The organism is Streptomyces viridochromogenes (genome assembly GCF_001270495.1).
In the GTDB taxonomy this organism is placed as follows: Bacteria; Actinomycetota; Actinomycetes; order Streptomycetales; family Streptomycetaceae; genus Streptomyces; species Streptomyces viridochromogenes_A.
On record NZ_LGUR01000257.1, the window covers coordinates 1 to 57,671 of the forward strand.

Consider the following 57,671-nt stretch of genomic DNA (forward strand, 5'->3'; position numbering starts at 1 on the left):
AGCCCCAGGAGGATGGGGCGGGTAGGGGCGGCGGGGGCGTAAAACAGGGGTTCACCTGCGCCGACGTATCCCGGCGAGCCCCAGTGGCAACGGCCACGTACCATGGGGTAAGGCCGTGGCGTGTCAAGCCCGGCAGGGCCCGCGTAACACAGACGTACGCGAGAGCCGTCCTCACCACTCCGGGAGTACGCCGCAATATGGCCACGCGCCACGACATCCGCAACGTCGCCATCGTCGCCCACGTCGACCACGGCAAGACCACCATCGTCGACGGCATGCTGAAGCAGGCCGGTGCCTTCGCCGCCCACCAGCTCGACTCCGTCGACGACCGCATGATGGACTCGAACGACCTGGAGCGTGAGAAGGGCATCACGATCCTGGCCAAGAACACGGCGGTGAAGTACCACCCCAAGGACGGGGGGGACGTCATCACCATCAACATCATCGACACCCCCGGCCACGCCGACTTCGGCGGTGAGGTGGAGCGCGGGCTGTCCATGGTCGACGGCGTCGTTCTTCTCGTCGACGCCTCCGAGGGGCCCCTCCCGCAGACCCGCTTCGTGCTGCGCAAGGCCCTCCAGGCGCGCCTGCCGATCATCCTGTGCATCAACAAGACGGACCGGCCCGACGCGCGCATCGACGAGGTCGTCAACGAGACCTACGACCTCTTCCTGGACCTCGACGCCGACGAGGAGCAGATCGAGTTCCCGATCGTCTACGCGTGTGGGCGGGACGGCATCGCCTCCCTCACCAAGCCCGACGACGGGACCGTGCCCTCCGACTCCACCAGCCTGGAGCCGTTCTTCTCGACGATCCTCGAGCACATCCCGGCCCCGACCTACGAAGAGGCCGCCCCGCTCCAGGCGCACGTGACGAACCTCGACGCCGACAACTTCCTCGGCCGTATCGCCCTGCTCCGCGTCCACCAGGGCGAGCTGAAGAAGGGCCAGACGGTCGCGTGGATGAAGCGCGACGGGTCCGTCAGCAACGTGCGGATCTCCGAGCTGATGATGACCGAGGCGCTCACGCGCAAGCCGGCCGAGAAGGCCGGCCCCGGTGACATCTGTGCCGTCGCCGGTATCCCGGACATCATGATCGGTGAAACGCTCGCCGACCCCGAGAACCCCGTTCCGCTGCCGCTGATCACGGTCGACGAGCCCGCGATCTCCATGACCATCGGCACCAACACCTCCCCGCTGGTCGGCCGCGGCGGCACCGGTAAGGGCGCCGACGCCAAGTCGGCGGTGAAGGACCGCAAGGTCACCGCCCGCCAGGTGAAGGACCGGCTCGACCGGGAGCTGATCGGTAACGTCAGCCTCCGGGTCCTGGACACCGAGCGCCCCGACGCCTGGGAGGTGCAGGGCCGCGGTGAGCTGGCGCTGGCCATCCTGGTGGAGCAGATGCGCCGCGAGGGCTTCGAGCTGACCATCGGCAAGCCGCAGGTCGTCACCAAGGACGTCGACGGCAAGGTCTACGAGCCCGTCGAGCGCATGACCATCGACGTGCCCGAGGAGCACATGGGCGCCGTCACCCAGCTCATGGGCGTCCGCAAGGGCCGTATGGACAACATGTCCAACCACGGGTCCGGCTGGGTGCGTATGGAGTTCGTCGTGCCCTCGCGCGGTCTCATCGGGTTCCGGACCGAGTTCCTGACCCAGACCCGCGGCACCGGCATCGGCCACTCCATCCACGAGGGCCACGAGCCCTGGTTCGGCACGCTGCAGACCCGCAACAACGGCTCGCTGGTCGCCGACCGCGCCGGTGCCGTCACCGCGTTCGCGATGACGAACCTCCAGGAGCGCGGTGTGCTCTTCACCGAGCCCGGCACCGAGGTGTACGAGGGCATGATCGTCGGCGAGAACTCGCGCTCCGACGACATGGACGTGAACATCACCAAGGAGAAGAAGCTCACCAACATGCGGTCGTCCACGGCCGATGTGGCCGAGTCGATCGTCCCGCCGCGCAAGCTGTCGCTGGAGCAGTCCCTGGAGTTCTGCCGCGACGACGAGTGCGTGGAGGTCACCCCGGAGGCCGTGCGCATCCGCAAGGTGAACCTGGACGCCCGCGAGCGCGCCCGCGCCGCGAGCCGCGCCAAGCACGGCTGAGTATCGGACACTTGAGCCCGGGCTCCCCCGTCACGGGGGAGCCCGGGCTTTTTTGCAAGCCGTTTTCCTGTGGCCGAGAACCCGTGTTGTGTCCGAAATACGGAGAACCTCGCCCGATAGCCATGTAACACGTCCGTTTCGCCACGTTCTCCGGTTAACACTTTGTCCGGATTTTGGAAGATCTATGCGCCAGCTGTGACTGAATTGAGATTTACCGACGGTGGTCGGTAACTGGCTCATGGCAGATAGTTATCGGCAGCGCTCGGGTCAATGGGTCTCGCACTGTGGGGACAGTGCCCGATTCACGAGCAACAGGCGGTTGCCTGATCCTCCGTCAGGGGTGTCGGAGGGGGAGGGCGCACACCTCCTACGCGCGTCCGGCTGCGGAGTTCCGTACGCCTCGCTTTGGCTTACCCATACGAGCGAAACGGGCGAAACGTGACAAGTCCTATCGGTATTGAGGGTGGTGGCACCTCGGTCATCGCGGACGGCGAACCTCCGCCGAACGCGAAGGGCGAGGACGAGCAGCTCATCGGGCGGTCGCCCGGCCGGCTGATGTGGATCCGCTTCAAACGCGACCGCACCGGTGTGATCTCGGCGTACGTCGTCATCTTCTTCTTCCTGATCGGCCTGCTCGCACCGGTCATCTCCTGGCTGTACGGCAAGAACCCGTACACGGTGTACGCCGACGAACGCCCCGAGCTGTTCGACAGCGCCGGTGTGCCGGTGCAGCCCAACGGCGGGATCAGCGGCGAGTTCTGGTTCGGCCTCGAACCGGGGAACGGCTACGACGTCTTCACCAAGCTGCTCTACGGCATCCGGACCTCGCTGGGGATCGCGGTCGCGGTCACCCTCGCGACCGTGCTCACCGGCATCGTCCTCGGCGTCACAGCCGGCTATCTCGGCGGCAGGACGGACTACTGGATCAGCCGGGTCATCGACTTCCTGCTCGCCTTCCCGGCCCAGCTGTTCTTCATCGCCAGCATGCCCGTCGTGGTCTCCCTGTTCGTCAGCCCGCGCGACGAGACACCCGTCTACGTCCGGGTCGTCGCCCTCATCCTGGTGATGTGGTTCCTGGGCTGGATGAGCCTCGGGCGGATCCTCAGAGGCACCACACTCGCCCTGCGGGAACGGGAGTTCATCGAGGCCGCCAAGGTCAGCGGGGCCCCTCCGGGGCGGATCATCCGCAAGGAGATCCTGCCGAACGTGGTCACGCCGATCCTGGTGCAGAGCACGTACATGCTCCCCAACTTCGTGACCGCGGAGGCCGGTCTGAGCTTTCTGGGCGTGGGCATCGTCGAACCGACGCCGGACTGGGGGCAGATGTTCTCCAAGGCGTCCACCGAGCTCGTGATGCAGAACGACATCACCTACATGTTCTTCCCGGGCGTCTCGATGATCATCTTCGTCGTCGCGTTCAACCTGCTCGGGGACTCCGTCAGAGACGCCTTCGACCCCAAGACGGCGCGCTGACGCACTGGTCGGCACTTGGCACTTGGCACTCAACGCTTGGCAGTTCCTTGGCACTGGTGACACACAGATGGGTGGAAACTGAGTGATGAGCAGGAGCGAACGCCATGTACACGCCGCGATCGCAGTGCTCGCGGCCACTGCACTCGTGCTGACCGGGTGCAGCTCGGGCGGCAGCAAGGGCGGTGGCAACGACAAGGAGCAGCAGGAGAACGCCGAACGGCAGAAGGCGTTGATCGAGTTCGGTGACGCCGCGGCCTCCAAGGGCCCCGCCGCCGAGGTTCCGGGCGCCAAGTCCGGCGGCACCATCTCGGTGCCCGCCCGCGACAGTTACGCCCACCTCGACCCGGCCCAGATCTACGTCTTCAACGAGATGCAGGTCGGCCTGCTGCTGCACAGAGGGCTCACCGGCTACAAGGCGACCAGCAACGACGGCAGCAAGCACGAGGTCGTCGGCGACCTCGCCACCGACTCCGGCACCACCACGGACGGCGGCAGGACCTGGAAGTACACCCTCAAGGACGGCATCAAGTTCGAGGACGGCTCCGCGATCACCTCCGCCGACATCCGGCACACCTTCGAGCGGCAGTTCGCGCCCTTCATCAACCAGGGTCCGCCGTACGTCCAGCAGTGGCTGGCCGACACCCCGGGTGCCGACTACCGCAAGCTGCTGCCCGACGGCCCGTTCAAGGGCAAGCACCTCCCGGACAGCATCCTGGAGACACCGGACGCGAAGACGGTCGTCTTCAAGTTCAAGAAGCCCCGCCCCGACCTGCCGTACGCGCTGGCCATGACGGGGTACGCGGCCGTCTCCCAGAAGGGCGACACCAAGGAGAAGTACGACAAGGCGCCGGTGGCGTCCGGGCCTTACAAGATCCAGTCGTTCAAGTCCGGCAAGTCGATGGTGCTGGTGCGGAACACGAACTGGGACCCGGCCACCGACCCGATCCGCCACCAGTACGTCGACAGGTTCGACATCACCTTCAACCAGCAGTACGAGGACTCCACCAAGGCGCTGGTCGCCGACAGCGGCGTGGACCGGACATCTGTCAGCTGGCAGAACTCGGTCGACGCGGGCAACCTGTCGAAGGTCCTGAACGACCCGAAGATGAAGTCCCGCACGGTCATCGGCTACCAGCCGTACGTCGGCCAGATCAACATCAACACCAGCCACAAGGCGATGCAGGACAAGAAGGTCCGCGAGGCCATCGCCTACGCGCTGCCGGTCTCACCGTTCGTGCGGGCCTACGGCGGCAGCGCCGCGATGGAGGTCGCGGGCGGCATCATCAGCCCGACCGTCAGCGGCTACGACCCCTCCTTCGACCCGTGGGGCAAGAAGAAGAACCCCGCGGGTGACCCCGCCAAGGCCAAGAAGATCCTCCAGGAGGCCGGAAAGGTCGGCACGAAGCTGACCTTCGGCTACATGAACTCCCAGGAGGGCCAGGCGTACTCCACCGCCATGGCGGCGGGTCTGGAGAAGGCCGGCTTCGACGTCCAGCGTCAGGAGATCCCGGCCGAGACGTACTTCGACCAGGTCAGCAAGCTCGACAACAACTACGACATCTTCCACACCTCGTGGGGTGCCGACTGGCCCTCCGCCTCGACCGTGATCCCGCCGCTGTACGACGGCCGGGCGATCGCGGAAGGTGCGCAGAACTACTCGCAGATCAACGACCCGAAGATCAACAGCGAGATCGACCGCATCAGCCTGATCAGCGATCCGGCCAAGGCCGCGGCCGAGTGGGAGAAGCTCGGCGAGTACATCGTGAAGGACGTCGTCAACATCGTCCCGACCGCCTACTACAAGCAGGTCCAGATCGCCGGATCCAAGATCGGCGGTCTCGTCTACGACGATGTCGTCGGCGGCGTCGACCCGCGCCGACTGTACGTCAAGTAACCCCGCCCGCCCGGCATCCGGTGGCCACCGCCCGTGCGAGGGGCACCGGATGCCGCCAGGGCCGCTCCGGCAGGATCCGCCGGAGCGGCCCTGGGCCAGCCGACGTCTGGGAGCTGCCTGCCATGCTGCGCTTTCTGGTCCGCCGGTCCCTCGGCGCCGTCGTCATTCTCTTTCTGCTGAGCATCGTCACGTTCCTGCTGTTCTTCGGGATGCCGCGTGACCCGGCGCTCCTGATGTGCGGCAAGACGTGCACCCCGGCCAACCTGGAGAACCTGCACCGGGTGCTCGGGCTCGACAAGCCGATCCCCGAGCAGTACTGGATCTTCCTCACCAACCTCGTCTCGGGCAGCGACGGCTTCGCCCAGGGGCCTTGCCCGGCCCCCTGCTTCGGCTACTCGTACCACTCCAACGAGCAGGTCTGGGGCACCCTGATGGACCGCCTGCCCACCACCGTCTCGCTCACCCTCGGCGGAGCGGTCTTCTTCCTGGTCATCGGCCTGGGCACCGGCCTGATCGCCGCGTGGAAGCGTGGCACGCTGATCGACAAGACCTTCACGGGCGGCGCCATGGTGATCAGCTCGATGCAGATCTACTTCCTCGGCCCGCTGGCCCTGGCGATCCTCGTCTACCAGACGCAGATCTTCGACAAGCCCGCCTACCACGACTTCACCGCGAACCCGGCCGCCTGGTTCGGGGGGCTGATCATCCCGTGGGTGGTGCTGTCGACGATCTTCGCCTCGCAGTACACCCGTATGTCCCGCTCGTCGATGATCGAGCAGCTCCAGGAGGAACACGTCCGCACCGCCCGCGCCAAGGGCATGTCCAGACGGTACGTCTTCTTCCGCTACGCCTGGCGCGGTTCGCTGATCCCCATCGTCACCATCTTCGGCATCGACCTCGGCTCGCTGCTCGGCGGTGCCATCATCACGGAGTACACCTTCGGACTTCCGGGGCTCGGCCGGCTGGCGGTGGAGTCGGTGTTCTTCAGCGACCTGCCGCTGCTGCTGGGCGTGATGCTGTTCTCCGCCACCATGATCCTGCTCTGCAACATCGTCGTCGACGCCGCGTACGCCTTCATCGACCCGCGGGTGCGGCTGGCCTAGGCCGCACCGGGGAACCCTTTCCAGAGGACCTGTTGAGGACCTGTTGAGGAGCACTGACGTGACCACTCTGACCAAGGAAGCCGGCGCCCCCGTCCCGGCCGGCGCGGACGCGTTCCTCTCGGTGCGGGACCTGCATGTCAGCTTCAGGACCGAGGACGGCGTCGTACGGGCCGTGGACGGGCTCTCCTTCGACCTGGAGCGCGGCAGGACGCTGGGCATCGTGGGGGAGTCCGGCTCGGGGAAGTCGGTGACGAACCTGACGATCCTCGGGCTGCACAACCCGATGTTCACCACCGTCGAGGGCGAGATCCTCCTGGAGGGACAGGAGCTGACCACCGCCCGGGAGTCCGAACTGGAGAAGCTGCGCGGCAACAAGGTCGCCATGATCTTCCAGGACCCGCTCACCGCGTTGTCGCCGTACTACACGGTGGGCCGGCAGATCGCCGAGCCGTACATGAAGCACATGCGCGCCTCGAAGAAGGCGGCCTGGGAGCGGGCGGTGGAGATGCTGGACAAGGTCGGCATCCCCAACCCGGGCCAGCGGGCGAAGGACTATCCGCACCAGTTCTCCGGCGGTATGCGCCAGCGCGCGATGATCGCCATGGCGCTGGTCTGCGACCCCGACCTGCTGATCGCCGACGAGCCGACCACCGCCCTGGACGTCACGGTCCAGGCGCAGATCCTGGACCTGCTGAAGGACCTGCAACAGGAGTTCGGCTCGGCGATCATCTTCATCACCCACGACCTCGGGGTCATCGCCGACATGGCCGACGACATCATGGTGATGTACGCGGGCGGGGCGGTGGAGCGCGGCACGGTGCACGAGGTGCTGCGCGCGCCCCAACACCCTTACACCTGGGGTCTGTTGAATTCGATGCCGCGCCTGGACTCGGACCCGCATGCCCCGCTGGCGCCCATCCCTGGCACCCCGCCGTCCCTGCTCCACCCGCCCTCCGGCTGCCGCTTCCACCCCCGCTGCACCTTCCAGGACCGGGTCGGCGGCACCCGCTGTGTCACGGAGGTCCCGCTGCTCGGCCCGGACCGCTCCTCGGCCTGCCATCTGACGGCGGACCAGAAGCGGACCATCTTCGAGGAGGAGATCAGGCCCCGCCTGCGCTGACGCCCCGTTTCGCTCCCCGTTCCGTTCCGCCACCGATTCGCTCCCCGATCCGCTCTTCGATCAGCCCCGTCTGAGGAGGACTACGGCTATGACAGAGGACCTCGTCCTCCCCGCACCCCGCGAGGCCGCCACCGACGCCCCCGGCGAACCGCTGCTGGAGGTGGCGGGGCTCGTGAAGCACTTCCCGGTCAAGGGCGGCTTCCCGATCCGCCGCACGGTCGGCCAGGTGCAGGCCGTCGACGGCATCGACCTGACGGTCCATGTCGGCGAGAGCTTCGGGCTGGTGGGGGAGTCGGGCTGCGGCAAGTCGACGACCGGACGCCTGATCACCAAGCTGCTGGAGCCGACGGGCGGCAGGATCGCGTACCGGGGCAAGGACATCACGCACGCCACGCGCCGCCAGCTGGCGCCGATCCGCTCCGAGATCCAGATGATCTTCCAGGACCCGTACTCCTCGCTGAACCCGCGCCAGACGGTCGGCAAGATCATCTCGGGTCCGATGGAGATCAACCGGATCGAGCCGGAGGGAGGACGGGAGAAGCGGGTCCGTGAGCTGCTGGAGATCGTCGGTCTCAACCCGGAGCACTACAACCGCTTCCCGCACGAGTTCTCCGGCGGCCAGCGCCAACGGATCGGCGTGGCACGTGCGTTGTCGCTCGACCCCAAGCTGATCGTGGCGGACGAACCGGTCTCGGCGCTGGATGTCTCGATCCAGGCGCAGGTGGTGAACCTGCTCCAGAAGGTCCAGCAGGAACTCGGCATCGCGTTCCTGTTCATCGCCCACGACCTGGCCGTCGTACGGCACTTCGTCGTACGGCACTTCTCGCAGCGCGTGGCGGTGATGTATCTCGGCAAGGTGATCGAGGTCGGCGACCGCGACTCCATCTACACCCGCCCCCGGCACCCCTACACCCACGCCCTGCTGTCCGCCGTGCCCGAGGTGAACGTGGGCGCCGAGGACGACGAGGAGGTGCCCCAGCGGGAGCGGATCCGCCTCGCCGGTGATGTGCCGTCCCCGATCTCCCCGCCCTCCGGCTGCCGTTTCCGCACCCGCTGCTGGAAGGCGGAGGACAAGTGCGCGGCCGAGGAACCGCCCCTGATCCAGCTCTCCGGCAACCACGCGGGCCACCTGACGGCCTGCCACTTCCCGGAGGAGCCGACGATCGAGGCGCGGGACGAGGACATCGTGCTGGATCCGGCGCTGGCGGCGCTGGAGGAGGACGCGGACGACTAGCTAGCCCGTCGCCCGGATCAGGCCGGCGTCCCCGCGGCCACGGTGATGATCTCGGGGCTGGTGGGAGTGAGCGGCCCCCGGCCCCAGTCGCCGTACCGTTCGACGACGGTGAGGCCGGCCTCGTGGAGGAAGGCGTCCAGGGCGTCGGGGGCGAGGAAGCGGAGGGTGCTGCGGCTGACGACGGGGGCCTGCCAGCCGTCGCAGGCGAACGTCTCGGTGAAGGTCACGCGATCCCCGACGACGGGCCCCTCGACCTGGTGCCACACCCGTACGACCCGGCCGGCCCCGTCGTCGGCCTTCCGTACCCGCTCCGGCGTCCACGCCTCCCAGGCCCGCGCCGCCGGGTTCCGCGTCTCGAACACGAACCGCCCGCCCTCGGCGAGCGCCGCGCGCACGGCACGCAGACAGCGACGTATGTCCTCGTCCCGGAGAAGCACCTGGAAGGCATGCCCGGTCATCACGACCAGATCGAAGGCGTGCCGCCAGTCCCTCGCGAGCAGATCCCCGAGCACCCACTCGACACCGGGCTCCTGCCGCCGTGCCTGCACGAGCATCGCGGCGGCCGGATCAAGCCCCACGAGCCGCCCCGGCTGCCCGGCGGCCCGCGCCCGCCCGAGCAGCCGCCCGGTCCCGCAGCCGACGTCGAGCACGGCCCTGGCGGACATCACGTACCCGAGACAGAAGTCGTCACCCGGCCCCCACGGGTTGAGGGCGTCGTACAACGCGGCGAGCGACAGATCCGCGAACGAACGATCGACCATTCGCGGCAGTGTGCCACAACTCCCCTTGTCCTACGCCGGTTTCGGGCGGGCTTCGGGGTCCTTCAGCGCGGGGCTCGGCGCCGCGTGACAATGCGCGCCGTCGACGCCACGACGCTGCGGACGCCGCGGTGCTCCGGGCTCGCGTCGGGGGCCTTCAGCGTAGGACTCGGCCCCGCAGGACAATGCGTCGTGGGTGCCGGAGCACCGCCGGCTCCCGTCGCGGATCCACGTCGTACACGGTGACGTCGGCGAGGCCGCCCTCGACCAGGCCCGGTAGGCCCAGGAAGTCCCGGGCCGCCCAGCTCGCCGCGCCCACCGCGACGTCGGTGGGCAGGCCGGCGGCGATGAGGTGCTCCACCTCGGTGGCGACGTTGCCGAACGGGGTGGAGTCGGTGCCGGCTAGGACCGTGACGCCGGCGTCATGGGCCTCGCGGACCCGGCGGATCATGATGCGGTGGCCCTCGTGCCAGAGGCGGCCGCGAGGGTTGTCCTTGATGCGGGGTGCGCTGCGGGCGAAGGCGGTCAGCGTGGGGACGTAGGCGGTGGAGTGTGCGGCCATCAGCTCCACGCACTCCTGCGGCATCCCCATCCCGTGCTCGATCGAGTCGATCCCGGCACGCGCGGCGTTGAGCACTCCCTGCGCCGACTGACAGTGCGCGGCGACCCGCCCCCCGGCCGCGTGCACCGCGTCGGTGACGGCGCGCAGGATGTCGTACGGCACCGGATCCGCCTCGAAGTCCCAGTCCCCCATGAGCTTGCACCAGCCGTCGTGGGCCTTGGCCTCCGCGACGGCCGCGGTCACGAGGTCGTCGGTGACGGCGTGGAAGTCGGCGCTCTGGGACAGGCCCGCCCACGCCAGCCAGCGCCCCGCCGTGATCATGCGGGGCGCGTCCGGCGCCTCGCGCATCCCGTCCGGGATCTCGCCCAGCAGCCCCGGGAACCGCAAGGCGGTCGTCCCGGCGTCCCGGTGCGCGGCGATCTGCTCGGCGAACGCGTCGGGGTCGAAGACGGGTTCACTCTCGGACGGGGACCCGGGGTGGGTGTGCACGTCGACCAGTCCCGGGAGCAGGTAGCCGCCGTCGGCCACCGTCTCCGCCTCGATCGACGGGCGGTCGAAGGTGATGCGGTCGCCGAGGATCCAGAGGTCGCGGGTGGCGCCGTGGGGGAGGACGGTGCCGCGTAAGTGAAGGGCCATGACCAGGAAGTCTCACCGCCCGGGCCGGTCAACGGCAAGCCACGCGGCACCTGGCGATGCCGGGCGGCGGCGGTGCGCCACCCGCTGAGGGCCGTCAAGTCCCGCGCCGCGGCCCCGTGTTCGGTGAGATGCGAATCCGTGGGCAGGGCCCGACGCGCCGTGCTCCAATCCATTCGCCGGCCCGCTGATACCAGCAGGCAGTTGATCCCCTGTGAGGAGGTGTCTCATGGAGAACCTGGCCGTGATCGAGGTCGACGAGGACATCGTCGAGTTCGACTCGAACGAGGAGAACGCCGCCAACGTTGCCAACGTCGCGAACGTTGCCAACGTGGCGAACGTCGCCAATGTCGCGAACGTGGCGAACGTTGCCAACGTCGCGAACGTGGCCAACGTTGCCAATGTCGCCAACGTTGCGAACGTTGCGAACGTTGCCAACGTGGCGAACGTCGCCAACGTCTGATGCAGGCAGTGGCGAGAGCCGTTCCGGCTCTCGCCACGTCAGATCCGCGCTTCCGGGAAGAAAAGGACTCACCGAGGATGGGGAACTCCGCGATCCAGGAGAAGATGGACGCGGCCCGAAAACTGGGCCACGCGCTGGCGGCCGACGCCGGGGGAGCCATCGACTCCGTCTACATTGCCGGGAGCCTGACCGCCGGCCTCGGCAACCCCACGAGTGACGCGGACCTGTTCGTACTGCTCAGGCCCGGCGTTCCGGTCCCGGACGACGCGGGGCAGTACACCGTCGACGGCCACCGGGTCGACGTCGAGCGATTCCCCCTGGACGAGGTCGAGGCCACGGTCGAGGAGGTCGTCGGCTTCGAGTTGAGCCGGGACAGCCTCACCGACCTGCACAAGCTGCCGAAGAAACTGGACTTCGTCCTCCGGCTGAACTCCTCCGAGACGGTGGTCGAGTCGGAGGCCCTGCTGTCGATGAGGCGGCGGATCGCCGACTCCGCGGCGGCCCTTCGCCGCACGGCGATCAACTACTCCGCCATCGCCCTCAACGGCCATCTGGAGGACTTCCTCGGGGCCGCGTCGGAGGGTGACCTGGACACGGCCGCATTCGCCGGTCAGGACCTCGTCGCCTATGCGGGAAAGGCCCTCGCGGCCGCCTCGGGCGACCTCTACTTCAGCAACAAGTGGGTGTACAAGCAGCTCACCCGCACCCCGATCGACGGATTTCCGCTGGACCTGTTCCGCCACTACCAGCGGGGCGTCTGGACCGAGCGGGGCACCGCCGCCGCCGAGTCGCTGGTGCTGTTCACCCAGACGTGCGTCGCCGTCAGCCAGCTGCTCGCGGAGGCCGGTGTGCCGCTCGACGCCTGGCCGTCCTGGCAGCCCGGCACCCAGGGAACGCGCCTGTGGCGCAACACCACGTTCAACGTGCTGCGGGTCTCCGAGGGCGTGCTCCTGCACTGGGAACTCAACCGCCAGCTCGTCCTGAAGGAGCAGCCGGCCTACGTCTGGGCGCTGTGCGACGGACGTTCGGTGGACGAGATCGTGGCCGGCGTGCGCTCCCTGGGCGAGAGCGTGCCGGCCCTGGAGGGCGTGACGAGGGAGCGTGTCGAGGCCGTCCTCGCCGCCCTCCAGAAGAGGGGGCTCGTCGGCACCGAGCCGTTCTCCTCCCTCGGCACGGTCTGACCGAGGCGGGTGGCGGTGTCGAATCTCCTGCGTCCGGTCGCACCGGACACCGGACGCCTGCTGGAGCTCGCCGACTGGGCCGTCGGCGAGCTGGGAGCGGGTGCGGACTACGTACAGGTCTTCGCCGAGTCGACCCTCCATGTGAAGGTGGAGTGCGTCGACGGCGAGGTGCTGGCGGTCTGCGTGGAGCCCCGTGACGGGCTCTGCTGTCTGGTGACGAAGGACGGCCTGTGGCGGTTCAAGGCGGTGGCTCCCTCACAACTGCCCGCCCTGGCGGGCTGGCGCGGCGCCGCGGGCTCCGCCGCCGCGCCGCCCTGGGAGCCCTCGGCCACCGCCGACGGGTTCACTCCGCTCGCCGCCCCCGCCTGGTCCGTTCCCGACCACCCGGGGTCCGGCCCCGCGCACACCATCCGGTCGGTGGAGGACTTCGTCTGCCGCAACACCGCCGTGGCTGACACGAACGGAGTCCGCTCCCGCACCACCACGCGGACGCTGCGCCAGCGCGTGGAGGCGACCGTCACGGTGCACGGTCGCCGCTACCGCGGTCTGAACCGCTGGCTCAGCAACGGTGCGGAGGAACGGGCCCACCCCGGCGCCCACGAGATCTCCCGGGTCGCCCTGGAACACGCGAGGAACTCGGCCGCGGCGGTCATGACCGGCCGGCACCGGACTCCCGTGGTCTTCGGCCCCGCGGCAGCCGCCGGATTCCTGCACGAACTCGTCGGTCACGCGCTGGAGGCCGACAACTTCTCGCTCGGCAGCGACTACATCACGCGGCTGCGCGAGCCCGGAAACGTTCCCGCCGCACTCACCCTCCGGGACGACGCCACGGTGGCACACGGGTACGGCTCGTACGCGATCGACGACGAGGGGCGAGCGGCAGGCGTCACCACGCTGCTGGAGAACGGGGAGATCGGCGCACCGCTGACCGCCATGCGGGCCGCGCAGCGGGGCGGCCACCGGCCCACGGCCAACGGCCGGCGTCAGGACTACCGGTTCCTCGCGATTCCCCGGGCCACCAACACCGTCGCCCTCCCCGGGCCGGACGACCCCGGCCGGCTGTCCGAGGACCCGCGAAACGGAGTGCTCCAGGTCGGCTGTCTCGGCGCCGGAATGATCAATCTGAGCACGGGCGAGTTCTCCTTCGCGGCTCTCAACTGCTCCTACGTCACACCGGCCGGCGATCGGGTCCCCGTGCGCGACGTGAGCCTGGTGGGTGACGCGCTCGCGACGCTGGCCCGCCTGGAGGGCATCGGGTCGGACTTCGGCGGCGACAACGTCACCTGCGGCAAGCAGGGTCAGTCCCTTGGAATCGGGATCTACTCCCCGTCGATGCGCTACGCGGCGCTTGATTGGAGTGCGGGATGAGGCGCCTGCACAGCCGGACCGACGAGGCGCTGGCGTTCGCGGACGCCGTCGAAAGCGGCCTGAAGCCGGTGGAGCGGTCCTTCACGTACATCAGCCGGACCGGGCGGCGCGGCCTGGGTATCGACCCCTCCGGTGCCGCCAGACTGACCGTCCAGAACGGCAAGCTCGGCGGCTATGTGCTGCTGTCGCGCGACCGCCACGAGCTCTATGTGCACACGCCCGACATGGCCGTCGGCGAGGCGTCCCGGGTTCTGGAGGCCGGCCGGGCGCAGATCTCGCTGGGCGGTCCGCGCAGGGCCGCGACGTCCGGGGTGCTGCACCCGGATGCCGCGGTCACGGGCGACGGCTGGCACAACGTCGGGGAGTCGGACGAGCTGGAGCAGCTCGCCGCCGAACCCGGACCGCTGCTGGAGCGCCTGACGGACGGCACCGGACCGGAATGCGCCCTGCGCGCGGTGAACGTGACCGAGGTGCTGAGCGAGTCCGTCTGCGCGGCTTCGGAGGGAACGCGCGCGGTGAGCAGGTGCCGTGGGGTGGAACTGCATGCCACAGCGGCCGACACCGACGGCGCCGTCGGTGCCTCGCTGTCCCGCTGCGCGGCCACGCTGGATCGGGTGGACGCGGTCGGGCTGGGGCGTGAACTCGCGCTCACCGTACGGGCGTTGGCCCCGCCCGCAGCCGACTTCGACGGGCCCGAGGTGTGCTTCACCCCGTCGGCGGCAGCGCAGCTGCTGCGCGCGGTCGTGGCCAGTCTGCTGCTCAACCCGATGGTGGACTGCCCCCCGTTGGGTCTGGCACTGGTGGACGACGGGCGGGCCGAGGACGGTCCGGCGGCCCACGGATTCGACTGTGAGGGCACGCCCACCGGAGCCATGGAGCTCGTGACCCGCCGGGGCACCCAGCGGGGCATCGCCACCCGGCTCACGTCGGTGGCGGGGACGGACGGCGCTCCGGTGGACCGGCTGACGGGACACGCCCGCTGGGATCCGGTCCGCAACCTCCCGCTGCCGGCCGCGACGAACGTACGGCTGGAGCCCGCCGACCGCCTGGCGGACCCCTGGGCCGGTGAGCGCTGTGTCGTGGCCGACGTCCGCAGCCTCGGTGTGGAGGAGCACCGGTCGAGCGGGAAGCTGGCCTTCCGGTTGCTCGCCGTCCGTGCCGTCGACGGCGTACCCGCGCACGCGTACACACCGATGGTGGTGGAGGGGGAGGCCGCCGCCTTCCTGGCCGCGATCACGGGCGTGGGCGAGACCGTTTCCTACTACCCCGGGCCCTTCGCCGTCGGTGGCGCCGACCTGGTGATGGATCTTTCCCGACTGCGTTCGAAGAGTGAGGCGTGATCATGTCGACTCAGCGTGGCCTCCACGTGACCAACCTGTGCCGCGAGTTCACCGCGCGCGACGGGAAAGTGCGCCGGGCGGTGGACGACGTCAGTCTCACCGTGGGCGCGGGGGAGCTGGTGTCCGTGCTCGGGCCCAACGGGGCGGGCAAGACCACCACGGTCCGCATGCTGACCGGTCTGCTCATGCCGACCTCGGGCACGGTCCTGGTCGACGGGCACGATGTGGTGCGGGACCGCCGCCGGGCCGCCCTGGCCTGCGGCTTCAGCCTCGGCGGGGACACGGGCCTGTATCCCCGGCTGACGGCCCAGCAGAACCTCACGTTCTTCGGCATGATGTACGGCCTGCGGGGCAAGGCCCTCAGGAACAGGGCCGGGGAGCTCCTGGCGGCCGTGGACCTCCAGCACCGGGCCGATGACGTGGTGGGCTCCTTCTCCCGCGGGATGAAGCAGCGGCTGCACCTGGCGCGTTCGCTGCTGCACGACCCGGCCGTCCTGATCCTCGACGAACCGTCGGCGGGCCTCGACCCGCAGTCGGCCGCGGCCATGCGCGCACTGGTCGCCCGGCTGTCCGGTGAGGGGCGCAGCATTCTGCTGACGACCCACGACATGCGTGAGGCCGAGGAACTCAGCGACCGCATCGTGCTCATGAAGGACGGCCGCATCCAGACCGAGTCCACCGCTTCCGAGCTGCGCCTGGCGGCGGCCGAACGGCACGGCCACACGGTGAACGTCGTCTTCGCCGGCGGCACGGTGCCCGACGAGATGGCCGCCTGCCCCGGGATGCTCAGCGAGCAGCGGGACGGGGGGAGCGTGACCCTGCGGGCGATCGACGGCGCGGGCACGGTGCAGTGGGTCCTGACGAACTTTCCCGGCCGGACGGTGAGCGTGTCGGTCACCCCGCCCACCCTCGAAGAGGTCTTCCTGGAGATGGTGAGCGCCACGTGAACGCCACTTTCCTGCGGTCCGCGGCCGATCAGCTCCGCATGCACGCCAAGAGCCCCATGTCCACCTTCATGGCCGTGGCCTTCCCCTGTGCCTTCGCGTTCGTCATCCGGAGCAACGCCGCGGAAGGACACCGGTCGGCGGAACTCACCGCCGACCTGTCCGTCGGCACCGCGGGCATCGGCATGTTGGACGCGATCATCGTCATGGTGGTCTTCAGCCTCCTCGGCGAGAAGCAGTGGAAGACGCTCTACGCGGCTCTCGGCAGCCCCGGCGGCCTGGTGCCCGTCGTGCTCGGGCGGCTGGGCGGCATCGTGGTCCAGTCCCTGATCGCGCTTCCGGGCACGTTCGTGGTCCTGGCGCTGTTCTGGGGCATCGACAGCGGCTTCGCCTGGGGGCGCTGGCTGGTCGGCGGGGTGCTGCTCGCGCTGGCCACCGCCTCCGTGGTGGGGCTGCTCGCCGTGGCGGTGCTCCGCTTCCCCTACTCCGCCGGCATGACCAACGGACTGACCGGCCTGCTGATGGCCCTCTCCGCGCTGATCGTCCCGCAGTCCGCGCTGCCGGGACCGGTGCGGGCGGCCGCCTTCGTGCTGCCCCAGTCGCACGTCATGGCGTGGGTGCGCGACGGCGCGCTCGGCGACATCGCGGCCGCTGTGCTGCTCACCGTCTGCTACGCGGTTCTGGTCGTGCTGCTGGTCCACCGGCTGGAGGCAGCAGTCCGCCGGAAGTCCGTTCCCCTGGAGGTCTGATCATGACCACCGTGCTGAGAGGAGCTCTGCTCTCCTACAAGGCGCTGTTCACCTGGCTCAACCCGCTCGGCTACCTGAGCTCACGCATCGTCCGGCCGGTCGGCATGGCGATCGCCTTCATCTCCCTCTCCTCCTACTACGGCGCCGCGATCGGGAGGATGCTCATCGGCTCCAGCCTGTTGGCGGGTGCCGGGGCGGTCATCTACGGAATGGCCCTGTCGGTCGGCAACGAACGGTCCTACGGCACCCTGGGGACCTGGCTCGCGGCGCCGCAGAACAAGCTCGCCGCGGCATGTCAGCGTGCGCTGCCGCACATCGCGGACGGCGTCTTCGGCGGTCTGTGGACCTACCTCGCGTGCGGTCTGCTGTACGGGGAAATGCCCCTCGGAGTACTGCCGTTCACCGGACTGCTGACCCTCGCCGTGCTGACCACCGCCGGGTTCGGCCTCGCCCTGTCCGCGCTGGCGCTCGTGGTCGAGGACCTGTTCATCGGGCCCAACGCCGCCGAGCTGGTCCTGATGATGCTCACGGGGACACTCGTCCCCTACGACCGGCTGCCCGGCTTCCTCCAGCCGGTCAGCGACGTTCTTCCGCTCACCCACATCATGGCCGCGGTGACCGACCGGCTGGCCGGATCGGGCTGGAACACACGGCAGTTGCTCACCGAAGCCGCCGTGGGAGCGGGCTGGTTCGTGGTGAGTTCCTGCTTCCTGTTCTGGACGGTGAAGCGGGCCTCCCACCGGACGGAGCTGGCATGACTTCGGCCGGCCGCCAGAGAGTACAAGCCAACCGTGAGGCCACGTGACAAACCTGGAAATCGAGCGCAAGTTCAAGATCGAAGACGGCTGGGAGGTGCCGCCCGGCGCGACCTCGGAGCAGGTGAGACAGGCCTATCTGACCGCTCGGGGGGCCGACCCGGAGATCCGGGTGCGGGCCAAGGGCGCCAAGCGGGTCCTGACCGTGAAGTCCTCCGCCCCTGACGCGGGCCCGCTGGTGCGCCGGGAGGTCGAGTTCGAGATCGCACCCGATGTCTTCGAGCAGCTCTGGGAGTTGTCCCGCGGCGAATGCCTGGACAAGCGGCGCTGGAACGTGCCGTACGACGGCCGGACGGTGACGGTCGACGTCTACGAGGGGCCGTTGGCGGGACTGCGGGTCGCCGAGATCGAGTTCGACAGTGTCGACGAGGCCGGCGCCTTCGAGCCTCCCGAGTGGTTCGGCGCGGAACTCACGGGTGATCCGGCCTGGAGCAACCGTGAACTGGCCGCGGCCCGCGCCCCGAGCGGGACCGTTCTCCCGGACCCGGCCCCCTGACAACGGGTTTCGGGAGTACGAATATCGGCCGCTCATTTCCAGCCAACAACCACAAGGTGGATGCCGTAGCGAACCCGGACTCAATCGGTCTCAAAGGGAATTCGCCTCGCCGGTTGCACAGATGCAAATACCTCCGCGCATCTGTGCAACCGCGCGGCTCGGGTAGTCAGTCGCTCGATGAGGTACGCTTGGAAGCTGCCATCGGGCTCTCTGTTTCACCAAATGGGGTGGTGTGAAAGGTGCTTCCGGTGGCGTGAACTGGGGGTGGGGGAGTTCATGTCAGCGATTGTTCGATCCCGTTTTTCCTTTGAGCCTGATTCGCCGCCTCTCCCTGAGGGCGAGCTTCTGCGGGCTGTGACGCATGCCCGTGAGCGCCTGCATCAGGCGGTACGGGAAGCGGATGAGATCTCGGCCAGGATCGAGGCGGCCGCGAGCGGACTCGTACGAATGCGGGATACGCACCAGACCGCGGTGAACGCGGAACTCGTTGTCGGGCAGGAGCGCATCGCGACGCTGCTGAACAGCATGTCCTCGCTCGCCCAAGAGGAAATCATCTCGATGCACCCGGGTGTCGTCCTGTCCCCGAACGAGCTGGCCAAGGGCAGGCATCGCAATCGCAGCCTGCCCGAGGGCGTCGCCATGCGCACCATCCACCTCACCCCGATGAGCCGGGTGCCCCACGGCGCGGCGCACCTCCGGTCGCTGGTCGAGAGCGGCATGTCCGTGCGCCTCGCCAACGCGCTCCCCTTCCGCCTCATCGTCGTCGACCGGCACTGGGCGATGGTCCCGGCCCCGGACGTCGAGGACGAGGTCGCCCTGCTGCTGTTCCGCGGGGGAAGCATGGTCAAGCTTCTGACCAAGGTGTTCGAGCACTGCTGGCTCATGGCCTCCCCGGTGCTGGCGGCCGAGGACAACGGGGGCGGCGAGCTCAGCCCCCAACAGCGGGTCATGCTCAGGGCGATGGCGTCCGGGATGAAGGACGAGGCCGTCGCCCGCGAACTGGGCGTGTCCATCCGCACCTACCGGCGTCTCCTCGCCAACCTCATGGAACTCATGGGCGTCGAGTCCCGCTTCCAGGCCGGAGCGAAGGCCATGAGCATGGGGTGGCTCGACTGACCGTGCGGCCGGAGCGTCCGGCGACGGCCAGGTCCGCTGCCGGACCATGAACGCTCCGCTTCCCGCCTAGCCCCAGATGAGATCGTTGGTGGTGGCTTCCAGGGTCGACGCGCTGTTGCCGGCGTGAACGTCCGTTTCCTTGGCCGGGGAGATTTCCGCTGCCGCGAAGAAGGGGCTGGCCGCGGCAAGGGCGATGCCGGCGATCACGGCGATACGCTGGACGGGGCTCAGGCCGGGTATCTGCGGATTCCGGTTGCGCGAAGTGTCTGCCACGTGAGTTCTCTTCTATTCCTCAGGCCCGGGAAGCTGCGGCTCTCGTTTCTCCGGGAGCGAATCACTCGATAGTCACGATTCTTCTTGCGCGACGGAATCAGAACAACCCTTCGAGGTGGCGCAGATCGGCCATGGCAGGAAAAGGCCGGGGTGCGTCCTCTTCAGGGGACTTCTGGAAGGGCGCCATTCCGGTTTCGTGGGCGGCGCCGAAGGTGATGCCGAGGGCCGAGGACCTGGTGGGCGGCGAGGGCGGTGTCGATGAGCGCCCGTGGTGGGGCAGCCGGGTGCCTCGCCCCGGCTCCGTGCCGACGCGCCTCAGGGCGGTGCCGGGCGCTTGCCGCTTCCGTTAATTCAACGGGCTGCATATGGGAATTGGCGCAGTGCAGCACACGTACACCACACTGCGGTCAGTGGCGGCGGAAAATCAACCCGGTCGGCATGGCCGCCACCGGCCATGGCACGCATGCGCCAAACGGAAAGTGCCCCAAACAGGGCAGTCGGTCGGCCCGCGAGATTTAATGTTGACGCGATTCAAAGTCAGGGCTTACGTTGATGCGGCTTCCCTCTCGGCTCCTAGGAATGGCGCGATGATGTAGGTCAAGGGAGCATGCTGAGTCATCCTTCACGACCGGCTCGGGTTCCGCACCGGAAGAGTTCCATTCGAGAGAAACGCGGCGGCTTTGAGTAACACACAGAATCTCCTGACGATCGGCTCCCTGGGCTCTACCGAATTCGCCCTGCACGGAAAGCCGTCCATTAGATGGGGCGACCTGCCGCAACGGGTCGGCAAGAAGTCCGCGCGACGCTATCAGAAAGTTCTGCTGCTCAATCCCGCGGCTACCCTGTACCGGCACGACCTGCCACGCTGCACGTATCCGCTCGGTATCGGATACCTCGCGGCGGTCCTGGAGAAGTACGACTACGAGGTCAAGGTCCTCGATGTGTTCGCCGAGGGCTACTACAACGCCCAGCCGGTCGAGGGCGATTCACAGTTCCTGCGGTACGGGCTGTCGGACGACGACGTCGTCAAGGTGATGCGCGATTTCGGCCCCGACGTCATCGGCGTCTCCAGCATCTTCAGCAACCAGGCCGACAACGTGCACAACCTGCTGCGCCTGGCGGACCTGGTGGCACCCGAGGCCGTGACGGCCATCGGAGGCGCCCACGCCCGGTACTTCCCCAAGGCGTGCCTGGAGGACCCCAATCTCGACGCCGTGTTCCTCGGCGAAGGCGAGATGACCTTCCTGCTGTGGATGGAGTACCTCAACGGCACCGTGCGCGAGGAGGAGGTCCACGGCATCGCGCTGCGGGACCGGGACGGCGCCATCCGGATCAAGCCCGAACTGCCGCTCATCAGCTCCATGCGCCCGGAGGGCCCCGAGCACGGGAAGTCGTCTCCCATGCTGAGCATGGCCGGGGAACTGGACCACATTCCGTTCCCCGCCTGGCACCACTACAACATGGAGAAGTACTTCGAGATCAAGGCCTACCAGTCGCCGTACACGGTCGGCTCCCGGGTGGGCCAGCTGTACACCAGTCGCGGTTGCACGGCGCACTGCACCTTCTGCACGACCACTCACTTCTGGGGCCAGAAGCTTCGGCGGCGGAGCGTGGACAACGTCGTGAACGAGGTGGTGCGGCTGCGCGACGAGTACGGGATCGACGAGTTCCATATCCAGGACGACAACATCACGAACGACATGGACCACGCCCGTGAACTCTTCCGGGCGTTCCGTGAGGTGGGTCTGCCCTGGGCGACACCTCAGGGCACGGCGCTGTGGCGGATGGACGAAGAACTGCTCGAACTCATGGCGGAGTCCGGGGCCTACCAGGTGACGTTCGCCATCGAGAGCGGAGTGCAGCGCGTCCTCAAGGAGCTCATCAAGAAGCCACTCAATCTCCAGCGCACCTCACACCTCATCAAGTACGCCCGGGGCCTCGGAATGCACGTGCACGGGTTCTTCATCATCGGAATGCCGCCGATGTTCGGACACGAGGGCGAGACGATCGAGGAGATGCAGGCCTCCTACGACTATGCCGAGGAGGCGGGCTTCAACAGCGCATCCTTCTTCGCGGCGTCACCGATCGTCGGTTCCGAACTCCTCCGTGAATGCATTCGACAGGGCTTCGTGGACCAGCAGGAGTCCCTGTACCGGATGACCTACAAGCAGGGAATCATCAACGTTCCCGGTTTGTGGGGCGGCGAGGAGATCGCCGAGCTCGCCGCGAAGTTCAACCGGGACTTCAACGCGCGTAAGGAACGTGCCTACACGCCGCAGAAGCAGTGGAACGAACAGCAGTACTGACTTCAGGGAGGAAAAAGTGAGCAACACCATGACGGCGAGTGGCTTCGGAGCGCGGCTCAAGGAGCGGCGCGAGCAGGTCAAGATGGATCACGCCGCCCTGGCCAAGCTTCTCGGCGAGACCCCGGACACGGTCGCCGCCTGGGAGAACGGCGACGGCGGAGAACTCACGCTGACGCAGCTCGCCAAGATCGCGGACGTGCTCGGCACCTCGATCGGAGCGTTGACGCCGCCGGCCGAGAGCGACCTGAACAACGGGGTCGTCATCCAGCTCCCCGAGGACCGTCCGATCCTCAAGGGCGTGCGCGACAACGTCGACTACTACGTCTACAACTGCCTGGTCCGCACCAAGAGGGCGCCCTCGCTGGTTCCCCTGGTGGTCGACGTGCTCACGGACAACCCCGACGAGGCGAAGTTCAACTCGGGCCACGCCGGCAACGAGTTCCTCTTCGTGCTGGAGGGCGAGATCCACATGAAGTGGGGCGACGCCGACAACCCCCAGGAGGCGGTGCTCCCGACCGGGGCCAGCCTGTTCGTCGAGGAGCACGTGCCGCACGCCTTCACCGCGGCCAAGGGCACGGGCAGCGCCAAGCTCATCGCCGTGAACTTCTGACGTCCGCCGTTACGGGTGGGGCACCCCCACCCGTAACACCGGTCGGCTGTCGGATCTGCCGAGTTGTTGCTGAACGAATGGGAACGGCGTGATGAGCGGGGCAGGTCCCGGGGGCACCGGGTCGCAGGGGTTCGGCCCCGGCACGATCGTCGAACGGCGTGACGTGCTGGACGGCCGTACCTGGATCTCCTACCCGGTGCGGGTAGTGGTGGACAGCCCCCGCCTGGTGGCTCTCTACCTGTCGCGGGGCACCCAACTCCGGTTCGGTGAAGGCCCGTTCAGCTGGGGGCCCCACCCCTGGAAGCGGATCGGCGACCGGTGGCAGAGCGCCGGCGTCCTCCAACTGCACCGACCGGGCAGGGGGCACTCCGTGTGGGTGTCGAAGGACCCGGAGACCGGCGCGTTCGAGAAGTGGTACGTCAACCTGGAGGCACCCCTGCGCAGGAACGCCACCGGGTTCAGCACGCTGGACCACGAGATCGACCTCATCGTGCCGACGGGGACGAACGTGTGCCGGTGGAAGGACCTCGACAAGTTCGAACTGCGGGTGCGGCGAGGGCATTTCACCCCCGAGGAAGCGGCCGCGATACGTGCGGAGGCGGCGAGCGTCGCACGGTCGGTCGCCGAGGGCACGCAGTGGTGGGAGAGCGGCTGGTCGCTGTGGGAGGCGCCGGGCGACTGGGGCCCGCTTTCGTTGCAGACTTCCGAAAGGGAAGGGTTCTAGGGGAATGACCCCGGATTTCTTGGCCGTCAAGGTGGGCGGCAGCCTGTTCTCACGCAAGAACGAGCCCGGGCACGTGGACGAGACGGCCGTGTCGCGGTTCGCCAGGAGCTTCACCAAGCTCAGCCGCGCGTTTCCCGGCCGCATGGTCCTCATCAGCGGCGGCGGCGCCTTCGGGCACGGGGCCATCCGTCATCACGACACCGCGAACAACCTCTCGCTCGCCGCCCTGACCGAGGCCACGTTCGAGGTGAAGAAGAGGTGGGCCGCACAGCTGCGTGCGGAGGGGGCGGACGCCTTCCCGCTGCAACTCGCGGCGATGTGCACGCTCCGGGACGGTGCCCCGGAACTCGGGTCGCCCGTCCTGCGGGAGTTGCTGGACCGGGGCGTCGTGCCGGTCCTGGCGGGTGACGCCCTGCTCGACGAGCGGGGAGGCCTGCGCACCTTCTCCAGCGACCGTGTACCGGAGGCACTGCTGCCGCTGGTCACCGGTCGCCTGCGGGTGGTCACCCTGACCGACGTGGACGGGATCATCACCGACGGCGCCGGGGGAGACCGGATCCTGGCGGAGGTCGACGCCCGATCGCCCGAGGATGCCTACGCGGCGCTGTGGGGGAGCAGCGAGTGGGACGCGACCGGCGCCATGCACACGAAGCTGGACGCCCTGGTCGCGTGCGCCCGCGCCGGAGCCGAGTGCTTCATCATGCGCGGCGACCCCGGAACGGAACTCGACTTCCTGGCCGACCCCTACGACGCATGGCCGTCGCATGTGCGGTCCACCCGGATCATCGCGTCGGGCACGGACTGAGGAGAGCACGGGGACCATGGAAAACCTCACGATACGCAGCAGCCGGCTGGTCGATCTCAATCTGCTCAGGGTCAGGGTCGCCTCGAACCTTGAGGAGTTCCCCGCCTATTCCTACTTCTCGTCCTTCTGCGCGGACCAGCAGGCGACGGCCGACTACGAGGTCGTCTGCGTCGATCTGGACCGGGACGAGATACCGGAGTCGGTCTACGCGGACAAGGTGGACAAGACCTTCAGGGGCAAGCGTTTCAAGGCCGGTTATTTTCTCGTCCACTACTTCGGCGAACCGGCTCATCTGGTCACGGTCGGCCGGACGTTCTACGTTTTCGGCCGGGCGCTGGAGAAGACGGTCTGGCCCTATTTCGTCAAGCACATTCTGACGATCTTCTCGGCGGACCACGGTTTCCTGCATCTGAAGGCCGCCGGATTCGAGCTGCCCGGAGCGGGAGCGACCCTGCTGATCGGCCGCAACGGCGCCGGGAAGACGGTCTTCCTGGCGCAGGCGTGCCTGGCGGGGGCCCGGTTCCTCAGCAACACCCACACCCTGGTGCGTGACGGGGTCGCGCACGGCGTCCCGTCCTCGATCCGGGTACGCCGTGACCAGTGCTTCGGCGAGCTGATCGACCGGCACGGGCTGACCCCGCACATGGAGTCGGGCGACTACGTCACCGACGCGTCGACCCTCTTCGACAGTCCGCGGATCGGCAGCGCTCCGGTGCGCAACGTCGTCATCGTCGACTACAACCCCGCGTCCCCGCAGGGGCTGAACCGTATCTCCCCCGGCGCGGCCGAAGTCTTCATGGACCAGTTCTCGTTCGCGGTCACCACCTACGGGCTCAAGGACGACCTGCTGGCTCATCATGGATCCGATTTCGACGCCTACGTCGATTCCCTGGCCCGCATGCGAAGGCAGCTGACGCAGCTGGTCGAGGGAGCAGAGTGTTACCGGGCCAATGTCGACATGCTCGACATCGATTCCCGGAACGCGGCACTGAAGCAGCTAGCCGCGTGAATCAGGCAACCATGGGGGAGGAAAATCGCGTGAAAAGGCCGGTTGTCTATGTCGGAATGAGCGCCGATCTGATTCATCCGGGGCACATCAACATCCTCCAGCGGGCGGGGGAACTCGGCGACATCGTCATCGGTCTGCTGACCGACGAGGCGATCGCGAGTTACAAGCGGCTCCCGCACATGACGTACGAACAGCGGCGGGCGGTCGTCGAGAACCTCAAGGGCGTCACCGCCGTCGTGCCCCAGCACACCCTGGACTACGCGGAGAACCTCCGCGCGGTCCGTCCCGACTTCGTCGTGCACGGCGACGACTGGGTCACGGGAGTGCAGCAGCACACGCGCAGACGGGTGATCGAGGTCCTGGCGGAGTGGGGCGGGGAACTGGTGGAGATCCCCTACACGACGGGGATCTCGTCCACCCAGCTGAACAGGTCGGTCAAGGAGATCGGAACGACGCCGAACATCCGGCTCTCCCGGCTCCGCCGGCTCCTGGACAGCAAGGACATCGTGCGGATCCTGGAGGCGCACAACGGCCTGACCGGGCTGATCATCGAGAACGCGAAGGTCCTGATCGACAACCAGACCCGCGAGTTCGACGGTATGTGGTCGTCGTCCCTGACCGACTCCCTGGCGCGGGGAAAGCCCGACATCGAAGCGGTCGACGTGTCCTCGCGGCTCCAGACGCTGAACGAGCTCTTCGAAGTCACCACGAAGCCACTGGTGTTCGACGGCGACACGGGCGGAAAGCCCGAGCACTTCGGCTTCACGGTGCGCTCCCTGGAGCGGCTCGGCGTCTCCGCGGTCATCGTCGAGGACAAGGACGGGCTCAAGCGCAACTCGCTGTTCGGTACGGACGTCGCGCAGACCCAGGCTCCCGTCGAGGACTTCTGCGAGCGCATCCGCATCGGCAAGCGGGCCCAGATCACGGACGACTTCATGGTCATCGCGCGCATCGAGAGCCTGATCCTCGACAAGGGGATGGACGACGCCGTCGGCCGCGCCGAGGCATACGTGGACGCCGGAGCCGACGGCATCATGATCCACAGCAGGCGGTCGGAGCCCTCCGAGATATTCGAGTTCTGCAAGCACTTCAACAAGCTGACCCGGCGGGTGCCCCTCGTGGTGGTCCCGACCAGCTACAGCAGTGTGCGCGAGGCCGAACTCGCCGACGCCGGCGTCAACATGGTCATCTACGCCAACCACCTCATGCGCGCGGTCTATCCCCAGATGACCAGGGTCGCCGAGTCGATCCTCCAGCACGGCCGCGCGTTCGAGGCCGAGCCGATGCTCGCCTCGATCAAGGAAGCACTGTCCATCATCCCGGAGAACGCCGCGTGATCCGCCCCGAGGACTTCGCGGCCCAACTGGCGGCAGCGGGCGTGTCGCTGTACTGCGGGGTGCCGGACAGCTTGCTCAAGGAGTTCAACGCATGCGTCAGCGGCGCGACGCCCCCGGCCGGGCACGTGACCGCCGCGAACGAGGGCAACGCCGTCGGACTGGCCATCGGCCACTATCTGCGCACGGGGTCACCGGCGCTGGTCTATCTCCAGAACTCCGGTCTGGGCAACACGGTCAACCCGCTGGCCTCGTTGGCGGATCCCGAGGTCTACGGCATCCCGATGCTGGTCCTGATCGGCTGGCGGGGGCAGCCGGGCGTGCCCGACGAACCCCAGCACCGCAAGCAGGGCAGGATCACGCCCGCGTTGCTGGACGCCCTGGAGCTGCCCTGGTCGGTGCTTCCGCGGGAGACGGAGGCGGCCGGCGAGGCCGCCCGGAAGGCGGTCGCGCACTCCGTCGCCGCCGGCACGCCCTATGTCCTCCTGGTGGAGAAGGGCACCTTCGCGCGGGCCGCGACCGAAGTCGGCGAGCCCCCGGCCGACGAGGCCGGCGGGTCGACCGCGCTGCCGAGCCGCGAAGAGGCGCTGGTCGCCCTGGCCGACGAGCTGGGCCCCGGGCGGGTCGTGGTGTCCAGCACCGGCATGCTCAGCCGCGAACTCTTCGAGTACCGCGAGCGCACCGCGAGCGGGGCGGGGCTGGACTTCCTCACCGTGGGCGGGATGGGACACGCCAGCTCGATCGCCCTGGGCATCGCCCTGCACGAGCCGCAGCGGGAGGTGTGGTGCCTGGACGGCGACGGATCACTGCTGATGCACCTGGGCGCCCTGCCCGTCGTCGCACAGCATGCCCCGCGCACGTTCTTCCACGTGGTCTTCAACAACGGGGTGCATGACAGCGTGGGCGGACAGCCCACCTCGATCGACCAGGTGAACGTGCCCGCGCTGGCCAGGAGTTGCGGCTACCGGCACGCGACCGGCGTGTCCTCCCTGGCGGCGCTGCCGGCCGGCGTGGCCGAGCTGAGGGAGGCCACAGGCCCCGCCCTGCTGGAGATCCGTGTCAGGCCGGGCAGCCGCGCCGACCTCGGGCGCCCACGGGCCACCCCGGCCGAGAGCAGGACGGCGACCATGCTCGCGCTGGCGGAACAGGCGGCACCGTGAAGCTCGGTGAGCCCGTGGTCCGGTACGGCCGGGGTGCCGTCACATCGGTACCGGAGCTGGTGGAGGGCATGTCCGCCGGCCGAGTCCTGGTCGTGCACGGGGCGCGGTCGTTCGAGGCGTCCGGTGCCGCTCGGATGCTGAGTGCCTTCGGGCCGCGGACCCGGGTCCGGCGGTGGCACGACTTCTCCCCGAACCCGGACATCCGCGAGCTGGAACCGGGGCTCGCCCTGGTCCGGGACCTGCGTCCGGACACCGTCGTCGGCGTGGGCGGCGGCAGCGCCCTGGACATGGCCAAGCTGCTGTGCGCGCTGGCGGACGTACCCCCCGGCGATATCGAGGAGCGCATTCGCTCCGGAGCGGCGATCGACCGACGGCGTATGAACCTCGTACTGGTCCCGACGACTTCCGGGTCCGGCAGCGAGGCCACCCACTTCGCCGTCGTGTACATCGGCGATGACAAGTTCTCGGTGGCCGGCGCGGCTCTGCTCCCGGACGCCGCGGTCCTCGACCCGGCGCTCAGCGAGAGTGGCTCCGCCTACCAGCGGGCGGCCTCCGGTATGGATGCCGTCGCCCAGGGCATCGAGAGCCTCTGGGCCGTGCACGCTCGTCCGGAGAGCCGTGGCCTCGCCCTGCGTGGCTTACGGCTGCTGCTGTCCGCCATCGTCGACTTCGTGTCGTCCCCGCACGCCGGGGCCGCGCGGTCCATGACGGTGGGCAGCCATCTCGTGGGGCGTGCGATCAACCTGTCCAGGACGACGGGCGCGCACGCACTGTCCTACGGCATCACGCGCCGGTACGGCGTGAGTCACGGCCACGCGGTCGCGCTCACCCTCGGCGCCTTCCTGGACGCGCATGCCCGGGCGGGCTCCTCGGACCTTCAGCCGGCGGTCCGGTCGTCGGCCTACCGGCGGGCCCTCGACGACATCGCGGGACTGCTCGGGGCGCCGGGCCCGGCCGAGTCGGGCCGTTGTTTCGTCGCCCTGGCGCGACGTCTCGGTCTGCCCATGAGCCTGTCCGAAGTGGGGGTGCGGTCCCCGGCCGAGGTGCGTGGACTGGCCGCCGCCGCGAACGTCCAGCGGCTCGGGAACAACCCGGTCCGCTTCTCCCCGAACGAACTCACTGAACTTCTCTTGAGGTGCTGATGGACGAGTCGGTGAACCACTGGCTGACCCCGCTCCAGGAATGCGGCCTCGTCCCGGAGGGGGTCGTCGCGGCCTTCGTCGTGGGATCCGCGGCCCGAGGCTGGCACAACGCGCGCAGTGACTTCGACATCTACGTCGTCACCCGCGCCGAACGCGTCTCGGCCACCAGCAGAACCAGCACGGTTCCGCTGGACCCGCCGTATGTGCGCAGCGAGGTCTTCCACCGCAAGGACAGGCGCTGGGAGGTCACCTACTGGCTGGAGCGGCAGATCGGGCAGGCCCTGTCCAAGGTCTCCTGGGAGGCATACGAGGGCGGCCGGGTCACCGAGGAGGCGCTGACCCGTCGTGAGGAGCTGCTGCTGGCCCACCTGGGGACGTGCTTCCCCGTCCTCGGACAGGACTGGATCACGCGGACCCGCGAGCGGCTGGTGGACTCGGCGTTCCGTTCCTTCGTCGTCGTCCGGTCGCTGGGCGCCGCCGACGACGCGGTGGAGGACGCCCTGGGGCAGATGGAGGCCGGCGACCTGGAGAGCGCCACGATCTCCGCCCGGATGGCCTTCGGGCACGCCATCGACGCGCTGCTGGAGGCCGAGGGGGAGTACGGCAGCCATCTGCTGAAGTGGCGGCCCAACCGGTTCCGGGCCTGCGCTCCCCGGGCGCTCTCCTTCGACGAGTACTGGAAGATCGAGACGATGCAGGGCTACGACCCCGTCGACCCGCGGCCATGGATCAAGAACGTCCTCACCATCTGCCAGGACATCGCCATGCGGGTGGACGTGTGATGACGCGGTTCATCGGCCGGGCACGCCGGTCGCCGGGGCGGGACGCGTCGTGATACGCCTCACCGTCGACGACGCGAGCCTGAGCACCGTACGGCTCACCTTCAGCCCGCTGTGGGAGATCATCGGCAGCCTGGGCATCCTGGCCCGCTACCGCGGTGCGGCGCCCTCCCCGTACACGGACTGGGCCCGCCGGGTGCGGGACAGACTGCCGGCGGATCTCGTCCGGACCCTGGTGGAGCCGCTGCGGCGCCCGGACCCGCGGCCGTTTCCGGCGGGCTTCGTGCCGGTTCCCGACCCGGCCCGCAACACGCTGGCCGCGGAGCTGGACCACATACGGGAGACGAGCGCCGGCGATCCGGAGGCGGACCGTCTCGTCCCGTTGCTGGAGGACTACTGGGACTGGGCCATCGCCCCGCACTGGAACTCCATCCGCGCGTCGCTGGAGGAGGAGATCCTCTTCCGCGGCCGTACGCTCGCCGTCGAGGGAGCCGAGCCCATGCTCACCGAGCTGGGCGGGCGCGTCGCGTGGTCGCGGCCGGTACTGACCGCGCCGTACCACCGGGATCTGGACGTCACGCTGTCGCGGTCGAGGCTGCTTCTGGTGCCGACGGTGTTCGCGGGCGGCATCCGGCTGTTCCTGGAGGAGCGCGGCGTGGTGGCCATGTCGTACCAGGCGCGCGCGACCGGCTACTTCCACGTCCTCACCGCACGGGAACACGCACCGCAGGCCGAGGACCGGCTGGCTCTCCTGCTCGGCAAGGGCCGCGCGCAGGTGGTGCGCGCGCTGGACGCGCCGAAGACGACGACCGCGGTCGCGGAGGCGCTCGGCATGGCCAAGAGCACCGTCTCCCAGCACCTGGCCGTGCTGAACGACACGGGGATCGTCTGGAAGCAACGGCTCGGGGGGCGGGTCTTCTACCAACTCGACCAGAGCGGTCTCGCCCTGCTGAGACAGCTCGGCCTCTGACCCCGCCCGCGCATTTCTGTAGCAGATATCGAATCGATCATTCTCCAAGGGGGAAACCATGGCTGCCCTGTCGAATTCGCTCGTCAGATGTGCGGTTGTCGCTCTGCTGGGCCTGGGGCTCTCGGCTTGCGGGTCGAGTGCGGACACGCGGGGGAACGGGGATATCGCCGGCAACGGCCGTAATCCGGAAGAGCTGGTTCTGGCGACCGTTCCCGACGAAAGCTCCTCCAGCGTGCAGACCGAATACGAGCCCCTCGCCAAGCTGCTGGAGCGGGAAACCGGGCGCAAGGTGCGCGTGGAGAAGGCGACGACATACGCGTCCGTCATCGAGGGGCAGCGCGCGGGCAAGATCGACATCGCGATGCACGGCCCGCTCTCGTACGTGGCAGCCCGCCGCAGCGGCGTCGCCCTCACCCCGGTCGCCGCACAGGTCGAGGCCAAGGGCGACAGCTCGGGATACCGGTCGTACGCCATCGTCAAGCGCGGTTCGAAGCTGGACCGGGTGGCCGACTTCAAGGGCAGGAAGATCTGCTTCGTCGATCCCACCTCGACGTCCGGATACCTCTACCCCATGGCGGGACTCCAGAAGGCCGGCGTCAAGGAGAAGGACCTCCAGCCGGTGATGGCGGGCGGACATGACGCCTCCGCGCTCGCCGTGCGCAGCGGTCAGTGTGACGGCGGCTTCGCCTACGACGCGATGGTGGACAAGCTGCTCGTCGAACGGGGCAGCGCCAAGGCCGGCGACTTCGAGGTCATCTGGAAGTCCGAGCAGATCCCCGGCTCGCCCCTCACCGTCAGTGACGAACTCGCCCCGGAACTCAAGAAGAAGATCGTCGAGACGTTCCGGAACAAGGCCAACGCCGACTATCTGGAGCAGCAGGGCTTCTGCGAGGGCGAGGGCTGCAAGATCGACGGCTACTGGGGCTTCGTGCCCACGGACGACGCGGACTTCGAGAGCGTGCGCGACGTGTGCCGCCTGGTCGGCGAAGAACAGTGCGTGGCCGACCAGTGAGCGGCATACGCGAGGTCGTGCGGCGCCCGGGGAGCAGCAGATGACAGAAGACCCGCTCGTCCGACTGGAGGAAGTGGCGAAGTCCTTCGCCGGGCGCGAGGGGGAGGTGCGCGCTCTGGACGGCATCTCCTTCACCGTGGCCCCGGGAGAGTTCGTGGCGCTGCTCGGCCCCTCCGGCTCCGGGAAGTCCACGCTGCTGCAACTGCTCAACGGTCTCCAGGCGCCGACCGGCGGCCGGGTGAGCGTGCTGGGAACCGAGCCCAGCCGAGCGGGGAAGGCGGAGTTGAGAGCCCTGCGTCGGCGGGTGGGGTTCATCTTCCAGAACTTCGGCCTCGTGGGCAGCAGGACCGCGCTGGAGAACGTCTGCACCGGGGCGCTGAGCCGACTGCGCGGACCGCGTTCCGGGCTCGTCACCTATCCCCGGGCCATCCGTGAGCAGGCACTGGCCCAGCTGGACCGGGTCGGGCTCGCGGACCAGGCCTTCCAGCGCACCGACACGCTGTCAGGCGGGCAGCAGCAGCGCGTCGGTGTGGCCCGCGCCCTGATGCAGGAGCCGCGTGTCCTGCTCGCCGACGAACCCGTCAGCTCCCTCGACCCGCGGTCCGCGCGGCAGATCATGGAACTGCTGGCCGACATCAGACAGACCGACGGGCTCACCACCATCTGCACCCTGCACCAGGTCGACGCCGCGCTGACCTGGTCGGACCGCGTCATCGGCCTGAACGCGGGGCGCACGGTGCTCGACTCCCCGGCCGAGCGCGTGAGCCGCACGGACATCGCCCGCATCTACCAGGGAGACGACGAGCCGGCCCTGTTCGTCGGTGCGCAGTCATGAGCTCGCGAACACAGACCGGGGATCTCAAGGTCCGTACGGCATCCGTCGGCGCCGCCCCTGGGCCCCGGACCGGGGCCGCGGCGCGCGCCCTCCCCCATCTGACGCTGCTGGCACTGGCGGTGACCGCCTGCTGGGCCGTCGTCGACCTGCGCATCAACATCGCGACGCTGGTCGACGGCGCCCACAACGCGGTCGACTTCACCGGCCGGATGCTCCCGCTGGACTTTCCGCCGCTCGCCGAGCTGGTGCGCCTGGCCGGCGAAAGCCTGTCGATCGCCGTCTGCGCCACGTTGATGTCCCTGGTCCTGAGCGTGCCGGTGAGCATGCTGGCCGCGCGCAACATCACCTCGAACGCGTACGCCCGTGGCGGCGCGCGCGGTGTGATCGTCCTGGCGCGGGCGATTCCCGATGTGATCATGGCCATCGCGGCCGTCCGGGTGTTCGGACTCGGTGCCACGGCGGGTGTCGTCGCCATGGGCCTGCACTCGGTCGGCATGGTCGGAAAGCTGTACGCCGACTCGCTGGAGGAGGTCGACGAAGGCCCGCGCCGGGCCCTGCGCGCGGCCGGCGCCTCCCGTCCCCAGGAACTGGTCGCGGCCGTCCTGCCCCAGGTGCTGCCCGCGTTCATCGCGACGGCGCTGCACCGGCTGGACATCAATCTGCGCGGGTCGGTGCTGCTGGGCTTCGTCGGTGTCGGCGGGATCGGCTTCGAGATCGCACAGTCCTTCCAGCGGCTCGACTACCGCCGGGGCATGGCACTGGCCGTGGTGGTGCTCGCCCTCTGTCTGGCCATGGAACTGCTCTCCGGGACCGTCCGCCACGCGATCCTGCGCGGCGCGGTGCAGGAGGGGAAGGCACGCCGCAACCGCCTGACGAGCCGTCTGCCCGGACGCGGACGCGGCCGGGACCTGGGCCGGGGAACCGCGGTGAACGGCACCGGGGCGCCGGCCGTCCGGACTTCCGTCAGGCCCGGCGGCAGCCCGCCGTGGCCCCTGGCCCGGGTCCGGCGCTGGACGTACGCCGTCGTGACGGTCGTGGTCCTCTGGGCCTGCGTCCGGGGAGCCGAGCTGTCCGCGACGCAGCTGGCCGCCGGGCTGGCCGATCTCCCGTCGGTACTCGGCCAGTACCTTCCGCCGACTGCGCCCGGGGGCTTGGAAGGACTGTTCGACGCGCTGTGGGTGACGGTGAAGACGGCCCTCGCGGGAACGGTGCTGGGGATGGTCCTGGCCGTGCCCGTGGGAGTGCTGGCGGCCCGGAACACCTCGCCCTCTCCCCGGGTTTCCCGGGTGTTCCGTACGCTGACCGTCGCCGTGCGCGGAATACCCGAGGTCGTGCTGGCCATCGTTCTCGTGGTGGTCACCGGGCTGGGCCCGGTCGCCGGCGCGCTGGCCCTGGCCGTCGGCTCCCTGGGCCTGCTGGGCAAGCTGGTCGCGGATTCCCTGGAGGAGCTCGATCCCGGTCCCGCACGGTCGCTGGTGGCCACGGGGGCGTCCCGGGGACAGGTGTTCTTCGCCGCGGTCCTTCCGCAGGCACTGCCCGCACTGGCCGGGCACACCCTGTACCAGCTCGACGTCAACATCCGGGCGGCGACGCTGCTGGGGGTCGTCGGGGCCGGAGGCATCGGCTTCGAACTGCTCAACGCCGCGCGGGTGCTGGAGTTCGGGCTGGTGACCACCATCGTCCTGATGCTGCTGACCGTCACCCTGATCACCGAGGCATTCGCGATGTGGATCCGCCGGGTTCTCGCGTGATGCGCGTATCTCACCCAACCGACAGCTATTTCCGACACCGTGAGTGAATTCCATGGGAAATACCGTGATGCAACTCGGTGAACCGCCGATCCGGAAAACAAATACCGGTCGCCGGCACGGCAGTTAGGATCGTGCGGGCACGTAACTGATGAATCGGTCGTGTGGGGCGAGGGGGCTTGGTGGGGGAAGTGAACGGGCGATTCCGTTTTCTCGTCTCCGCCTATGCCGCCTCCGCCTTCGGCAACTACCTGAATCTCATCGCGCTCGGCCTGTTTTCCTACGAGGTCTCCGGTACCGCCTTCGGAGTCGGCGCGGTGATGGCGCTGCGGCTGCTCTCGGGGTTCGCGGCGGGGTTCGCCGCAGGGGCGCTGCCCGCCGCACTGACCCGCCGCACGGTGATGGTCTGCGCCGACGTCGCCCAGGCGGCGGCCATGACCGCGCTGGCGCTCAGCGCCCCACGCACCCCGATGTGGCTGTTGGCCGCGGTGGTCGTGGTCCTGGGAGCCGGGAACACGTTCTTCAGCGTCGCCCTGCGCAGCGCCGTCCCGGTCATGGTCGGCTCGCGGAACCGGGCCCGGGCGAACGGCCTGTTGATGTCGGCGCGCTCCTTGGCCACGGTGCTGGGCTTCGCCTCGGCCGCGCCCGTCATCGCGGCGGGCGGATACGCGCTCGCGTTCGCCTGCAACGCCGTGAGTTTCGCCGTGTCCGCCGCCGCCCTGCTGGTGCTGCGGCCGCGTACGGACGACGAGGCACCGGCCGACGGGGAGGACGAGGCCGTACCCCCGCGCCGTGGACTGCGCCGGTTCGCCACGGCGGGCCTGCCCGGCCTGCTGCTCGGCATGATCCTGCTCAGAGGCGTGGACGCCCTGGCATCCTCCTCGCACAACGCCGCCCTGCCCGTCGTCGCACACGTCGCCGCTCCGGACGAGCCCGCCGTGTTCATGGCCCGGTTCTGGGCGGCCTGGGCGGTGGGCACCGTCCTCGCCCACTGGGCGCTCCGGCGCAGACGGCCCGAGGCGGCCTGGGGCGAGCGCGCCTTCGCCGTCGGGACCTGCGCCATGGCGTTCTGCTTCACCGCGGCGTTCCTGGGCCTGCCCACGGCCGGGCTCGTCGTGGCGGCCGGGGCGGCGGGGTTCGCGGACGGCTGGACCGAGATCGTCTACACCACCCGGCTCCAGGCGGCCTCCGACCGGCAGCGCGGACGGCTGTTCGCCCTGTCCGCCACCGCGGAGCAGTCCGGGTTCGCGCTGGGCGCGGTGACCGCCGCGGCCGCACTCGAGTCACTGCCCGTCCTGGCCGTCGTGGCCGCCTTCCACGGCGCGGCCGTGTGCGGGGCGCTGGCGCTGCTGTTGTTCACCTCCGGCCGGCGCGGCACAGACCTGTCGCGCTCGGCCGTCACACCTGGCGAAAAGGAAGAGGACTCGCATGGAACGAGTACGGGGGCACGCACTTTGCCGGGGTCCTGAGCCGGATCGTACGGGGGACGATCCGCCGGACGCCGTGGCGGCGCTGCTGCGCGCCGCACGGGCCGACTCCGGGGCGGCCGTCGTCACGGTCGCCGCGGACGGCACCACGACCGGGCAGTCGTATCCCGAACTGCTCGACCGGGCACGGCGGCTGCTCGCGGGGCTGCGGGAGCGCGGCCTGCGGGCCGGGGACACCGTGGTGCTGTGCGGGCTGCCGCCGGCCGAGTTCTTCCCCGCCTTCTGGGCCGGCGTGCTGGGCGGCGCGCATCCCGTGGCCATCGCGGAGCCTCCCCTGCCGGGCTCCCCGGCCCTTCAACGCCTGCGGGACGCACACCGTCTGCTCGGCGGTCCCCTGGTGGTCAGCGACGCGGCCGGCGCGGCGGCGGTCGGCCGGGCCGCGCCCGGGCTGCGGGTCGAGATCGCGCGCGACTGCCTGAACGCGCCACCGGCCGACGACCATGTCGAGCCCGAACCGGGCGGCACCGCCCTGCTGATGCTGTCCTCCGGCAGCACCGGCACGCCCAAGGCCGCGCGGCTCACGCACGCCGGACTGGCCGACTTCGCGGCGAGCAGCCGGCGGATCCTGGACGTGCGTCCGGACGACACCATGGTGAACTGGCTGCCGCTGGACCACAGCGGCGCCTTCCTGCTGTACCACCTGCTCGCCGTCTTCACGGGGTGCACCAACGTCCACGCGGCGACCGAGCTGGTGGTCGCCGAGCCCCTGCGCTGGCTCGACCTCCTCCACGAGCACCGGGCGCAGCACGGCTGGGCACCGACCTTCGCCTACCAGCTCGTCGCCGACGCGCTCGCCGTCCGGCAGCAGGGGCACTGGGACCTCGGCGGCCTCAAGTCCCTGGTGTGCGGGGGCGAGCGGATCGCGCTGCCGGTGCTGCGCCGCTTCCTCGACGCGACGGCCCCCTACGGAGTCCAGGAGCGGCACGTGGTTCCGGCGTGGGGCATGGCCGAGACCGTCACCGCCGTCACCTACGGCCGGCTCGACCGGCCCGGCGCGGTGCATCGCCTGCTCAAGAGCAGCCTGGGCGGCGACCTGTTACGGGCCGACGAGCAGACCCCGGACGACGACTGCGTCACCTTCGTCGCCTCCGGCGCACCCGCGCACGGCGTCACCCTGCGCATCGTCGACGAGAGCGGCGACCTCATGCCCGCGGGCCGGATCGGGCGGCTCCAGGTCCACTCGCCCGCGCGTCTGACCCCCGGCTACGTCGGCGACCCGGAGGCGGACGCGGCGGCCTTCCCCGCCGGCCGGGACTGGCTGGACACCGGCGACCTGGCCTTCCTCGACGGCGGCCAGGTCGTCATCACGGGCCGCCGCAAGGACGTGATCATCCTCAACGGACACAACGTCTACTGCCACGAGGTCGAGGAGGCGGCCACCGCCGTCGACGGCATCCGGCAGGGCGAGGTGGCCGCCTGCGGCATCCCGCGCCCGGACCAAGGCACGGAGGAGCTGGCCGTGTTCTTCGTCAGCCGCGGCACGGACGAGGACGCGCGCATCGCGGGCGAGGTGAAGGCGGCGCTGTTCACGCGGCTGCGGCTCACCGCCGCCCACGTCCTGCCCGTCCCACGGGACGAGTTCCCCAGGACGCCCGCGGGAAAGGTCCGCCGCGCCGAGCTCCGGGACCGCCTGGCGGCGGGCGGCCTCAGCGCGCAGACGGGCCCGGCACGGCGGTCACCGGCAGATCCCGACGCGGTGACGCGGGTGGTGCGGGAGGAGCTCGATGCCGTACTCGGCCGCCCGGCCGACACCGACCTGCCGTTCTACGAACTCGGGATGACCTCCGTCCTCATCGTGCGCCTGCGGGGACGGCTGGAGGAGCGGCTCGGCATCCGCGTCGCCCAGACCGCGCTCTTCGAGCACCCGACGGTCACCGCACTCGCCGCGCACCTGCACGGCGCCGGCGCGCGCGCCGAGGAGGAGACGCACGAGCCCACGCCGGCCGGCAGCACCCCCGCGGACACGAACACGGACGCTCACGCGGACTCGGACGCCCGCGCGGGCTCGGTCGGCGGCACTGACGTCGGTGCCGCCGACCGACGGGTCGCCGTAGTCGGACTGTCGCTGCGCTTCCCCGGGGCCGACTCGGCGGAGCGGTTCTGGGACAACCTGCGCGACGGCGTGGTCAGCGTCCAGGTCTTCGGTGACGAGGAGCTCGCGCAGGCGGGCCTGCCGCCGGAGCAGCGGCGCGCACCGGACCTCGTGCCGGTCGCCGGAGTCCTCGACGGCGTCGAGGAGTTCGACGCCGACTTCTTCGGCATGAGCCCCCGGGAGACCGAACTCACGCACCCCGCGCACCGTCTGTTCCTGGAGTGCTGCCACCAGGCGCTGGAGGAAGGGGGGTACGAGGCCGCGCGCCCCGGCACCAGAATCGGCGTGTTCGCCGGTTCCGGCATGAACCTGTACGACCATCAGCAGGCGTCCGAGTCCGGTTCGCCGTACGACGGGACGGACCCGGCCACCGGCATGCGCAGGGCGATCGGGCAGCAGCCGGACTTCCTCGCCACCCGGGTCGCCTACCGCCTCGGGCTCACGGGGCCGGCCATCGGCGTACAGACGGCCTGCTCGACCTCGCTGGTCGCCGTGCACCTCGCGGTTCAGTCGCTGCTGAGCGGTGAGGCGGACCTGGCGCTGGCGGGCGCCGCGGCCGTGCACCTGCCGCAGCGGACGGGCTATCGCAGCCACCCCGGGTCCATCCTGTCGCCCACCGGACGGTGCCGGGCCTTCGACGCCGAGGCCGACGGCACCGTGGGCGGCAACGGCGTGGCCGCCGTCCTGCTCAAGCGGCTCGACAGGGCGCTGGCCGACGGCGACACCATCCACGCGGTCGTCCTGGGCTCCGCCGTCAACAACGACGGCGCGGAGAAGGTCGGCTTCAGCGCACCCGGCATCCCCGGCCAGGTCGACGTCGTACGGCAGGCCCTGCGCGCGGCGCACGTCCCGGCGGACACGATCTCGTACGTCGAGGCGCACGGCACCGGCACCAGGCTCGGGGACCCGGTGGAACTGGAGGCGCTCGGCAGGGCGCTCGGCGAGGACACCCCACGCAGCGGTTTCTGCGCGGTCGGCTCGGTGAAGCCGAACATCGGGCATCTCGACAGCTGCGCCGGCATGGCCGGACTGATCAAGACGATCCTCATGCTGCGCCACCGCACCCTGGTGCCCACCCCGCACCTGACCAGCCCCAACCCCGAACTCGACCTGGACGGCCCGTTGACCCTGGCCACCGAGCTGCGGCCCTGGGCGGTGCCGGACGGAGTGCCGCGCCGGGCCGGGGTGAGCGCGCTCGGAGTCGGCGGCACCAACGCCCATGTGGTGCTCCAGGAGGCCCCGCCCGTGCCCCCCGCGGCCGAACCCCCGTTGCCCGTTCTCGTACCCGTGTCGGCCCGCGACACCGAGGCCCTGGGCGAGTTCACCGGCCGGCTTCGGGACCGGCTGCGGCAGCGTCCGGAGCTGTCGGCCGCCGACGTGGCCGCCACCCTCGCGCTCGGCAGACCGCACCGCGCGGCACGCGCCACGGCCGTCGGCCGAACGGCCGAGGAACTCGCGCGCGCCCTGGCCGAGCCACGCCCCGGGCCGGACGCTCCGCTCGGGCCGATCGCCTTCGCCTTCCCCGGCCAGGGCAGCGCACGCCGCGGGATGGCGAGCGGCCTGTACGCCGCGTATCCCGAGGCCCGGCGCATGCTTGAGCGGTGCGCGGAACTCTTCGCCGACGAGTTCCGCGGCGATCTGCTGCCGCTCCTGCTCGACGGAGCAGAGCCGGACGGTGCGCGGGTGTGGCCCACCGAGACCGCCCAGGCGGCGCTGTTCGCCCACCAGGCGGCACTCGCCGAGGTGTGGCGCGCCGCCGGTGTCCGCCCGGCGCTGCTGCTGGGACACAGCGTCGGCGAGTACGCGGCCCTGTCCGCGGCCGGAGCCATGACGTGGGAGGACGGGCTGCGGCTCACCGCCTGGCGCGGGCGGCTGATGCACCTGGCCTGTCCGCCCGGCGGCATGCTCGCCGTGCGCGCCGACCCGCACACCGCGCGGCGCGTCGCCCTGAGTGCGGGTGCCGAGGTGGCCGCGGTCAACGGCCCGAGCGCCCAGGTGATCACCGGTTCGCCGCAGGCCGTACGGGAGGCGGAGCGCCTGCTCGACCAGGAAGGGGTGCGGTGGCGGGAGCTACCGGTCGACCGGGCCTTCCACTCCGCCGACATCGAACCGGCGCTGAGCGAATTCCGCAGCCACGCCGAGAGAGTGACGTACCGTCCCCTGCACACCGCGGTGGTGACCACCGCCGACGGTGAGGTCCGCCGCGCGGGCTGGACCGTGGACGCCGACCACCTGTGCCGGCAGGCACGGCAGCCGGTCCGCTTCGACCTGGCCATGGCCGCGGCCGCCGGGCAGGGGTGCGCGGACTTCGTGGAGACCGGGGCCGGGAGCACCCTCACCGGACTCGGCCGGCACTGTCTGCCCACCAGCCGCTGGCTGAGCGGGCAGGGTGAGGGCGGCCGGACCGAGCAGGTCCACGGCCTGCTGACCGCGCTGGGCTCGCTCTACCGCCGGGGCGCCGAGCTGGAGTGGCACCGGATCACCGGCCGGGCGGGCCGGGTGCCGCTGCCCGGCCATCCGCTGCGGCGGGTGCCGGTCACGCCCGGGGCCGGGCGGACGCCGGAGCGCGCCCCCGCCCCGGAGACGGGAGCGGCGGCGCCGCGTGAACTGCTCGACGACATCGTCGAGTTGACGGCCGACAAGCTGGGTCTGCGGGCGGCGGACGTGGCACCCGACAGCTCGTTCTTCGCACTCGGCGCGGACTCGCTCTCCCTGATGGGCATGACGGCCGAGCTGGAACAGCGGCACGGCGCCCGTGTCCCGGTGCGGGAGCTGTTCGAATCGGTCGACACCCCGCGCAGGCTGGCCGAACGTCTGGCCCTGCTGCGGGGCGAGACACCGGAGCCGCAGGCCGCCGGCCCGAAGGAAAACACCGGCACGGTGGAACCGGCCACGGTGGCGCAGCCCTCGGAAGCCGCCGTGCCCCCGGAAGCCGCCGCGCCCTCGGAAGTCCACGGCCTGTTCGAGCAGCAACTCAGGCTGATGGAGAAGCTTTCCGAGCAGGTGTCCGAGGTGATCTCCCGCCAGCTCGACGTGCTCACGCCCGGGTCGGCGACAACGGCCGCCACCGGCCGGACCCCGGCCCCGGCCCCGGCCCTCGCGCCCACCCCGGTCCTGACCCGGCCACCGGCGCCGACGCCGCCCCCGCACGTCCTGCCGGCACCCACCGCGCCCGCCCCGGCCTCCGCCACCGGATGCGGACTCAGCCTCTACTTCTTCGGGGACTATCCCGACGACACGGCCCACGACAAGTACGGGCTCATCATGGAGGCGGCCGACTTCGCCGACCGTCACGGCTTTCACGCCCTGTGGTTCCCCGAGCGCCACTTCAACTCCTTCGGGGCGCTCTTCCCCAACCCCTCCGTGCTCGCCGCCGCACTCGCGGCGCGGACCAGCCGGGTGCGGCTGAACGCGGGTTCCGTCGTGCTGCCGCTGCACCATCCGGTGCGGGTCGCCGAGGAGTGGTCGGTCGTCGACAACATCTCGGGCGGCCGGGCCGGGATGTGTGTGGCGAGCGGCTGGCACGCCACGGACTTCGCGCTCGCGCCGGAGAACTTCGGCCGGCACCGCGAGGTGATGTACGAGCAGTTGGAGACCGTCCGGCAGCTGTGGTCCGGACAGCCGCTGCGGACGACCGCGGGCGACGGCGAGCCCGTCGACGTGCGGTTGCAGCCGCGTCCCGTACAGCGGCAGCTGCCCCTGTACGTGGCCGTGGTGGGCAACCCGGACAGCTACCGCCGGGCGGCCGCCGAGGACCTGGGCGTGGTCACCAACCTGATGACCCAGACCGTCGAGCAGCTCGCGGAGAACATCGCGCTGTACCGGCGCACCCGCGCCGAGCACGGCCTCGATCCGGCGGCCGGACGCGTCGTGGTCCTGGTCCACACCTACCTCGGCGACGACGCCGAGAGCGCGCGGGCCGAGGCGTACCGGCCGTTCGTGTCGTACCTGCGCTCCTCGCTCTCCCTCTTCGACCAGGTGACGAACAGCCTCGGTTTCCAGGTGGACCTGGAGAACACCCCGGAGGAGGACGTGGAGTTCCTGCTCGGGCGCGCCTACGAGCGCTACTGCGGGTCGCGCGCCCTGATCGGCGACGAGCACATCGCCGAGGAGACGGTGCGGCGCCTCGTGGCCGCCGGAGCGGACGAGATCGCCTGCTTCGTGGACTTCGGCGTGCCGAGGGAGCGGGTCCTGGCCGCGCTGCCGGTGCTGGAGCGCGTCCACCGTCGTCTGCGGGACGAGCCGGGTGAGCCGGCCACCCCGGCGGCGCGGCGCGAGCCGCTGTCGCCCGCCCAGCGCCGCATCTGGTTCCTGGAACAACTGCACCCGGGCACGAGCATGTACCACGAGCCCAAGGCCATCCGGCTGGACGGCCCGCTGGACGTGGAGGCGCTGCGCCAGGCGCTGCAGAGCGTCGTCGACCGGCACGAGGCGCTGCGGACGGTCTTCCGGCAGCACGACGGCGTCCCGTACCGGGAGGTGCTCGACCGGGTGCGGCTCGACTGCTCCGTCGACGACCACACCGGGGCCTCGGAGGAGGAGGCGCTACGGGCCGTCCTGGAGACCGAGGGACGGCGGATCCTCGACCTCGGCACCGGACCGCTGCTGCACGCCCGCGTGCTCCGGCTGTCGGCGGAGCGGCACCTGCTGTTCCTGCTGGCCCACCACATCGTCTTCGACTCCGCCTCGACGGCCGTACTGGCCCGGGACCTCGCCGCCTGCTACCGCGCCTGGCCGCACGGCGACCCGGCGCTGCCACCGCTCGCCGAACCACCCGGGTCCGACGGCCCGGACTCCGCCCCGGCCGGTGAGTCCCCGGCCGGTGAGTCCCTGGCCTTCTGGCGCCGCACACTGAGCGGGGCCCCCGAACTCGAACTCCCCACCGACCGGCCGCGTCCGCCGGTCAGGACCGGTGCGGGCGCGAGCCTGACCCACACGCTGGACGGCGAACTCGTCGGCACACTGCGCAAGTTCGCCGCCGAGCACCGTGCCACCCTCTTCATGACGCTGACGGCCGCCGTCGCGGCCGTGCTCGGCCGGTTCGCCGGACAGCGCGACCTGGTCGTCGGCACCGCGGTCGCCGCCCGTTCCACGGGCACCGAGGACCGGATCGGCCTCTACCTCGACACCGTGCCCCTGCGGCTGGACCTCGGCGGCGACCCGGACTTCCCGGCGCTGCTGCGCCGGGTGCGGGACAGCAGTACGGCGGCGTACGAACACCGCGCCGTCCCCTTCGACGACCTGGTAGCCGCGGTCAACCCGCGGCGCGACGCGAGCCGTAACCCGCTGTTCCAGGTGATGGTGGAGTACGAGAACGAGGGCCGGGTGGAATTCGACCCGCCGCGGCTCTCCGCCACCCTCCTGGACGTGCCGAGCGCCCGCGCCCCGTTCGACCTGAGCATCTATCTGACGCATCATCAGCACGGCGTGCGGTTCATGGTGGAGTACGACACGGCGCTCTTCGACGAGAGCACCGTGGCCCGGCTCGTGGACTACGTGGAGCACGTGCTGCGCCGCGCCGTCGAGACGCCTGCCGGCCCGCTGAGCGAACTGACCGCGGTCACCGACGCCGACCGCGCGGCCCTGGCCCGGCTCGGCCACCTGGACGAGCCGCCACCCCGGGGCGAGGACACCCTGCACGGGCTGTTCCGCCGGCAGGCCCGCCGGACCCCGGACGCCGTCGCGCTGATACACGATCAGGGCCGGGTGACCTTCGCCGAGCTGGAGGCCCACGCCGACGGCGTCGCGCGGCGGCTGCGTGCCCGCGGCGCGGGCCGGGGCGAGCGCGTGGCCGTCCTGCTGCCCCGCGGCCCGGAGCTGGTCGCCTCCCTGCTCGGGGTGCTCACCAGCGGTGCCGCCTACCTGCCGCTCGACCCGACGCTGCCCAGCCCACGGCTCGCCGCACTGCTCGCGGACGGCGCCCCGGCCCTGCTGCTGACGAGCGACGCCGCCCTCTCCCGCCATCCCGGAGTCGCGGGCCACCTGCCCGTACTGCTGACCGGCGAGGCGGACGACACCCCCGTGGACGGCACCGCGGAGGGCGGGGCGGGGCCCGACGACCCCGCGTACTGCATCTACACGTCCGGCTCCACCGGGCACCCCAAGGGCGTCCTGGTGCCCCACCGGGGCCCGGCCAACCTCGTACGCCAGCACCTGCGGCGGCATCCGGCGCTGCGCACCCTTCAGTGGACGTCCCCGGCCTTCGACGTCAGCGTGCAGGAGATCTTCACCACGCTGGCCTCGGGAGCGGCCCTCGTCCTCATCGCCGACGAGGTGCGGCACGATCCGGCAGCCGTCGTGGCGGCGGTGCGCGCGCAGGGCGTGCAGCGGATGTTCATGCCCCGCACACCCCTGACGTACCTGATGGAGACCGCTCCCGAGATGCCGTCCCTGCGGGAGCTGTTCTCCGCCGGGGAGGAACTGCGGCTCACCGACGCGTTCCGGCGCTTCCTGGCCGCCCATCCGGAATGCGCCCTGCACAACCAGTACGGGCCCACGGAGACCTCCGTCATCGTCACCTCGCAGCGCGTCGACCCCGACGGCGACGACCGGCCGGCGATCGGCACTCCGGTGCCGGGCGCGCGGATTCTGCTGCTGGACCCGGACGGGCGGCAGGTGCCCGTGGGGGCCGTCGGGGAGATACACGTGGGCGGTGTCCCGGTGGCGTACGGGTATCACGCCCGGCCCGAGGAGACGGCCGACGTGTTCCGCACCGACGGTACGGGGGCGGTGCGCTACCGCACGGGCGACCTGGGGCGCTGGCGCCCCGACGGCGCCCTCGCCTACCACGGCCGCACCGACGACCAGGTCAAGATCCGCGGACACCGGGTCGAACCCGCCGAGGTCCGCACCGCACTGACCGCGCTCCCCGGCGTCCGCGACGCGGCCGTCCTGCCCCGGCGCGACCGCCACGGCGAGTGGGAACTCGTCGCCTACGTGGTGCCCGTGACCGTCGAGGACGACGACCTCACGCCCCTGCGCACCGCACTGGCCGCGGAGCTCCCCGACCCCCTGGTACCACGCCGCTGGGTGCGCCTGGACCGCCTCCCGGTGAACGCGTCCGGCAAGCTGGACCGGCAGAGCCTGCCCGAACCCGCCGAGACCGGGGAACGGCCGACGGGCGCGGACCCCGCCACACCGCTGGAGAAGGCACTGCACGACCTGTGGTGCGAGGAACTCGGCCTGAGCCGGGCTCCGGTGACCCACTCCTTCTTCGAGCTGGGCGGTCACTCCCTGAGCGCGATCCGGCTGGTGAACCGCATGGCGTCGGAGCTGGACCGGGCCGTGTCCATGGCCGACTTCTTCCGCACCCCCACGATCCGGGCCATCGCGGCACGGCTCGAACAGACCGGCGCGGCGACCGCGGACCCGCCTCCGCGGGCCGCCACCGCCACCGCCGGCGAGGCGCGGGCCACGGTGCCGATGACCTCCGTCCAGCGCAGACTGTGGCGCCGCCACCACGAACGTGCCGACCCGGGCGTCTACAACGTCGCGCACCGCATCGACCTGCAAGGCGACCTGTCCACCGACGACCTCCGCGGCGCGCTCGCGGACCTCGTGGCACGCCATGACGCACTCCGCTGCAGGGCGGTGCTGCGCGGCGGCGAACACCTCCTGGAGGTGCTCGCCGGGGTCCCCGTGGAACTGCCCGTCAGCGACCTCTCCGACCTCTCCGAGCACGCCGGGGACGAGGACCACGTGGAGCGCTGGTGCATGGAACACGCGACCCGCCCGTTCGCGATGGACCACGCCCCACTGTTCCGTTTCCGGCTGGCCCGGCTCGGTCCCGACCGCTGGACGCTGGTGACCGTCCTGCACCACGCGATCTGCGACGGCTGGTCCATGGGGATCGTCTGGCGCGAGGTGCAGGAGCTCTACAACGCCCGCCGCCGGGGCACCGGCAACCCGCTCCCGCCGCCGCCCGTTCAGTTCACCGACTGCGCCGTCGCGGAGCGCGGCCTCGACCACGCCCGCCGTGCCGAGCTGGAACGGTTCTGGCGCGCCGAACTCGAAGGAGTCCCCCTCACCCTCGACCTGCCCGCCGACCGTCCCCGGCCCCGGGCCCTGTCCGGCCGCGGAGCACTGCACACACGCACCGTCGAGGGCTCCCTGCCCGCGCGGATCGCGGAGACGGCCGGCCGGCTGGACGCCACGCCGTATGCCGTTCTCGCCGCGGGGTTCGCCGCCTGGGCCGCCCGGCGCAGCGGTCTGCGCACCGACCTCGTGCTGGCCTCGTCCAGTGCCAACCGGCTCGATCCCGAACGCGCGGGCGTCGTAGGGCTGTTGGGCGACGCCGTCCTGCTGCGGGCCCGGACGACCGGCGCGGACACCTTCGCCGACCTGGTCCGGCAGCTCGGCACGACCCTCTTCACGGCGCTCGACCACCAGGAGCTGCCGCTGACGGAGGTGGCCGACCTGGTCGCGCCGGGAACCTCCGACGGCCTGTTCCCCGACGTCCTGTTCACCGTGGTCACCACCCCGCCTCCGGCCCTCGACCTGGACGCGGTGACGGCCACCGTCCGCGGCCTGCCCACGGCAGGTGTGGCACGCAACGAGCTGTACGTCGTCCTGGCCCAGCAGGACGACGTCATGACGGTGACGTTCGAGTACTCAACGGATCTGTTCGACCACTCGACCATCGAAGCCTGGGCCGAGGAGTACGTCCGACTGCTGGACGAGTCCGTACGGAACCCGCTGGGCCCGCTGGCGGATCTGCTCCACCGGTGAGAGACGGTGAAGGCCCGCACCCCGGGAGGGTGCGGGCCTTTGTTCCCCTGGAACCGGACGATCAGGGGCTCGGGTCAAGGGGCCGGCGAAAGTCCGTTCCGTGAGCCGCGGCTGACGAAAAGGGGTGTGTCAGGCGGCCGGCTCGGGGTCCTTGGCGAGACGCGGAGCCGACGCGACCTCGGCCGTCTCGGGGTAGTGGCACGCCGTGAGATGGCCGGGCTTGTTGCCCTCGACCTGGACCAGCGGCGGGGCCTCGGTCGCGCACTTCTCCGTCGCCTTCCAGCAGCGGGTGCGGAAGCGGCAGCCGGAGGGCGGGTTGATCGGGGACGGCACGTCGCCCTGGAGCCGGATGCGCTCACGGGGAGGCGTCTCGTCCACGGTCGCCTCGGGCACGGCGGACAGCAGCGCCCGGGTGTAGGGGTGGCGCGGGTTGCCGTACAGGTCGTCGCGGTCGGCTATCTCGACGATCTTGCCGAGGTACATCACCGCCACGCGCTGCGAGAAGTGCCGTACGACGGCCAGGTCGTGGGCGATGAACAGGAACGCGATGCCGAGTTCCTGCTGGACCTTCTGGAGCAGGGCGGAGACCGGCTCGTCCGCGACGATCAGCTTCGGATCCAGCGCCAACGCCCGTGCCACGCCGATGCGCTGGCGCTGACCGCCGGAGAACTCGTGCGGGAAGCGGTTGTAGTGCTCCGGGTTGAGACCGACGATCTCCAGCAGCTCACGGACGCGCTTCTCGCGGCCGCCCGCCGGGTTGATGTCGTTGATCTCCATCGGGCCCGCGATGATCTTGCCGACCGTGTGCCGCGGGTTCAGCGAGGCGTACGGGTCCTGGAAGATCATCTGGATCTCGGAGCGGACCGGCGCCAGGTCCTTGCGGCTGGCGTGCGTGATGTCCTTGCCCTGGTACGAGATCTTGCCGGCCGTGGGCTCCAGCAGGCGGGTGATCAGGCGCCCGGTCGTCGACTTGCCGCAACCCGACTCGCCGACCAGGCCGAGGCTCTCGCTCTCGTTGACCTGGAAGTCCAGGCCGTCGACGGCCTGGACGTGGCCGACCGTGCGGCGGATCGGGAACCCGCCCTTGATCGGGAAGTGTTTGGTCAGCCCGGAGACGTCCAGGAGGGGAGTGGTGCTGCTCATGGTGGTGAAATCCCGTCTCTTGTACGTCAGTTGGCCGCGCTGCCGGCCAGGTCGGAGAAGTACTCGCCGCGCTGCTCGGCGGTGAGGTGGCAGGCGGAGCCGCGTCCGTCGACGAGCTCCAGCAGCGGACGCTCCGACGAGCACAGGCCGCCCTCGACCTTCTCGGCGAAGGTGCACCGCGGGTGGAAACGGCAGCCCGACGGCGGGTTCAGCAGCGACGGCGGCGAGCCCGGGATCGGGTTCAGCGGCACATCGACCGGGTGGTCCAGACTCGGCATGGAGCTCAGCAGGCCCCAGGTGTAGGGGTGCTGCGGGTCGCGCAGCACCTCCTTCTTCGTGCCGCGCTCCACGCACCGGCCGCCGTACATCACCAGCACGTCGTCCGCGATGTCGGCGATGACACCGAGGTCGTGCGTGATGAAGATGATCGCCGTGCCGAACTCCTTCTGGAGGTCCTTCAGGAGGTCCATGATCTGGGCCTGGACCGTCACGTCGAGGGCCGTGGTCGGCTCGTCGGCGATCAGCAGCTCGGGGTCGCAGACCAGCGCCATCGCGATCATCGCGCGCTGACGCATACCGCCGGAGAACTGGTGCGGGTAGTCGTCGACCCGGACCTCCGGCTGCGGGATACCGACCCGCTTCAGCATCTCGATGGCCCGGTCGCGTGCCGCCTTCTTGGAGCAGCCCGTGTGCTTGCGGTACGTCTCGCCGATCTGCTTGCCGATGGTGTGGTACGGCGACAGCGAGGTCAGCGCGTCCTGGAAGATCATCGACATCTTGTTGCCGCGGAGCTTCTCCAGCTTCCTCTCCGAGGCGCCGTTCAGCTCTTCGCCGTCCAGGGTGATCGAGCCCTCGACCGTGGTGCTGTCCGGGTTGTGCAGGCCCAGGATGGTCAGGTTGGTGACCGACTTGCCGGACCCGGACTCGCCCACGATGCCCAGCGTCTTGCCGCGTACGAGGTCGAAGGACAGACCGTCGACGGCCTTGACGGTGCCGTCCTCGGTCGAGAAGTGCACCTTCAAGTCCTTGATGGAGAGGAAGGGCTGCTGATCGGTGCTCGTCACGGGGACGCTCCAGTGAGGGGTGATGCGGGGTAGCTGGTGGGGGCGGGGTCAGGCGAGCCTGATGCGTGGGTCGATGAGGGCGTAACAGGCGTCGACGACGATGTTGGCGAGGACCACGAAGGTGGCGGTGATCACCATCACCCCGAGGAGCATGGGCAGGTCGTTGTTGACCACGGACTTCAGGGAGAGCATGCCGATGCCCTGGATGCTGAAGGTCTTCTCGGTGATCATGCCGCCGCCGAGGAGGACGCCCACGTCGACGCCGAAGATGGTGACGATCGGTCCCATCGCGCCACGCCAGGCGAAGCGGAAGAACACGTTCGGACGGGACAGGCCCTTGGCCCGGGCCGTGCGGACGTAGTCCTCCTGGAGCTGCTCGACCATCTGGGAGCGGGTCATACGGGTGTAGTTGGCGGTGAAGATCAGCGCCAGGATCAGCCAGGGCAGCAGCAGTCCGCCGAACCACTGGCCGGGGTTCTCGGTGAAGGGCGTGTATCCGGGCTGGTCCAGGACCTGCCACTGGTACACCAGGAGGTAGAGAGCCAGCGTGCCCACGAAGTAGATCTGCATCGACGAGGCGACCAGCGAGGCGCTGCTGGCGATCTTGTCGAGGGGCTTGCCCTGCTTCAGGGCGGCCAGCATGCCGGTGCCGATACCGAAGATCAGGAACACCACGGCCGAGCCGAGGAAGAGGGAGAACGTCGTCGGGAACCGGTCGAGGATGGTGGCCAGGACGGGCTCGCGGTTGACGAAGGAGTAGCCGAGGCACGGCGCGTCGCAGTTACCGAAGCCCGGGTACTCGCGGCCGAGGAAGATGCCCGAGAGCCAGTGCCAGAACTGGACCGGCATCGGATCCGAGATCCCCATGTTGTGGCGGATCAGCTCCAGCGTCTCCGGGGTGCAGAGTTTGCCGCAGGCGATCCGGGCCGGGTCGCGCGGCACCGCGTAGAAGAGCATGAACGTGACCGCGCTGATGATCAGCAGCGTGATCACGGCGCCGAGGAGCCGGCGGACGAGAAAGCGAAGCATGGGGAGTGGCTTTCCTGGGAGGGCCGTCGTAAGGAGGGGCCGGACCGGGGTTTCCGGGGGCCACGGTGGACGAGCCGAGGGTGGGGCGGCACCGTGGCGCCGCCCCACCTCTCAGGTGTGGATCAGGACTTGACGTACATCTTGTAGAGCATGCTGCCGTCGAAGTTCGGGTCCATCTTGACGTTGCCGAGCTTGGAGCCGTGCATGTAGATGCGCTTCATGTACACATCGGGAACGAAGGCGGCGGTCTCGGTGACCTGCTTGTCCAGGGCGGCCCACATCTTGTTGGCCTTGTCCTGGTCGGTCTCGGCGGTCGCGGCCTTGATGGCGGCGTCGACGGCCGGGTCCTTCAGGTGCGAGTAGTTCTGGCCCTGGTCGACGACGTTCTTGCTGTCGAACAGCGGCTGGAACACGGAGTAACCGGTCGGCCAGTCGGAGGACCAGCCACCCCAGTACACGTCGAACTGGTTGTCGAGCTTGCCGACCTGGTCGTACCAGGTCGTGGAGTCGATGCCCTTGGTGACGACCTCGAAGCCGGCCGCCTTCAGGGCGTTCTCGACGACGACCTTGATCTTCGCCTGGGTCGGGTCGTTCTGGTAGGCGTAGACGACCTTGTAACCGGACTTGCCGGCCTTCTTCAGGATCTCCTTCGCGGCCTTCGGGTCGCCCGCCGGGTTCTTCAGCTTGCCCCAGACGTCCTGCGACTCGTAGCCGGCCACGAGCGGGCTCATGATGCCGGTCGCGTAGTCACCGCGGACCGAGCCACCCTGCAGCTGACGGATCGCGGCGGTCGGCCAGGCCTTGATGATGGCCTCGCGGACGGACTTGTCCTTGACCCGGCCGGTGTTGATCCAGTAGCAGCTGACGCCGTTGCCGAGCTGCGCGAAGACGCGGTCCTTGGCCTCGCTCTGCGCCTTCTGGATGCGCTCCTGCGGGATGGTGCGCCAGCTGGTGGCGTACTGGTCCTTGCCGGCGTCGGCGAGCAGACGGTCGATCGCCGTCAGCTGCTCGATGCCGAAGGTGAAGTCGAACTGGTCCGGGTAGGCGTTGCGGATCGGGTCCGTGGCCGGGTCCCAGTGCTCGTTGCGGACCAGCGTCATCGACTTGTCGGTGACGTGGGTCTTGACCCGGTAGGGGCCGTTGGAGACCGGCTTCTTGTCGTAGTCCTGCTTGGTGTCCTTCTTCACCGGGGTCGGCGCGTAGGAGTGCATCGCCATGACGTAGTTGAAGTCGGGACGCGCCTCGGAGAGGCGGAAGGTGATGGTCTTGCCGCTGGTCTCGATCGACTTCAGGTGCTTGCCGCCGTACGGGCCCGGGTACGACTTGCGGTACTCCGCCGAGCCGGTCAGCCAGGTCTGGACGTAGAAGGCGCCCTCGGTGATGAAGTTGGCGAAGCAGCGCTCGATGCCGTGGCGGACGTCGTCGACGGTGACGTCGGAGCCGTCCTCCCACTTGATGCCGTCCTTCAGGGTGAAGGACCAGGTCTTGCCGCCGTCCTTCATGGTGCCCGTGTCGGTGGCGAGGTCGCCGACCAGCGTCTGGGAGCCGTCGTCCGCGATCTTGTAGCCGGTCAGGGTGCGGGAGAGCACCATCGCCGCGAGCGAGTTCCAGGCGTAGTAGATGCGCTGCGGGTCGAGGTGCGAGAAGTCGTCGTCGTTCAGAAGGTAGACCGTGCCGCCCTTCTTCGCGCCGGAGACCTCCGGGGCCGGGCCCTTGGAGTCCTCGGCGGTGCCGATCTTGACGACGGTCGCGTCGGCCTTGGCCGCATCCTGCTTGCCGCCACCGGTGTTGTTGGTGGAGTCGCCGCTGCTGCACGCGCTCAGCACGGAGCTCGACGCGGCCACAACGCCTGTGGCTATCAGGAAGTTTCTACGCGAGAAGGACATCGCATCCTGCCTTCGAAATCAGAGTGATGAGAGAACCGGCACCCCGGCACCTTCGCCGAGGTCCTGAAATGAGCCGGAGTCAGCGCTTGGTCTTCGGGTCGAGCGCGTCGCGCACCGAGTCACCGAGGAGGTTGAACGCCAGGACGAAGATCACCATGGACAGGCCCGGGAAGAGCAGGAAGGTGATGTCGTCCTGGTAGACCTGGGCTGCCTGGCCGATCATGACGCCCCAGTCCGGAGTCGGATCCTGGATGCCGACGCCGAGGAAGGCGAGACCGGCCTCGACGGTGACCATGTTCGGCAGGGTGAGGGTCGCCTGGATCAGGATCGGCGTCCAGAGATTGGGCAGCAGTTCCTTGAAGATGATGCGCACCGGAGACGCGCCTGTGACCTTGGCGGCCTCGACGAACTCCCGCTCGCGCAGGGCCAGTACCTGGCCGCGCAGCAGTCGGGCGATGGAGGCCCAGCCGAAGACGGTGAGCAGGCCGATGAGGCAGACGACGGTGAGCCAGACCGGAGTGTTCTCCTCGGGCGACACGAACAGGGCGAGCACCACGGGGGTGAAGGCCACGAAGAACAGCTGCGACGGGAAGGCCAGCAGGACGTCGATGACCCGGCCGATGAACCAGTCCGTCTTGCCGCCCACGTATCCAGCGGTGACACCGATGGTCACACCGACGATCACGACGAGGAGCGTGATGGCCGTGCAGATGAGCAGGGAGTTGCGGATGCCGTAGAGCAGGAAGGTGAAGAGGTCGCGGCCGAGCCGGGGCTCGATGCCGAACCAGAACTCGCCGTCGATCCCGCCGTTGGGCTTCACGGGGAAGCCGTTGTCGCCCAGCAGGCCGGGCGTGTTCAGCCCGTACGTCGTGTACGGGTCCTTGCCGTACAGGTTGGCTATGAGTGGCGCGCACAGCGCGACCACGAAGAAGAAGATCACGACGCATGCCGAGATCACGCCCGTGCGGTCCCGCTTGAAACGACGCCAAGCCAGCTGTCCCGGGGACTTGCTCTCGTTGCCCGAGTTGGCGGGAGAAGTGATCGACTTCTCGGCGCTGTCGTCGGTCACCTCAAGCGGGGCAGCCGTTGATGGAGTTGGGGGGGTCATGGTGCTCCTGGCCCAAGGGAGGGTCTGATGACTCCGCAGGGCACGCTCCCCTACGGGCTACGCCGGACTTTTTCAACGCAATTCATTCAAGGTCAATAAATTCTCGGCCGACTTGGTTGTCTCTTTACGTTCTTTACCCTGCCTTGACCATTCCGTAGCTACGCGGGTAGCGCAACGTGATTGAGTTGTGCCTTGACTCGGACTAACTGGACTATTCGGGCAACAAGTTCGATATGCGGACGGCTCCGTATCGAAATGTGTACATCCAGCGGTCCTAATCCAACGGTTCGGCATCGGATCGCGAAGATCCATTGCGCCCTACATGGAAGATCCATCGGGTCGGATGGGAGAAGTCCGTTTCGTCGCTCGCGGGGGAGTGGCGCGGGTTCGTGCATCTGGATGGTGTGTTGCTCCATTGGCCGGAGTCCGTGTGCACTATGCGGCTTTTGACTCGATATTGGCCCGTAACGGATCACCACCGGAGGAGGAGGCACTCCATGCGTGGAGCCACGCACGCCAGATGGGCCGCGAGCGCGGTGGCGGTCGCGCTCGCCGCGACGGCCTGCGGAGGCGGGAGTGACGGCGGGGAGGGCAGCGGTGGCGTCGGCGCGGTGCTGAGCTCCTCGTGGACCGATCCGCAGAACCCGCTGGAGCCGGCCAACACCAACGAGGTGCAGGGCGGCAAGGTGCTTTCCATGATCTTCCGGGGGCTGAAGCAGTACAACCCGAAGACCGGTGCCGCCGAGGACATGCTCGCCGAGAAGATCGAGACCTCCGACTCGCGGAACTACACGATCACCGTCAAGGACGGCTGGACCTTCAGCGACGGCGAGAAGGTCACCGCCAAGTCCTTCGTGGACGCCTGGAACTACGGGGCGAGCCTGAGGAACAACCAGAAGAACGCCTACTTCTTCAGCTACATCGCGGGCTACGACCAGGTCCACCCGGAGAAGGGCGAGCAGCGCGCCGACACCATGTCCGGACTGAAGGTGGTCGACGAGCGGACCTTCACCGTCCGGCTCAGCCAGAAGTTCTCCAGCTTCCCCGACACGCTCGGCTACAACGCCTTCGTGCCGCTGCCGCGCGCGTTCTACGACGACCACGCCGGCTGGCTGGCCAAGCCCGTCGGCAACGGCCCCTACGCCGTCGAGTCGTACACCAAGGGCTCCGAGATGCGCCTGACGAAGTGGGACGCCTACCCGGGCCCGGACGCGGCGCGCAACGGCGGCGTCACCCTCAAGGTCTACACGGACAACAACACCGCCTACACCGACCTGATGGCCGGCAACCTCGACCTGGTCGACGACGTTCCGGCCCAGCAGCTGAAGAACGTCCGCAGCGACCTCGGCGACCGCTACCTCAACACCCCGGCCGGCATCATCCAGACCCTGGCCTTCCCCCACTACGACAAGGAATGGAACACGGCCGGCTCGGTCAGCGTCCGCAAGGGACTCTCCCGGGCGATCGACCGCGAGCAGATCACCGCCACCATCTTCCACAAGACCCGCACCCCCGCCACCGACTGGACCTCACCCGTCCTCGGCAAGGACGGCGGCTACAAGGAGGGGCTGTGCGGTGAGTGGTGCCGGTACGACGCCGCCGCGGCGAAGAAGCTGATCAAGGCGGGCGGCGGGCTGCCCGGCGGCCAGGTGAAGATCACGTACAACGCGGACACCGGCTCCCACAAGCTGTGGGTGGACGCCGTCTGCAACTCCATCAACAACGCCCTGGGCAACGACCGGGCCTGCGTCGGCAACCCGATCGGCACCTTCGCCGACTTCCGCAGCAAGAGCACGACCCAGAAGCTCTCCGGACCCTTCCGGGCGGGCTGGCAGATGGACTACCCGCTCACCCAGAACTTCCTCCAGCCGCTCTACTACACCAACGCCTCCTCCAACGACGGCAAGTGGTCGAGCGAGAAGTTCGACAGGCTCGTCGACGAGGCGAACGCCGAGACGAACCCCGCCAAGGCCGTGGAGATGTTCCAGCAGGCCGAGGAGGTCGTCCGGGACAACATGGCCGCCATCCCGCTCTGGTACCAGAACGGCAGCGCCGGCTGGTCCCCGCGGCTGTCGAACGTGGCCCTCAACCCGTTCAGCGTCCCCGTCTACGACCAGATCAAGGTCGGCTGAGCCCGCCATGGGGCGGTACGTCGTCCGGCGCCTGCTGCAGATGGTCCCGGTGTTCATCGGGGCCACCATGCTGATCTTCCTCATGGTCAACGTGATGGGCGACCCCGTCGCGGGCCTGTGCGGCGACCGGCAGTGCGACGCGGCGACCGCCGCCCAGCTGCGGAAGGAGTTCGGCCTCGACAAGCCCGTGTGGCAGCAGTACCTGACCTATATGGCGAACGTCTTCACCGGAGACTTCGGTACGGCGTTCAACGGTCAGGAAGTCACCGAGCTGATGTCGACGGCCTTCCCGGTCACCTTCCGGCTCACCGTCGTCGCGATCCTCTTCGAGATCGTCATCGGGATCACGCTGGGCGTCCTCACCGGCCTGCGCCGCGGCCGCCCCGTCGACACCGGCGTCCTGCTGCTCACCCTGGTCGTCATCTCCGTCCCCACCTTCGTCACCGGCCTGCTCCTCCAACTGCTGCTCGGCGTGGAGTGGGGCTGGATCCGCCCCTCCGTCTCCCCGGCCGCCCCCTTCGGCGAGCTGCTCCTCCCCGGCCTCGTGCTGGCCTCGGTCTCCCTGGCGTACGTCACCCGCCTGACCCGCACGTCCATCGCGGAGAACCGGCGTTCCGACTACGTCCGCACGGCGATCGCGAAGGGCCTGCCCAGACACCGGGTCGTCACGCGCCACCTGCTCCGCAACTCCCTCATCCCCGTCGTCACCTTCATCGGCGCCGACATCGGCTTCCTCATGGGCGGCGCGATCGTCACCGAGCGGATCTTCAACATCCACGGCGTCGGCTTCCAGCTCTACCAGGGCATCCTGCGCCAGAACACCCAGACGGTCGTCGGCTTCGTGACGGTCCTGGTCCTCGTCTTCCTCCTCTGCAACCTGGTCGTCGACCTCCTGTACGCCGTACTCGACCCGAGGATCCGCTATGCCTGAGCAGCCGTTCCAGTCCGAGGGCGCGGGCGCCGTCGCCGGCAGCGGGGGCACGGGCGGCGCGATGCACCTGGCCGCGAGCGAGGCGGAGGCCCTTGAGCGACACCCGCCACCCCTCTCCGGCGGACCGCGGAACACCACCCCCGAGGCCCCGGACCCCTCGGCCCCCTACGCCTCCGCCACCTCCGCCGACCGGCCCCGCAGCCTCTGGTCCGACGCCTGGCGCGACCTGCGCCGCAACCCGGTCTTCATCGTCTCGGCGCTGATCATTCTCTTCCTGCTGGTCATCTCCCTGTGGCCCTCGGCGATCGCCTCCGGCAGCCCCCTCAAGTGCGACCTCGCCAAGGCCCAGCAGGGCTCCGGGCCCGGCCATCCCTTCGGCTACGACGGCCAGGGCTGCGACGTCTACACGCGCACGGTCTACGGCGCCCGTACGTCCGTCGCCGTCGGTGTCTGCGCCACGCTCGGGGTCGCGGTCCTCGGCTCGGTGCTGGGGGCACTGGCCGGCTTCTTCGGCGGCCTGTGGGACTCGGTCCTCTCCCGCGTCACCGACGTCTTCTTCGCGATCCCGGTGATCCTCGGCGGACTGGTCCTCCTCTCCGTGGTGACCAGCAACAGCATCTGGCCGGTCATCGGCTTCATCGTGCTGCTCGGCTGGCCCCAGATCTCCCGCATCGCCCGCGGCGCGGTCATCACCGCCCGGCAGAACGACTACGTCCAGGCCGCCCGGGCCCTGGGCGCCTCCAACTCCCGCATCCTGCTCCGCCACATCGCGCCCAACGCCGTGGCCCCGGTGATCGTGGTGGCGACCATCGCCCTGGGCACCTACATCGCCCTGGAGGCGACCCTGTCGTATCTGGGCGTGGGCCTGAAACCCCCGAGCGTCTCCTGGGGCATCGACATCTCCGCGGCCTCCCCCTACATCCGCAACGCCCCCCACGCCCTCCTGTGGCCCTCGGGCGCCCTGGCCATCACCGTCCTGGCCTTCATCATGCTGGGCGACGCGGTACGCGACGCCCTCGACCCGAAGCTGAGGTGAGGGTGGCGTGGTGTCGGTAGCACGAGACGCGGACGGAGAGGACTCCGCTGCGAGGGGAGTGGGGTGGAGCGAGGCCAGGGTGTGGTTTGGGCTCGTGGCGGTGGCGGTTCCCGCGCTGCGGCGGCGAGGCGGTGCGCGACGCCCTCGTGTACTTGTGCCCGTCCGCCTCGCCCCCGCGCCCTCCCGCACAGTCTCCGTGGCCTCGGCCAGGTACTTCCTCCCGCCCGGCGAAGCCACGCGCCGCAGGAGGCAGGGAGTCGTCCTCCGCCGGCCGAAGCAGGCCGAGCGAGGTCCGTTCCGGTTCGGCAGTGCCCCGAGGGGCGCGGGCGGTGTCGATACGCGGCTCTGCCGCGTGGGCGCGACCAGCCACGAGGGCGCCGCAGACGACCGAGGGCACATCGCGGCACAGCAAGCGGAGCGCCGACGCCCCCGACCCGAAAGTGAGGTGAGCACGCGTCATGTTGCTCGAAGTGCGTGATCTCCAGGTGGAGTTCCGGACGCGGGACGGGGTCGCCAAGGCCGTGAACGGCGTCAGTTACGGCGTCGACGCGGGGGAGACGCTCGCCGTGCTCGGGGAGTCCGGGTCCGGGAAGTCGGTCACCGCGCAGGCGGTGATGGGGATCCTCGACATGCCGCCGGGGAGGATCACCGGGGGCGAGATCCTCTTTCGCGGGCGGGACCTGCTGAAGCTCAGGGAAGAGGAGCGGCGCAGGGTCCGCGGCGCCGAGATGGCCATGATCTTCCAGGACGCCCTGTCGGCGCTGAACCCCGTCCTGACCGTCGGCGACCAGCTCGGCGAGATGTTCGTGGTGCACCGCGGCATGTCGAGGAAGGACGCGCGGGCGAAGGCCGTCGAGCTGATGGACCGGGTGCGGATCCCGGCCGCCAGGGAGCGCGTCAGGCAGTACCCGCACCAGTTCTCCGGCGGTATGCGCCAACGCATCATGATCGCGATGGCCCTCGCCCTCGAACCGG

At 69.7% G+C, this 57,671-nt stretch carries 42 protein-coding genes (1 of these 42 running past the window's edge); 34 read left to right on the forward strand and 8 right to left on the reverse strand.

From position 1 onward, the window contains the following. Positions 1 to 197: 197 nt before the first annotated feature. The 6 genes from typA (at position 198) to ADK36_RS42155 (ending at position 8,929) form a co-directional block, all read left to right on the forward strand. The gene (typA, locus tag ADK36_RS42130) at positions 198 to 2,105 is read left to right on the forward strand and encodes a translational GTPase TypA (protein WP_048583520.1); all 1,908 of its coding nucleotides are present in this window, start codon (positions 198 to 200) and stop codon (positions 2,103 to 2,105) included. 438 nt (positions 2,106 to 2,543) lie between these two features. Further along, positions 2,544 to 3,578, forward strand: a complete 1,035-nt coding sequence (locus tag ADK36_RS42135; RefSeq protein WP_048583521.1) for an ABC transporter permease — start codon at positions 2,544 to 2,546, stop codon at positions 3,576 to 3,578. 85 nt (positions 3,579 to 3,663) lie between these two features. Next, on the forward strand, positions 3,664 to 5,472 hold the full coding sequence (locus ADK36_RS42140; protein ID WP_048583522.1) for an ABC transporter substrate-binding protein: 1,809 nt from the start codon (positions 3,664 to 3,666) through the stop codon (positions 5,470 to 5,472). A gap of 122 nt (positions 5,473 to 5,594) precedes the next feature. Then, positions 5,595 to 6,575: an ABC transporter permease gene (locus ADK36_RS42145; protein ID WP_048583523.1), complete on the forward strand. Its 981-nt coding sequence runs from the start codon at positions 5,595 to 5,597 to the stop codon at positions 6,573 to 6,575. A gap of 58 nt (positions 6,576 to 6,633) precedes the next feature. Further along, positions 6,634 to 7,695, forward strand: a complete 1,062-nt coding sequence (locus ADK36_RS42150) for an ABC transporter ATP-binding protein (protein ID WP_048583524.1) — start codon at positions 6,634 to 6,636, stop codon at positions 7,693 to 7,695. A gap of 88 nt (positions 7,696 to 7,783) precedes the next feature. Continuing rightward, positions 7,784 to 8,929: an ABC transporter ATP-binding protein gene (locus tag ADK36_RS42155; RefSeq protein WP_053201388.1), complete on the forward strand. Its 1,146-nt coding sequence runs from the start codon at positions 7,784 to 7,786 to the stop codon at positions 8,927 to 8,929. Between the two features lie 17 nt (positions 8,930 to 8,946). Here the strand turns inward: ADK36_RS42155 and ADK36_RS42160 are convergent, their stop codons facing one another. Both ADK36_RS42160 and ADK36_RS42165 read right to left on the reverse strand, forming a co-directional pair. Beyond that, positions 8,947 to 9,690 (reverse strand): class I SAM-dependent methyltransferase, encoded by a 744-nt coding sequence (locus tag ADK36_RS42160; RefSeq protein WP_053201391.1) that lies wholly within the window; start codon positions 9,688 to 9,690, stop codon positions 8,947 to 8,949. Between the two features lie 154 nt (positions 9,691 to 9,844). Then, positions 9,845 to 10,885 carry an amidohydrolase family protein gene (locus ADK36_RS42165; protein WP_053201393.1) on the reverse strand — a complete coding sequence of 347 codons (1,041 nt, stop codon included), beginning with the start codon at positions 10,883 to 10,885 and terminating at the stop codon, positions 9,845 to 9,847. A 226-nt stretch (positions 10,886 to 11,111) separates the two neighbouring features. Here ADK36_RS42165 and ADK36_RS42170 point away from each other — a divergent pair, with 226 nt between their 5' ends. The 9 genes from ADK36_RS42170 to ADK36_RS42210 all read left to right on the forward strand — a co-directional run bounded on the left by ADK36_RS42170 (position 11,112) and on the right by ADK36_RS42210 (position 19,354). Beyond that, positions 11,112 to 11,345 (forward strand): hypothetical protein, encoded by a 234-nt coding sequence (locus ADK36_RS42170; RefSeq protein WP_030049340.1) that lies wholly within the window; start codon positions 11,112 to 11,114, stop codon positions 11,343 to 11,345. 77 nt (positions 11,346 to 11,422) lie between these two features. After that, complete coding sequence (locus ADK36_RS42175; protein WP_053201396.1) at positions 11,423 to 12,526, forward strand: PqqD family protein; 1,104 nt, start codon at positions 11,423 to 11,425, stop codon at positions 12,524 to 12,526. Positions 12,527 to 12,541: 15 nt separating this feature from the next. Further along, positions 12,542 to 13,894, forward strand: coding sequence for a TldD/PmbA family protein (locus ADK36_RS42180; RefSeq protein ID WP_159391258.1), 1,353 nt, complete (start codon positions 12,542 to 12,544; stop codon positions 13,892 to 13,894). Next, entirely contained in the window at positions 13,891 to 15,234 is a 1,344-nt protein-coding gene (locus ADK36_RS42185) for a metallopeptidase TldD-related protein (protein WP_048583529.1), read from the forward strand. The genes ADK36_RS42180 and ADK36_RS42185 overlap by 4 nt, the downstream gene beginning before the upstream one ends. A 2-nt stretch (positions 15,235 to 15,236) precedes the next feature. Beyond that, complete coding sequence (locus ADK36_RS42190) at positions 15,237 to 16,181, forward strand: ABC transporter ATP-binding protein (RefSeq protein WP_053084705.1); 945 nt, start codon at positions 15,237 to 15,239, stop codon at positions 16,179 to 16,181. Beyond that, complete coding sequence (locus tag ADK36_RS42195; RefSeq protein WP_048583530.1) at positions 16,178 to 16,927, forward strand: ABC transporter permease; 750 nt, start codon at positions 16,178 to 16,180, stop codon at positions 16,925 to 16,927. The genes ADK36_RS42190 and ADK36_RS42195 overlap by 4 nt, the downstream gene beginning before the upstream one ends. Positions 16,928 to 16,929: 2 nt before the next feature. Then, a complete protein-coding gene (locus ADK36_RS42200; RefSeq protein WP_048583531.1) occupies positions 16,930 to 17,685 on the forward strand; it encodes an ABC transporter permease in 756 nt (251 codons plus the stop codon). 43 nt (positions 17,686 to 17,728) lie between these two features. After that, on the forward strand, positions 17,729 to 18,238 hold the full coding sequence (locus tag ADK36_RS42205; RefSeq protein WP_048583532.1) for a CYTH domain-containing protein: 510 nt from the start codon (positions 17,729 to 17,731) through the stop codon (positions 18,236 to 18,238). 354 nt (positions 18,239 to 18,592) lie between these two features. Beyond that, complete coding sequence (locus tag ADK36_RS42210; RefSeq protein ID WP_053201400.1) at positions 18,593 to 19,354, forward strand: helix-turn-helix transcriptional regulator; 762 nt, start codon at positions 18,593 to 18,595, stop codon at positions 19,352 to 19,354. Between the two features lie 66 nt (positions 19,355 to 19,420). On the opposite strand, the gene ADK36_RS42215 is transcribed toward ADK36_RS42210, so the two are convergent. Then, positions 19,421 to 19,627 carry a hypothetical protein gene (locus ADK36_RS42215; protein ID WP_053201402.1) on the reverse strand — a complete coding sequence of 69 codons (207 nt, stop codon included), beginning with the start codon at positions 19,625 to 19,627 and terminating at the stop codon, positions 19,421 to 19,423. Between the two features lie 680 nt (positions 19,628 to 20,307). Between ADK36_RS42215 and ADK36_RS42220 the strand changes: the two genes are divergently transcribed. The 15 genes from ADK36_RS42220 to ADK36_RS42290 all read left to right on the forward strand — a co-directional run bounded on the left by ADK36_RS42220 (position 20,308) and on the right by ADK36_RS42290 (position 46,367). Further along, positions 20,308 to 21,933: a B12-binding domain-containing radical SAM protein gene (locus tag ADK36_RS42220; protein ID WP_234330080.1), complete on the forward strand. Its 1,626-nt coding sequence runs from the start codon at positions 20,308 to 20,310 to the stop codon at positions 21,931 to 21,933. Positions 21,934 to 21,949: 16 nt separating this feature from the next. Beyond that, entirely contained in the window at positions 21,950 to 22,543 is a 594-nt protein-coding gene (locus tag ADK36_RS42225) for a helix-turn-helix domain-containing protein (RefSeq protein ID WP_048583535.1), read from the forward strand. Between the two features lie 91 nt (positions 22,544 to 22,634). Then, the gene (locus tag ADK36_RS42230; RefSeq protein ID WP_048583536.1) at positions 22,635 to 23,267 is read left to right on the forward strand and encodes a DUF402 domain-containing protein; all 633 of its coding nucleotides are present in this window, start codon (positions 22,635 to 22,637) and stop codon (positions 23,265 to 23,267) included. Positions 23,268 to 23,271: 4 nt separating this feature from the next. Then, entirely contained in the window at positions 23,272 to 24,072 is an 801-nt protein-coding gene (locus ADK36_RS42235) for an isopentenyl phosphate kinase family protein (protein ID WP_048583537.1), read from the forward strand. Between the two features lie 16 nt (positions 24,073 to 24,088). Beyond that, positions 24,089 to 25,081, forward strand: coding sequence for a FomB family phosphonate monophosphate kinase (locus ADK36_RS42240; RefSeq protein ID WP_053201404.1), 993 nt, complete (start codon positions 24,089 to 24,091; stop codon positions 25,079 to 25,081). Between the two features lie 11 nt (positions 25,082 to 25,092). Further along, positions 25,093 to 26,418 (forward strand): phosphoenolpyruvate mutase, encoded by a 1,326-nt coding sequence (aepX, locus tag ADK36_RS42245; RefSeq protein ID WP_048583539.1) that lies wholly within the window; start codon positions 25,093 to 25,095, stop codon positions 26,416 to 26,418. Further along, positions 26,415 to 27,575: a phosphonopyruvate decarboxylase gene (gene aepY, locus ADK36_RS42250; protein WP_048583540.1), complete on the forward strand. Its 1,161-nt coding sequence runs from the start codon at positions 26,415 to 26,417 to the stop codon at positions 27,573 to 27,575. The genes aepX and aepY overlap by 4 nt, the downstream gene beginning before the upstream one ends. Further along, positions 27,572 to 28,717, forward strand: coding sequence for a phosphonoacetaldehyde reductase (locus tag ADK36_RS42255; RefSeq protein ID WP_048583541.1), 1,146 nt, complete (start codon positions 27,572 to 27,574; stop codon positions 28,715 to 28,717). The genes aepY and ADK36_RS42255 overlap by 4 nt, the downstream gene beginning before the upstream one ends. Then, positions 28,717 to 29,499 carry a nucleotidyltransferase domain-containing protein gene (locus ADK36_RS42260; RefSeq protein ID WP_159391259.1) on the forward strand — a complete coding sequence of 261 codons (783 nt, stop codon included), beginning with the start codon at positions 28,717 to 28,719 and terminating at the stop codon, positions 29,497 to 29,499. The genes ADK36_RS42255 and ADK36_RS42260 overlap by 1 nt, the downstream gene beginning before the upstream one ends. Before the next feature lie 49 nt (positions 29,500 to 29,548). Continuing rightward, complete coding sequence (locus tag ADK36_RS42265) at positions 29,549 to 30,466, forward strand: ArsR/SmtB family transcription factor (protein WP_048583543.1); 918 nt, start codon at positions 29,549 to 29,551, stop codon at positions 30,464 to 30,466. A 58-nt stretch (positions 30,467 to 30,524) separates the two neighbouring features. Then, on the forward strand, positions 30,525 to 31,478 hold the full coding sequence (locus tag ADK36_RS42270) for a phosphate/phosphite/phosphonate ABC transporter substrate-binding protein (RefSeq protein WP_053201408.1): 954 nt from the start codon (positions 30,525 to 30,527) through the stop codon (positions 31,476 to 31,478). A gap of 40 nt (positions 31,479 to 31,518) precedes the next feature. Beyond that, positions 31,519 to 32,313 carry a phosphonate ABC transporter ATP-binding protein gene (gene phnC, locus ADK36_RS42275; protein WP_048583545.1) on the forward strand — a complete coding sequence of 265 codons (795 nt, stop codon included), beginning with the start codon at positions 31,519 to 31,521 and terminating at the stop codon, positions 32,311 to 32,313. Continuing rightward, positions 32,310 to 34,064, forward strand: coding sequence for a phosphonate ABC transporter, permease protein PhnE (gene phnE, locus ADK36_RS42280; protein ID WP_078942840.1), 1,755 nt, complete (start codon positions 32,310 to 32,312; stop codon positions 34,062 to 34,064). Before phnC ends, phnE begins: the two co-directional genes overlap by 4 nt. A gap of 188 nt (positions 34,065 to 34,252) precedes the next feature. Next, entirely contained in the window at positions 34,253 to 35,530 is a 1,278-nt protein-coding gene (locus tag ADK36_RS42285) for an MFS transporter (protein ID WP_048583546.1), read from the forward strand. Beyond that, the gene (locus tag ADK36_RS42290) at positions 35,490 to 46,367 is read left to right on the forward strand and encodes a hybrid non-ribosomal peptide synthetase/type I polyketide synthase (RefSeq protein ID WP_053201410.1); all 10,878 of its coding nucleotides are present in this window, start codon (positions 35,490 to 35,492) and stop codon (positions 46,365 to 46,367) included. The genes ADK36_RS42285 and ADK36_RS42290 overlap by 41 nt, the downstream gene beginning before the upstream one ends. A gap of 129 nt (positions 46,368 to 46,496) precedes the next feature. Here ADK36_RS42290 and ADK36_RS42295 read toward each other — a convergent pair whose 3' ends face one another. The 5 genes from ADK36_RS42295 to ADK36_RS42315 form a co-directional block, all read right to left on the reverse strand. Then, entirely contained in the window at positions 46,497 to 47,510 is a 1,014-nt protein-coding gene (locus ADK36_RS42295; RefSeq protein ID WP_053201412.1) for an ABC transporter ATP-binding protein, read from the reverse strand. 26 nt (positions 47,511 to 47,536) lie between these two features. Next, on the reverse strand, positions 47,537 to 48,574 hold the full coding sequence (locus tag ADK36_RS42300) for an ABC transporter ATP-binding protein (RefSeq protein ID WP_048583548.1): 1,038 nt from the start codon (positions 48,572 to 48,574) through the stop codon (positions 47,537 to 47,539). Between the two features lie 48 nt (positions 48,575 to 48,622). After that, the gene (locus ADK36_RS42305) at positions 48,623 to 49,603 is read right to left on the reverse strand and encodes an ABC transporter permease (protein ID WP_048583549.1); all 981 of its coding nucleotides are present in this window, start codon (positions 49,601 to 49,603) and stop codon (positions 48,623 to 48,625) included. A 122-nt stretch (positions 49,604 to 49,725) separates the two neighbouring features. Next, positions 49,726 to 51,489: an ABC transporter substrate-binding protein gene (locus ADK36_RS42310; RefSeq protein WP_048583550.1), complete on the reverse strand. Its 1,764-nt coding sequence runs from the start codon at positions 51,487 to 51,489 to the stop codon at positions 49,726 to 49,728. Between the two features lie 79 nt (positions 51,490 to 51,568). Beyond that, on the reverse strand, positions 51,569 to 52,597 hold the full coding sequence (locus ADK36_RS42315; RefSeq protein ID WP_425315319.1) for an ABC transporter permease: 1,029 nt from the start codon (positions 52,595 to 52,597) through the stop codon (positions 51,569 to 51,571). Positions 52,598 to 53,094: 497 nt separating this feature from the next. Here ADK36_RS42315 and ADK36_RS42320 point away from each other — a divergent pair, with 497 nt between their 5' ends. The 4 genes from ADK36_RS42320 to ADK36_RS42335 all read left to right on the forward strand — a co-directional run. After that, positions 53,095 to 54,729, forward strand: a complete 1,635-nt coding sequence (locus tag ADK36_RS42320) for a peptide ABC transporter substrate-binding protein (protein ID WP_053201414.1) — start codon at positions 53,095 to 53,097, stop codon at positions 54,727 to 54,729. Positions 54,730 to 54,736: 7 nt separating this feature from the next. Beyond that, positions 54,737 to 55,660, forward strand: a complete 924-nt coding sequence (locus ADK36_RS42325) for an ABC transporter permease (RefSeq protein ID WP_053201416.1) — start codon at positions 54,737 to 54,739, stop codon at positions 55,658 to 55,660. After that, the gene (locus tag ADK36_RS42330) at positions 55,653 to 56,696 is read left to right on the forward strand and encodes an ABC transporter permease (RefSeq protein WP_048583554.1); all 1,044 of its coding nucleotides are present in this window, start codon (positions 55,653 to 55,655) and stop codon (positions 56,694 to 56,696) included. Before ADK36_RS42325 ends, ADK36_RS42330 begins: the two co-directional genes overlap by 8 nt. Positions 56,697 to 57,154: 458 nt before the next feature. Continuing rightward, positions 57,155 to 57,671, forward strand: the 5' portion of a protein-coding gene (locus ADK36_RS42335) for an ABC transporter ATP-binding protein (protein WP_053201418.1). It continues 488 nt past the right edge of the window; the window shows 517 of its 1,005 coding nt (coding positions 1-517); its start codon is at positions 57,155 to 57,157; its stop codon lies off the right edge, out of view.

What these genes read in the sequence shown, in the direction of transcription:
- typA (WP_048583520.1), top strand. Translation starts at nt 198, where the DNA reads ATGGCCACGCGCCACGACATCCGCAACGTCGCCATCGTCGCCCACGTC.
- ADK36_RS42140 (WP_048583522.1), top strand. Translation starts at nt 3,664, where the DNA reads ATGAGCAGGAGCGAACGCCATGTACACGCCGCGATCGCAGTGCTCGCG.
- ADK36_RS42145 (WP_048583523.1), top strand. Translation starts at nt 5,595, where the DNA reads ATGCTGCGCTTTCTGGTCCGCCGGTCCCTCGGCGCCGTCGTCATTCTC.
- ADK36_RS42155 (WP_053201388.1), top strand. Translation starts at nt 7,784, where the DNA reads ATGACAGAGGACCTCGTCCTCCCCGCACCCCGCGAGGCCGCCACCGAC.
- ADK36_RS42160 (WP_053201391.1), bottom strand. Translation starts at nt 9,690, where the DNA reads ATGGTCGATCGTTCGTTCGCGGATCTGTCGCTCGCCGCGTTGTACGAC.
- ADK36_RS42165 (WP_053201393.1), bottom strand. Translation starts at nt 10,885, where the DNA reads ATGGCCCTTCACTTACGCGGCACCGTCCTCCCCCACGGCGCCACCCGC.
- ADK36_RS42170 (WP_030049340.1), top strand. Translation starts at nt 11,112, where the DNA reads ATGGAGAACCTGGCCGTGATCGAGGTCGACGAGGACATCGTCGAGTTC.
- ADK36_RS42175 (WP_053201396.1), top strand. Translation starts at nt 11,423, where the DNA reads ATGGGGAACTCCGCGATCCAGGAGAAGATGGACGCGGCCCGAAAACTG.
- ADK36_RS42185 (WP_048583529.1), top strand. Translation starts at nt 13,891, where the DNA reads ATGAGGCGCCTGCACAGCCGGACCGACGAGGCGCTGGCGTTCGCGGAC.
- ADK36_RS42190 (WP_053084705.1), top strand. Translation starts at nt 15,237, where the DNA reads ATGTCGACTCAGCGTGGCCTCCACGTGACCAACCTGTGCCGCGAGTTC.
- ADK36_RS42200 (WP_048583531.1), top strand. Translation starts at nt 16,930, where the DNA reads ATGACCACCGTGCTGAGAGGAGCTCTGCTCTCCTACAAGGCGCTGTTC.
- ADK36_RS42230 (WP_048583536.1), top strand. Translation starts at nt 22,635, where the DNA reads ATGAGCGGGGCAGGTCCCGGGGGCACCGGGTCGCAGGGGTTCGGCCCC.
- ADK36_RS42235 (WP_048583537.1), top strand. Translation starts at nt 23,272, where the DNA reads ATGACCCCGGATTTCTTGGCCGTCAAGGTGGGCGGCAGCCTGTTCTCA.
- ADK36_RS42240 (WP_053201404.1), top strand. Translation starts at nt 24,089, where the DNA reads ATGGAAAACCTCACGATACGCAGCAGCCGGCTGGTCGATCTCAATCTG.
- aepX (WP_048583539.1), top strand. Translation starts at nt 25,093, where the DNA reads ATGGGGGAGGAAAATCGCGTGAAAAGGCCGGTTGTCTATGTCGGAATG.
- ADK36_RS42260 (WP_159391259.1), top strand. Translation starts at nt 28,717, where the DNA reads ATGGACGAGTCGGTGAACCACTGGCTGACCCCGCTCCAGGAATGCGGC.
- ADK36_RS42270 (WP_053201408.1), top strand. Translation starts at nt 30,525, where the DNA reads ATGGCTGCCCTGTCGAATTCGCTCGTCAGATGTGCGGTTGTCGCTCTG.
- phnC (WP_048583545.1), top strand. Translation starts at nt 31,519, where the DNA reads ATGACAGAAGACCCGCTCGTCCGACTGGAGGAAGTGGCGAAGTCCTTC.
- phnE (WP_078942840.1), top strand. Translation starts at nt 32,310, where the DNA reads ATGAGCTCGCGAACACAGACCGGGGATCTCAAGGTCCGTACGGCATCC.
- ADK36_RS42290 (WP_053201410.1), top strand. Translation starts at nt 35,490, where the DNA reads ATGGAACGAGTACGGGGGCACGCACTTTGCCGGGGTCCTGAGCCGGAT.
- ADK36_RS42295 (WP_053201412.1), bottom strand. Translation starts at nt 47,510, where the DNA reads ATGAGCAGCACCACTCCCCTCCTGGACGTCTCCGGGCTGACCAAACAC.
- ADK36_RS42305 (WP_048583549.1), bottom strand. Translation starts at nt 49,603, where the DNA reads ATGCTTCGCTTTCTCGTCCGCCGGCTCCTCGGCGCCGTGATCACGCTG.
- ADK36_RS42310 (WP_048583550.1), bottom strand. Translation starts at nt 51,489, where the DNA reads ATGTCCTTCTCGCGTAGAAACTTCCTGATAGCCACAGGCGTTGTGGCC.
- ADK36_RS42315 (WP_425315319.1), bottom strand. Translation starts at nt 52,597, where the DNA reads ATGACCCCCCCAACTCCATCAACGGCTGCCCCGCTTGAGGTGACCGAC.
- ADK36_RS42320 (WP_053201414.1), top strand. Translation starts at nt 53,095, where the DNA reads ATGCGTGGAGCCACGCACGCCAGATGGGCCGCGAGCGCGGTGGCGGTC.
- ADK36_RS42325 (WP_053201416.1), top strand. Translation starts at nt 54,737, where the DNA reads ATGGGGCGGTACGTCGTCCGGCGCCTGCTGCAGATGGTCCCGGTGTTC.
- ADK36_RS42330 (WP_048583554.1), top strand. Translation starts at nt 55,653, where the DNA reads ATGCCTGAGCAGCCGTTCCAGTCCGAGGGCGCGGGCGCCGTCGCCGGC.